General features: G+C 52.4%; 50 protein-coding genes (1 of these 50 only partly in view). 23 read left to right on the top strand and 27 right to left on the bottom strand.

Annotated elements, in window-relative coordinates:
* Positions 1-1,555 carry the 5' portion of a murein transglycosylase gene (sltY, locus tag B4923_RS00505; protein ID WP_109052398.1) on the bottom strand. 374 nt of this gene lie to the left of the window's left edge, so 1,555 of the gene's 1,929 nt are visible here — the first part of the coding sequence; its start codon is at positions 1,553-1,555; the stop codon falls past the left edge of the window.
* 132 nt (positions 1,556-1,687) lie between these two features.
* Complete coding sequence (locus B4923_RS20760; protein ID WP_146187244.1) at positions 1,688-1,945, bottom strand: hypothetical protein; 258 nt, start codon at positions 1,943-1,945, stop codon at positions 1,688-1,690.
* Between the two features lie 61 nt (positions 1,946-2,006).
* Between B4923_RS20760 and ettA the strand changes: the two genes are divergently transcribed.
* Positions 2,007-3,674, top strand: a complete 1,668-nt coding sequence (ettA, locus tag B4923_RS00500) for an energy-dependent translational throttle protein EttA (RefSeq protein ID WP_109052397.1) — start codon at positions 2,007-2,009, stop codon at positions 3,672-3,674.
* A gap of 122 nt (positions 3,675-3,796) precedes the next feature.
* Here the strand turns inward: ettA and serA are convergent, their stop codons facing one another.
* Both serA and rpiA read right to left on the bottom strand, forming a co-directional pair.
* The gene (gene serA / locus B4923_RS00495) at positions 3,797-5,029 is read right to left on the bottom strand and encodes a phosphoglycerate dehydrogenase (RefSeq protein ID WP_109052396.1); all 1,233 of its coding nucleotides are present in this window, start codon (positions 5,027-5,029) and stop codon (positions 3,797-3,799) included.
* Between the two features lie 296 nt (positions 5,030-5,325).
* Positions 5,326-5,985 (bottom strand): ribose-5-phosphate isomerase RpiA, encoded by a 660-nt coding sequence (gene rpiA / locus B4923_RS00485; RefSeq protein WP_109052394.1) that lies wholly within the window; start codon positions 5,983-5,985, stop codon positions 5,326-5,328.
* A 216-nt stretch (positions 5,986-6,201) separates the two neighbouring features.
* On the opposite strand from rpiA, the gene B4923_RS00480 reads away from it, so the two are divergent.
* Complete coding sequence (locus tag B4923_RS00480; RefSeq protein ID WP_109052393.1) at positions 6,202-7,095, top strand: LysR family transcriptional regulator ArgP; 894 nt, start codon at positions 6,202-6,204, stop codon at positions 7,093-7,095.
* 36 nt (positions 7,096-7,131) lie between these two features.
* On the opposite strand, the gene B4923_RS00475 is transcribed toward B4923_RS00480, so the two are convergent.
* The 3 genes from B4923_RS00475 to B4923_RS00465 all read right to left on the bottom strand — a co-directional run bounded on the left by B4923_RS00475 (position 7,132) and on the right by B4923_RS00465 (position 9,577).
* Positions 7,132-7,857, bottom strand: a complete 726-nt coding sequence (locus B4923_RS00475; RefSeq protein ID WP_109052392.1) for an oxidative stress defense protein — start codon at positions 7,855-7,857, stop codon at positions 7,132-7,134.
* 133 nt (positions 7,858-7,990) lie between these two features.
* Positions 7,991-8,602, bottom strand: coding sequence for an arginine exporter ArgO (argO, locus tag B4923_RS00470; RefSeq protein ID WP_109052391.1), 612 nt, complete (start codon positions 8,600-8,602; stop codon positions 7,991-7,993).
* Between the two features lie 156 nt (positions 8,603-8,758).
* Positions 8,759-9,577: an IclR family transcriptional regulator gene (locus B4923_RS00465; RefSeq protein ID WP_109052390.1), complete on the bottom strand. Its 819-nt coding sequence runs from the start codon at positions 9,575-9,577 to the stop codon at positions 8,759-8,761.
* Between the two features lie 432 nt (positions 9,578-10,009).
* Here B4923_RS00465 and B4923_RS00460 point away from each other — a divergent pair, with 432 nt between their 5' ends.
* The 10 genes from B4923_RS00460 (at position 10,010) to araD (ending at position 20,481) form a co-directional block, all read left to right on the top strand.
* Positions 10,010-11,539 (top strand): sugar ABC transporter ATP-binding protein, encoded by a 1,530-nt coding sequence (locus tag B4923_RS00460; protein ID WP_109052389.1) that lies wholly within the window; start codon positions 10,010-10,012, stop codon positions 11,537-11,539.
* A gap of 137 nt (positions 11,540-11,676) precedes the next feature.
* A complete protein-coding gene (locus B4923_RS00455; protein ID WP_109052388.1) occupies positions 11,677-12,774 on the top strand; it encodes an ABC transporter permease in 1,098 nt (365 codons plus the stop codon).
* Positions 12,775-12,790: 16 nt separating this feature from the next.
* Positions 12,791-13,891: an ABC transporter substrate-binding protein gene (locus B4923_RS00450; RefSeq protein ID WP_109052387.1), complete on the top strand. Its 1,101-nt coding sequence runs from the start codon at positions 12,791-12,793 to the stop codon at positions 13,889-13,891.
* 13 nt (positions 13,892-13,904) lie between these two features.
* The gene (locus B4923_RS00445) at positions 13,905-14,747 is read left to right on the top strand and encodes an SMP-30/gluconolactonase/LRE family protein (protein WP_109052386.1); all 843 of its coding nucleotides are present in this window, start codon (positions 13,905-13,907) and stop codon (positions 14,745-14,747) included.
* A 282-nt stretch (positions 14,748-15,029) separates the two neighbouring features.
* Entirely contained in the window at positions 15,030-16,028 is a 999-nt protein-coding gene (gene yiaK / locus B4923_RS00440; protein WP_109052385.1) for a 3-dehydro-L-gulonate 2-dehydrogenase, read from the top strand.
* A gap of 32 nt (positions 16,029-16,060) precedes the next feature.
* A complete protein-coding gene (locus B4923_RS00435) occupies positions 16,061-16,534 on the top strand; it encodes a NanQ anomerase/TabA/YiaL family protein (protein ID WP_109052384.1) in 474 nt (157 codons plus the stop codon).
* Positions 16,535-16,779: 245 nt separating this feature from the next.
* Positions 16,780-18,258 carry an FGGY-family carbohydrate kinase gene (locus tag B4923_RS00430; protein ID WP_109052665.1) on the top strand — a complete coding sequence of 493 codons (1,479 nt, stop codon included), beginning with the start codon at positions 16,780-16,782 and terminating at the stop codon, positions 18,256-18,258.
* A 9-nt stretch (positions 18,259-18,267) separates the two neighbouring features.
* The gene (gene ulaD / locus B4923_RS00425) at positions 18,268-18,924 is read left to right on the top strand and encodes a 3-keto-L-gulonate-6-phosphate decarboxylase UlaD (RefSeq protein ID WP_109052383.1); all 657 of its coding nucleotides are present in this window, start codon (positions 18,268-18,270) and stop codon (positions 18,922-18,924) included.
* Between the two features lies 1 nt (position 18,925).
* Positions 18,926-19,786, top strand: a complete 861-nt coding sequence (locus B4923_RS00420) for an L-ribulose-5-phosphate 3-epimerase (protein ID WP_109052382.1) — start codon at positions 18,926-18,928, stop codon at positions 19,784-19,786.
* Positions 19,780-20,481, top strand: coding sequence for an L-ribulose-5-phosphate 4-epimerase (araD, locus tag B4923_RS00415; RefSeq protein ID WP_109052381.1), 702 nt, complete (start codon positions 19,780-19,782; stop codon positions 20,479-20,481). Before B4923_RS00420 ends, araD begins: the two co-directional genes overlap by 7 nt.
* Positions 20,482-20,526: 45 nt before the next feature.
* Here the strand turns inward: araD and mscS are convergent, their stop codons facing one another.
* The 5 genes from mscS to tkt form a co-directional block, all read right to left on the bottom strand.
* Positions 20,527-21,387 (bottom strand): small-conductance mechanosensitive channel MscS, encoded by an 861-nt coding sequence (mscS, locus tag B4923_RS00410; protein WP_109052380.1) that lies wholly within the window; start codon positions 21,385-21,387, stop codon positions 20,527-20,529.
* A gap of 129 nt (positions 21,388-21,516) precedes the next feature.
* The gene (gene fbaA, locus B4923_RS00405; RefSeq protein ID WP_109052379.1) at positions 21,517-22,593 is read right to left on the bottom strand and encodes a class II fructose-bisphosphate aldolase; all 1,077 of its coding nucleotides are present in this window, start codon (positions 22,591-22,593) and stop codon (positions 21,517-21,519) included.
* 126 nt (positions 22,594-22,719) lie between these two features.
* Positions 22,720-23,883 (bottom strand): phosphoglycerate kinase, encoded by a 1,164-nt coding sequence (pgk, locus tag B4923_RS00400; RefSeq protein WP_109052378.1) that lies wholly within the window; start codon positions 23,881-23,883, stop codon positions 22,720-22,722.
* 72 nt (positions 23,884-23,955) lie between these two features.
* The gene (gene epd, locus B4923_RS00395) at positions 23,956-24,972 is read right to left on the bottom strand and encodes an erythrose-4-phosphate dehydrogenase (RefSeq protein ID WP_109052377.1); all 1,017 of its coding nucleotides are present in this window, start codon (positions 24,970-24,972) and stop codon (positions 23,956-23,958) included.
* 548 nt (positions 24,973-25,520) lie between these two features.
* Complete coding sequence (gene tkt / locus B4923_RS00390; protein WP_109052376.1) at positions 25,521-27,515, bottom strand: transketolase; 1,995 nt, start codon at positions 27,513-27,515, stop codon at positions 25,521-25,523.
* Between the two features lie 373 nt (positions 27,516-27,888).
* On the opposite strand from tkt, the gene loiP reads away from it, so the two are divergent.
* Positions 27,889-28,656, top strand: a complete 768-nt coding sequence (gene loiP, locus B4923_RS00385; protein ID WP_109052375.1) for a metalloprotease LoiP — start codon at positions 27,889-27,891, stop codon at positions 28,654-28,656.
* Positions 28,657-29,497: 841 nt separating this feature from the next.
* Positions 29,498-30,043: a helix-turn-helix transcriptional regulator gene (locus B4923_RS00375; RefSeq protein WP_109052373.1), complete on the top strand. Its 546-nt coding sequence runs from the start codon at positions 29,498-29,500 to the stop codon at positions 30,041-30,043.
* Positions 30,044-30,104: 61 nt separating this feature from the next.
* Here B4923_RS00375 and speA read toward each other — a convergent pair whose 3' ends face one another.
* Complete coding sequence (gene speA / locus B4923_RS00370) at positions 30,105-32,084, bottom strand: biosynthetic arginine decarboxylase (RefSeq protein ID WP_109052372.1); 1,980 nt, start codon at positions 32,082-32,084, stop codon at positions 30,105-30,107.
* Between the two features lie 725 nt (positions 32,085-32,809).
* Here speA and metK point away from each other — a divergent pair.
* From metK to ruvX, 7 genes are all read left to right on the top strand, one after another.
* The gene (gene metK / locus B4923_RS00360; protein WP_109052371.1) at positions 32,810-33,961 is read left to right on the top strand and encodes a methionine adenosyltransferase; all 1,152 of its coding nucleotides are present in this window, start codon (positions 32,810-32,812) and stop codon (positions 33,959-33,961) included.
* A gap of 109 nt (positions 33,962-34,070) precedes the next feature.
* Positions 34,071-34,583, top strand: a complete 513-nt coding sequence (locus B4923_RS00355) for a SprT family zinc-dependent metalloprotease (protein ID WP_109052370.1) — start codon at positions 34,071-34,073, stop codon at positions 34,581-34,583.
* Positions 34,584-34,680: 97 nt separating this feature from the next.
* A complete protein-coding gene (endA, locus tag B4923_RS00350; RefSeq protein ID WP_109052369.1) occupies positions 34,681-35,376 on the top strand; it encodes a deoxyribonuclease I in 696 nt (231 codons plus the stop codon).
* A gap of 125 nt (positions 35,377-35,501) precedes the next feature.
* Positions 35,502-36,236 carry a 16S rRNA (uracil(1498)-N(3))-methyltransferase gene (rsmE, locus tag B4923_RS00345; protein ID WP_109052368.1) on the top strand — a complete coding sequence of 245 codons (735 nt, stop codon included), beginning with the start codon at positions 35,502-35,504 and terminating at the stop codon, positions 36,234-36,236.
* Positions 36,237-36,250: 14 nt separating this feature from the next.
* Complete coding sequence (gshB, locus tag B4923_RS00340) at positions 36,251-37,210, top strand: glutathione synthase (RefSeq protein ID WP_109052367.1); 960 nt, start codon at positions 36,251-36,253, stop codon at positions 37,208-37,210.
* 80 nt (positions 37,211-37,290) lie between these two features.
* A complete protein-coding gene (locus B4923_RS00335) occupies positions 37,291-37,854 on the top strand; it encodes a YqgE/AlgH family protein (protein WP_109052366.1) in 564 nt (187 codons plus the stop codon).
* On the top strand, positions 37,854-38,276 hold the full coding sequence (gene ruvX, locus B4923_RS00330) for a Holliday junction resolvase RuvX (protein WP_109052365.1): 423 nt from the start codon (positions 37,854-37,856) through the stop codon (positions 38,274-38,276). Before B4923_RS00335 ends, ruvX begins: the two co-directional genes overlap by 1 nt.
* A gap of 86 nt (positions 38,277-38,362) precedes the next feature.
* On the opposite strand, the gene fbp is transcribed toward ruvX, so the two are convergent.
* Positions 38,363-39,367, bottom strand: coding sequence for a class 1 fructose-bisphosphatase (fbp, locus tag B4923_RS00325; RefSeq protein ID WP_109052364.1), 1,005 nt, complete (start codon positions 39,365-39,367; stop codon positions 38,363-38,365).
* A 169-nt stretch (positions 39,368-39,536) separates the two neighbouring features.
* Here fbp and mpl point away from each other — a divergent pair, with 169 nt between their 5' ends.
* The gene (mpl, locus tag B4923_RS00320; protein ID WP_109052363.1) at positions 39,537-40,922 is read left to right on the top strand and encodes a UDP-N-acetylmuramate:L-alanyl-gamma-D-glutamyl-meso-diaminopimelate ligase; all 1,386 of its coding nucleotides are present in this window, start codon (positions 39,537-39,539) and stop codon (positions 40,920-40,922) included.
* 115 nt (positions 40,923-41,037) lie between these two features.
* Here the strand turns inward: mpl and B4923_RS00315 are convergent, their stop codons facing one another.
* The 11 genes from B4923_RS00315 to nnr all read right to left on the bottom strand — a co-directional run bounded on the left by B4923_RS00315 (position 41,038) and on the right by nnr (position 53,489).
* Positions 41,038-42,336 carry an adenylosuccinate synthase gene (locus B4923_RS00315; protein ID WP_109052362.1) on the bottom strand — a complete coding sequence of 433 codons (1,299 nt, stop codon included), beginning with the start codon at positions 42,334-42,336 and terminating at the stop codon, positions 41,038-41,040.
* A 99-nt stretch (positions 42,337-42,435) separates the two neighbouring features.
* On the bottom strand, positions 42,436-42,636 hold the full coding sequence (locus tag B4923_RS00310) for a DUF2065 domain-containing protein (protein ID WP_109052663.1): 201 nt from the start codon (positions 42,634-42,636) through the stop codon (positions 42,436-42,438).
* A gap of 96 nt (positions 42,637-42,732) precedes the next feature.
* Positions 42,733-43,722, bottom strand: coding sequence for a protease modulator HflC (gene hflC / locus B4923_RS00305; RefSeq protein ID WP_109052361.1), 990 nt, complete (start codon positions 43,720-43,722; stop codon positions 42,733-42,735).
* 3 nt (positions 43,723-43,725) lie between these two features.
* Entirely contained in the window at positions 43,726-44,979 is a 1,254-nt protein-coding gene (gene hflK, locus B4923_RS00300) for an FtsH protease activity modulator HflK (RefSeq protein WP_109052360.1), read from the bottom strand.
* A 91-nt stretch (positions 44,980-45,070) separates the two neighbouring features.
* The gene (hflX, locus tag B4923_RS00295) at positions 45,071-46,351 is read right to left on the bottom strand and encodes a ribosome rescue GTPase HflX (RefSeq protein WP_109052359.1); all 1,281 of its coding nucleotides are present in this window, start codon (positions 46,349-46,351) and stop codon (positions 45,071-45,073) included.
* A 92-nt stretch (positions 46,352-46,443) separates the two neighbouring features.
* On the bottom strand, positions 46,444-46,740 hold the full coding sequence (gene hfq / locus B4923_RS00290) for an RNA chaperone Hfq (protein WP_109052358.1): 297 nt from the start codon (positions 46,738-46,740) through the stop codon (positions 46,444-46,446).
* 108 nt (positions 46,741-46,848) lie between these two features.
* Positions 46,849-47,790, bottom strand: coding sequence for a tRNA (adenosine(37)-N6)-dimethylallyltransferase MiaA (gene miaA / locus B4923_RS00285; protein WP_109052357.1), 942 nt, complete (start codon positions 47,788-47,790; stop codon positions 46,849-46,851).
* Complete coding sequence (mutL, locus tag B4923_RS00280) at positions 47,783-49,729, bottom strand: DNA mismatch repair endonuclease MutL (protein ID WP_109052356.1); 1,947 nt, start codon at positions 49,727-49,729, stop codon at positions 47,783-47,785. The genes miaA and mutL overlap by 8 nt, the downstream gene beginning before the upstream one ends.
* 66 nt (positions 49,730-49,795) lie before the next feature.
* The gene (gene amiB, locus B4923_RS00275; RefSeq protein WP_109052355.1) at positions 49,796-51,487 is read right to left on the bottom strand and encodes an N-acetylmuramoyl-L-alanine amidase AmiB; all 1,692 of its coding nucleotides are present in this window, start codon (positions 51,485-51,487) and stop codon (positions 49,796-49,798) included.
* A complete protein-coding gene (tsaE, locus tag B4923_RS00270) occupies positions 51,484-51,966 on the bottom strand; it encodes a tRNA (adenosine(37)-N6)-threonylcarbamoyltransferase complex ATPase subunit type 1 TsaE (RefSeq protein ID WP_109052354.1) in 483 nt (160 codons plus the stop codon). Before tsaE ends, amiB begins: the two co-directional genes overlap by 4 nt.
* The gene (gene nnr / locus B4923_RS00265; protein ID WP_109052353.1) at positions 51,963-53,489 is read right to left on the bottom strand and encodes a bifunctional ADP-dependent NAD(P)H-hydrate dehydratase/NAD(P)H-hydrate epimerase; all 1,527 of its coding nucleotides are present in this window, start codon (positions 53,487-53,489) and stop codon (positions 51,963-51,965) included. Before nnr ends, tsaE begins: the two co-directional genes overlap by 4 nt.
* A 146-nt stretch (positions 53,490-53,635) precedes the next feature.
* Between nnr and queG the strand changes: the two genes are divergently transcribed.
* Entirely contained in the window at positions 53,636-54,775 is a 1,140-nt protein-coding gene (gene queG, locus B4923_RS00260; RefSeq protein WP_109052352.1) for a tRNA epoxyqueuosine(34) reductase QueG, read from the top strand.
* A gap of 669 nt (positions 54,776-55,444) precedes the next feature.
* Here the strand turns inward: queG and ahpF are convergent.
* Both ahpF and ahpC read right to left on the bottom strand, forming a co-directional pair.
* Positions 55,445-57,013: an alkyl hydroperoxide reductase subunit F gene (gene ahpF / locus B4923_RS00255; protein ID WP_109052351.1), complete on the bottom strand. Its 1,569-nt coding sequence runs from the start codon at positions 57,011-57,013 to the stop codon at positions 55,445-55,447.
* A 79-nt stretch (positions 57,014-57,092) separates the two neighbouring features.
* Positions 57,093-57,656: an alkyl hydroperoxide reductase subunit C gene (gene ahpC / locus B4923_RS00250; protein WP_109052350.1), complete on the bottom strand. Its 564-nt coding sequence runs from the start codon at positions 57,654-57,656 to the stop codon at positions 57,093-57,095.
* Positions 57,657-57,671 lie beyond the last annotated feature (15 nt).

Below are 57,671 nucleotides of genomic sequence, written 5' to 3'. Positions count from 1 at the left end.
TTAAACCAGACGCGCCGACGGGTGAACGCGCCTTGGGATTCCAGGCGCTTTCCTGTCGGGCGATCGCCATCGCATAGCTCTGGCTGATACCTTTACCCTGCGTGGCGCGTCGGAATTCATCGTTCCAGGCAAGCGGGAAACGCTCCTCCAGATGATCCCACAACTTGCCGACAATCGTGGCCTGCACGCTTAAATCCGGCCAGCGTTGTTCAAACGCGTAGCGGGCCAACGCCTCCTGCTGCGGTTTACTGCTATTGGCGACCAGTCCCACCCACTCACTGCGCGCCAGATTATCCATCTGCCAGAACATCAACTCCCTTACGCGGGCCATTTCAGGCAACTGTGATAATGAACGGTCAGGTTTAACCGCCGTCATGACGGTGACGGGATAGCTCTCATTAAGCTTTTGTGCTGCCGCCATCGGATAAAAGCCGCGTTCCTTCATCAGTTCACGCAGCAGCGCCTCGCCCTCCTGGCGTTTCCCCTGATCCAGCATCACCGACGCTCGCCAATAACGCCATTCGTCTTTCTGCAAAACATCCGCAGGCAAACGCGCCATCCAGTTGATCAATCCCCGGCGATCGCCGGCCCCCAGCGCCATCCGCACGCGACGTTCAATCAAAGTTGTCGACGTACTGCGTTGTACCACGCCGTCCCGCCAAAGCGCCTGCTCGGGCGTGGCGTCATTTCCCATCAATCGCCAGGCAATGATTTCTTCCATTTCCTGACGCTCGGACGAACTCATTTTTTGCAGACGAACAATCACCGGCAACATTGAGCGGGCGTTCTCGACGTCCTGACGCGCCACGCGACTGAATGCCGATAACGTGACTTTGCGGGTGAAATCCGTTGGTCCAATGGCGCGGGCAAAGCTTTCCAGCGTATTCGGTTCATTCTGTAACTTCATCAATGCATCACTGATCGTCTTGTAATCAGCAGGTAATTGTTTAGCCAGATAATTTACCAGCCCGGTGCTGCCTTCAGCCATTGCCAGACGAATGCGCTCCAGCGTCGTCAGCGGAGTTTGTTCCCCCGCCGCTTGCCAGACAGAAAATAGTTTGTCACAGACGGAAGGCAAAGAACGCCCGGTCAGCCAGATATCGCGAGTTGCTTCCCATACGCCCTGACGCTGCCCCGTCGTCCATTGGGCATAATAGAAGTTACAGCGCGCGCTGACCGGCTTGGGCGGCTGCGGGCTGAACGCCAATAATCCCTGCCAATCCTGTCGGCGGGCCAGCTCGTTGACAAAGCTGGTATTCAGATTACGCGCTGGCGGTAAAGTCGGGTGTGTGGCAACGAATTGCCTGACCTGAGCGGCGCTGACCTGGGTCAGGTCTTGTGTTAGTGAACGATATTCAAGATAGGGATATAGTGGGTAGTTGCGTAGCGTCGGCATCAGTTGAGCGACAGTATCCAACTGGTTGCTATCCCATGCCTGTTTAACCTGTTGATAGCGCTGACGTTGTTCATCCAGAGAATCCGCCAGCACATGTCCCGAAACCCCTGCCAGACATACTGCCGCAATAGCGTACCGCCAATAACCCGCTTTAACCATAACCTGCGCTACCCTCATTCGTTATCGATTCTGCTGCCGATACCTTCCACTATACAGGCATCATCAAACCGTGCCGGTCAAAACGCCTGTACTATCATTTTCATCCGGCACGGCCCCATCAAGTGTGGCACATCATGCCATACAACGATACGCCAATCGGGAGAGACAGACTGAACCAACCATGCCTTTTTGCCGCCAGGTCTGTTCACTTCGCATCCTGACAACCGCAAATCGCCGGATAGCTGGGATCAGACACCGAAACCAGCTACACTCCGTTATCAGCATTACCGATCCGCCGAAGATGGTTTTATCGCCATCCGTATGGTCGCTATCTTCGGCAATAAGCCCCAACATGGCCACCACGGCGTGGCACAGAAACAATGATATCAATTACAATTTATCGATAACAATTATCGATAACAACACAGACAGAAAGAGGCGAAGTCGCAACGTGGCTCAATATGTTTATACCATGCATCGCGTCGGTAAAGTCGTTCCGCCGAAGCGTCATATTCTGAAAAACATCTCCCTCAGTTTCTTCCCTGGCGCCAAGATTGGCGTATTGGGCCTGAACGGAGCCGGTAAATCTACGCTGCTGCGCATTATGGCTGGCATTGATAAGGACATTGAAGGCGAAGCACGCCCGCAACCCGGTATTAAAATTGGCTATCTGCCGCAGGAACCGCAGCTGAACCCGGAACACACCGTTCGTGAATCGGTTGAAGAAGCCGTTTCTGAGGTGGTTACCGCGTTGAAACGTCTGGACGAAGTGTACGCGCTGTACGCCGAGCCCGATGCGGATTTCGACAAGCTGGCCGCCGAGCAGGGCAAACTGGAAGAGATCATCCAGGCCCATGACGGCCATAACCTGAACAACCAACTGGAACGGGCGGCAGATGCCCTGCGGCTGCCGGAGTGGGATGCGAAAATCGCCACCCTTTCCGGTGGTGAACGTCGCCGCGTCGCGCTGTGCCGCCTGCTGCTGGAAAAACCGGACATGCTGCTGCTCGATGAACCGACCAACCACCTGGATGCGGAATCCGTGGCCTGGCTGGAACGTTTCCTGCACGACTTCGAAGGTACCGTGGTAGCCATCACCCATGACCGTTACTTCCTTGATAACGTCGCGGGCTGGATTCTGGAGCTGGACCGCGGCGAAGGTATTCCATGGGAAGGCAACTACTCTTCCTGGCTGGAACAGAAAGATCAGCGTCTGGCTCAGGAAGCGTCTCAGGAAGCGGCACGCCGTAAATCTATTGAGAAAGAGCTGGAGTGGGTGCGCCAGGGGGCCAAAGGTCGTCAGTCTAAAGGTAAGGCGCGTCTGGCTCGCTTCGAGGAACTGAATAATACGGAATACCAGAAACGTAACGAAACCAACGAACTGTTTATTCCACCCGGTGCCCGTCTTGGCGACAAGGTGATTGAAGTCACCAACCTGAGTAAATCCTATGGCGAACGTCAGCTGATCGACAGTCTGTCGTTCTCCGTGCCTAAAGGAGCGATTGTCGGGATCATCGGCCCGAACGGCGCGGGTAAATCAACGCTGTTCCGCATGATGTCAGGTCAGGAACAGCCGGATAGTGGCAGCATAGAGCTGGGCGAAACGGTGAAACTGGCGTCAGTGGATCAGTTCCGCGATGCGATGGACAACAGCAAAACCGTGTGGGAAGAAGTTTCCGGCGGGCAGGATATCATGCGTATCGGCAACACCGAAATGCCAAGCCGCGCCTATGTGGGCCGTTTCAACTTCAAAGGCGTTGATCAGGGCAAGCGCGTCGGCGAGCTGTCCGGTGGTGAACGTGGCCGTCTGCATCTGGCGAAACTGTTACAGGTTGGCGGCAACGTCCTGCTGCTTGACGAACCCACCAACGATCTGGATATAGAAACTCTGCGTGCGTTGGAAAACGCCCTGTTGGAGTTCCCAGGCTGCGCCATGGTTATCTCGCACGACCGCTGGTTCCTGGACCGTATCGCGACCCACATTCTGGATTATCAGGATGAAGGAAAGGTGGAATTCTTCGAAGGTAACTTCACCGAATATGAAGAGTACAAGAAACGGACTCTCGGCGCTGACGCACTAGAACCACACCGCATCAAATACAAAAAAATGGCCAAGTAATATCATGCAAAATGGCCCGCACAAGCGGGCCATTTTATGTCTAACGAAATCCCATATCCGATTGGACCACGACGGTTCCCAATAAAACCAGCCCCTTTTCAGGAGCCGGATAATACCGCCAATCAGTACAGCAGACGGGCACGAATAGTACCGGGGATCGCCTTCATCAGTTGCAACGCGGTATGCGCGCCGTCGGTCTCAACGTCAATAACCACATAACCAATTTCGGGCGTCGTTTGCAGATACTGGGCCGCAATGTTGATACCCTGTTCGGCAAAAATCTGGTTAAGCTGCGTCAAAACGCCCGGGCGATTTTCATGGATGTGCAGCAGCCGGCTGGCACGTTCACCATGCACGGGCAGTGAAACTTCAGGGAAGTTGACTGCGGACAGCGTAGAGCCGTTATCCGAGTATTTAGCCAGCTTACCGGCCACTTCACCACCGATGTTTTCCTGCGCTTCCTGCGTTGAACCACCGATATGCGGGGTCAGCAGCACATTATCAAACTCACACAGCGGCGACAGGAACGGATCGCTGTTTGTCGCAGGCTCTTGTGGGAAGACGTCAATCGCCGCCCCGGAAAGATGTTTGCTGCCCAGCGCATCGCACAAGGCTGGAATGTCCACCACCGTACCGCGTGACGCATTAATAAAAATAGCACCCGGCTTCATCAGCGAAAATTCTTCGGCGCTCATCATATTCTGGGTGCTCTCGGTTTCCGGCACATGCAGACTGACGACATCACTCATATTCAGCAGATCGGAAAGGTGGCGAACCTGCTGCGCATTGCCAAGCGGCAATTTACTTTCAATATCATAAAAATAAACGTGCATCCCCAGCCCTTCGGCCAGAATGCCCAATTGGATACCGATATGACCGTAACCAATGATGCCCAGCTTCTTGCCACGCGCTTCGAAGGAGCCAACAGCCAATTTATTCCAGACACCACGGTGTGCTTTCGCATTCGCTGCCGGAATACCGCGCAGCAGCAACAACATTTCACCGAGTACCATTTCCGCAACGGAACGGGTATTGGAAAAAGGTGCGTTGAATACCGGAATGCCGCGTTTCGTCGCAGCCGATAGTTCAACCTGGTTAGTTCCGATACAGAAACAGCCAACCGCAATCAGTTTTTCAGCGGCAGCGAAAATTTCTTCTGTCAGATGGGTACGCGAGCGGATACCAATAAAATGCGCATCGCGAATGGATGCTTTCAGGGATTCCGAATCCAGTGCCCCTTTATGGTATTCAATATTGGTGTAACCAGCTGCACGCAGGTTCTCCAGCGCGCTCTGATGCACACCTTCCACTAACAGAAATTTAATTTTATCTTTTTCCAGTGATACCTTTGCCATTTCCCGACCTTATTTTTCAGACTTCAGATGCGACAGTTTGTTAAACAGCCCCTGTCAACATAACAAAAATTACGCAGTCAGCAATACAAACGATTGCCTTGCTGGTATAGCAAGCGCGAGGCGACGAAAAGATTTCTGGCGAAAAATATTGCCAAAGATGCGCATTGCCATATCGACAATACACAAAATAAGAAAAAGTGATATTAAGTACCAAAAATGAGCCGTTAAATAAATTTTTTTTTATAAAAAAAATTTCAGGCACGAGGAGGGCACCCGCGCCCGAAATCATCAACGACTCATTTCAACACGGTTTTTACGCCGTCGGCGGTGCCAATCAAGGCGACGTCAGCGCCACGATTGGCAAACAGTCCGACGGTCACCACTCCCGCAATGCCATTAATATGATTTTCCACAGCGACGGCATCCATGATGTTCAGATTGTGAACATCCAGAATAATGTTGCCATTATCCGTCACCACACCCTGACGGTATTCCGGCTGTGCGCCCATTTTCGCCAGTTCCCGGGCAACATAAGCTCTGGCCATCGGGATCACTTCAACCGGCAGTGGGAATCTGCCCAACACATCCACCTGTTTTGAAGCATCGACAATACAGACAAACTTACGGGAAATTGCCGCAATGATTTTTTCACGGGTGAGCGCCGCGCCCCCGCCTTTAATCATTTGCATATGCCCGTTAATCTCATCCGCGCCGTCCACATACACATCCAGTGAATCAACATCGTTGCAGTCAAAAACCGGAATACCCAGGCTTTTAAGCTTTGCCGTTGAAGCATCGGAGCTGGATACCGCACCATTAATCTGGTGCTTTATCGAACCCAGCGCATCAATAAAATGGGCTGCGGTAGAGCCAGTCCCCACACCGACAATCGTATCGGGACGAACATAATCCAGTGCCGCCCACCCTACCGCTTTTTTCAGTTCATCTTGTGTCATAGTCTGTCTGCTTTAGGTCCGTAAATACAAAAAACATGTGCGTATTATAGAACATGCCTTTGGCTAAATAGCGCAAATTTGTCTCCTGTTCATTATTTCACGGATAGCCGCCGCATTCATAAACAGAAAACCAGGAAATAAGATTTCTGCATGGTATAGCGGCAAAATGTGGCATAGTGAAAAAAACAGACTTCATTCAGAGGAATGCTTACTTTAATGAAACGCCCGGACTATCGAACGCTTCAGGCTCTGGATGCCGTAATACGTGAGCGGGGTTTTGAACGCGCCGCACAGAAATTATGCATTACTCAATCCGCCGTATCACAGCGTATTAAACAGTTGGAAAACCTGTTCGGTCAGCCACTGCTCGTCAGGACGATTCCGCCACGGCCAACCGAACAGGGCCAGAAGTTACTGGCGTTGTTACATCAGGTTGAACTGTTGGAAGAAGAATGGCTGGGCGATGAAACCAGTAACGACATTCCGTTACTTTTGTCGTTGGCGGTCAATGCCGACAGCCTTGCCACCTGGCTTCTGCCCGCGCTGCAACCCGTTTTGGTTGATTCCCCCATTCGTCTGAATCTGCAAGTGGAGGATGAAACGCGAACGCAGGAAAGGCTGCGCCGTGGTGAAGTGGTCGGCGCCGTGAGTATCCAACCACAGCCGCTGCCAAGTTGTCTGGTAGATAAACTGGGCGCGCTGGATTATCTGTTTGTCGCATCACCTGCGTTTGCAGCCCGCTATTTCCCGAACGGCGTCACGCGTTCGGCGCTGCTGCGCGCACCGGCAGTCGCGTTCGATCACCTTGATGACATGCATCAGGCTTTTCTACAGCAAAATTTTGATCTCTCGCCGGGCAGCGTACCGTGCCACATCGTGAATTCATCCGAAGCGTTTGTACAGCTGGCGCGTCAGGGAACCACCTGCTGTATGATCCCGCATCTACAGATTGAGAAAGAGCTGGCCAGTAACGAACTGATTGACCTGACTCCCGGATTGTTTCAACGCCGCATGCTCTATTGGCACCGTTTCGCCCCGGAAAGCAGGATGATGAGAAAAGTCACTGATGCCCTGCTCGCGCACGGACATCAGGTACTGAGACAGTCTTAAATCTCGTCGATGAGCCTGATCCTATCTCATCAGGCTCTATGGATTACGCTGTAGTTCAAATACCACATCAACCTGATCGTCAAAGTGAATGGTTTGCTGCTCATAGGTTTGAGCGGCTTCGCTTTGCACCGCGGCGTCTGCGGTTTTAAACATTCTGGCCATTGGTACAGGTTGATAGTTGGCGACATGGTAGCGAATGCTGTAGATCGGCCCCAGCTTGGCATTAAACCCTTGCGCCAAAGACTGGGCCTGCGTCGTTGCCTGTTCTATCGCTTTTTTGCGGGCTTCATCACGGTAGTTTTCTGGATTCGCTACGCCCAAATCAACGGTGCGGATTTCATTCAGCCCCGCTTTCAACGCACCATCCAGCAACTCGTTCAGCTTATCCAACTGCCGCAGCGTCACTTCCACCTGACGTACGGCGCGATACCCTTTCAGAACGGAACCACCGGTTTTCAGATAATCATATTCGGGCTGTGTGCGTAAGTTGGCGGCATTGATATCTTTTTTCTCGATGCCATTCTTGCCAAGAAAATCAAAATATTGAGCGACTCGTTCATCAACCTGTTTTTTCGCATCGGCGGCATCTTTTGATGACACGCTCACTTCGATGGCCAGACGGGCCATATCCGGCGTTGCGTCAACGCTGGCGGTTCCCGACGTTACAATATGCGGGCCATCCGGCAATTCCGCAGCCTGAGCCGCCAGCGGTAACGTACCTAGCCCCATTATCGCAGCTAATGCCAATACTTTTAGCTTCACAGTTTCTCCTTTATTTATCTCTTATCGCCAAGGCCGGCTACCATATCGCATTGCCGACACAACAAAATATAGGTGAATTTCTGAAACTGGGGGAAGAAAAATCGGTGGGAAAGGCTCCGGGCAGTTTTATCGATTACCAGCCATGGCGTGCCAACTGTATGGCAATAGCCCACATCACTATCCCCACAAACAGATTGATAATGCGCTGTGAACGAGGCGTATTCAGCCACGGCGCCAGCCAGGCGGCCAGCAACGCCAGCGCAAAAAACCAGATAAACGATGCGGTAATGGTTCCGATGGCGAACCAGCCGCGAGCCCCTTCGCTAAACTGGCTCCCCACGCTGCCGAGCACAACAAACGTATCCAGATACACATGTGGATTGAGCCAGGTCACAGCCAACATCGTGACAATAATGCGCCAGCGGCTCTGCTGCATAATCTCCGCGCCAGCGAGCGTCAGATCCCGGCTGAACGCCGTCTTCAACGCGCCCCAACCATACCACAGCAGAAACGCGACGCCTCCCCACGTCACTGACGTCATCAGTAACGAAGATTGGCTAAGCAACGCACTTCCGCCGAAAATACCGGCGCAGATCAGCACCACATCGCTTAATGCGCACAGCAGTGCAATCATCAAATGATACTGACGACGAATCCCCTGATTCATCACAAAGGCATTCTGTGGCCCCAGAGGCAAAATCATTGCCGCGCCAAGCGCAAAGCCTTGCAGAAAGACAGCGAACATCTCGTTATTGCTCCTCGTATAAAAAACGCCGGAAGCGTTTTTCAACGTCGCTTGCGACGGTCTGACGAACCCATCCGGTCCAGAGCCAGCATCATACGAAGAGAAAATTATTAGGTGAAATGGATATTTCTAATCATCTATTAGAAACATTAATGATCAATCATGGATGACAAAACCCAATTCCTGAGAAATCCGCTGCGCCGTCGCCAGTACCGGTTTGATCAAGGCTTTGACGCCGATCTGTTGCAGCTTGGCGGTCGGCAGCGACACGGAAACCGCATAGGGGACGCGCTGTTGAATGTCAAAAACCGGCGCCGCAATACAGGAAACGCCCAACTCGTTTTCTTCACGATCCATCGCCATGCCGCGCTGACGGATATCTGCCAGTTCTTCATGCATTTTTGGCAACTCGGTGATGGTATTGCGCGTTAAGGTTTGAATTTCATCCTGATGGGTTTTCCAGTAGCGATCCGGATAGTCACTTTTACCATACGCCATGAAAATCTTGCCCATCGCCGAGCAATAAAGCGGCATGTGCTGGCCGATGTAGGCACGCGTGCGCATCATGCCCGTGGTGGGTTCCAGCTTGTAGATCAGAATGACGTGATCGTCTTCGCGGCTGGAAAAGTTGACCGTCTCGCCCACTTCCAGATTTAACTGCACCAGGTGAGGTGACGCGACATGAATGATATTCAGTGAAGAGAGCGCTTTCTGACCGATGGAGATGAACTTGGTCGTCAGGCGATAACTGCCGGGAGAAGGCGCCTGGGTGACATATCCGCTGGTATACAGCCCCTGCAACAGGCGATGTACGGTACTTTTATTCATTCCCGCCAGTTCAGAAAGGTGCGCCAACGGACAACCGTTGGGGAAGTTGCTTAAAATTTCAATAAGCTGCAAACCACGAAACAAACTCTGGCTGCCCAGGGGTTTCTCTTTTTGATTGTTTTTCTCATCAACCGCTTTCAGGCTCATAGCAACATCTCTCCAGTGTCAGGCTGCCAGACAATACATCGTGGTTACCAGCATAGACATAATCGGCATCCCCGTTTTGGGAATGTTACCGCAAGGCCCGCATCAGGTGAAGTGGAACGCTGTTTCATTGTCGACAGGCACATTAAAGCACGCAACATTTTGCTAACTTCAGAAGTGAGCAGTGCGTCACAAATCCATAAAATTATAAATAACATATTGTTTAATATGAATATTTAAAATGCGCTGAGCTTTGCTTTAGCGCAACATTCAGCATATTATTTTTGAAATCAGATTTCGTATATTGAAATTTAAAGTTGATTTAAACGCCGTTCTTCACGATGTCGAATTTCATGACATGGAGTTTCCCTGGCATGACGTTTCTACAATAGGGTATTGCGCCAATCGCGCATGCCGGACATAAGGGCGCATCACATGAATCAGATTAACGATGAGCAACCCATATTAACGCTCAGCCATATTGTTAAGCGCTTCGGTGGCAACGTGGCCGTCAACGACGTCAGCTTGCAGGTGCTGCCGGGAGAAGTGCTGGCCTTGCTGGGAGAAAACGGTGCGGGTAAATCGACCTTGATCAAGGTTCTCGCAGGCGTTTATCCACGCGACGGCGGCGATATCCGGTTTCAGGGAGCCAGCATAGCCTCCGCCGCCGCAATAAAAAGTGACAGCCGCCAGCCTATTGCTTTTATCCATCAGGATCTCGGTCTGATCGAATGGATGACCGTCGCGGAAAACATGGCGCTGGTTATGGGATTTCCACGCCGATTCGGCCTGATCGATTGGCGAGCGATCCGCCGTCGTGCCAGTCAGGCCTTACAGGATGTAGGGATCGATTTGGATCCTGATGCTCGCGTATTCGAACTGTCGCGCACGGAGAAATCACTGCTGGCCATTGCCCGCGCCGTTGCGGTCAACGCCGAACTGCTGGTACTGGATGAACCTACCGCATCATTACCCGCCAACGACGTCCGGCACCTGTTTTCCGTGATCAATCGCCTGCGGGATAAAAAAGTCGGCATGATTTACGTGACCCACCGACTGGACGAAGTGATCGAAATTGCCGACCGGGTTTGTATCATGCGCGATGGGCGCTACGTGGCCGGCGGCAATACCGCCGACTACTCGCTGCGCGATCTGGTGCAGTTGATCGTCGGTGAAGCCATGCCCGGCGATCAGCGTGAACCGTTACCGGCACAACAGCCTCCCGTACTGACCGTCAGCGATGTCACCGTCGGCGATATCGGGCCGGTCAGCTTCACCCTGCAACCGGGGGAAATGCTGGCGCTGGCCGGATTGCGCGGCGCCGGACAGGAGGAAATCGGCCGTTTGCTGTTCGGTCTGCGTAAACGCGATAGCGGAGCGATTCAATTTCGCGATGCGCCCTATCGCGCAGAATCCCCACAGCAAGCGATGGCCCTCGGTGTTTCACTGGTTGCTGGCGACCGTACCAATGAAAGTCTGGTCATGTCGATGAGCGTGCGCGAAAACCTGTTTATCAACCCGTGCGCCAGCGGCCATCGGCTTTTTTCCGCCTATAGCCGCCGTGAGGAAATCGGAGCCAGCTGGTGGAAAGTCCAGTTATTCGATGTCAGACCAAAGGACGTCAACATCGACATCAGCGCCTTATCGGGGGGGAATCAGCAAAAAGTCGTGATGGCCCGCTGGATGCATCTGGGCGCACCGTTACTGATCCTTGAAGATCCCACGGCAGGCGTCGATGTCGGCGCCCGTGCCGAAATCTATCACCTATTAAATAAATCCCTGGCAGAAGGCGTCGCCGTATTGGTTATCTCCAATGATTTTGAAGAGATAGCCCATATCTGCAATCGCGCCTTGGTTTTCAACCGGGGAAAAGTTGTCGGCGAATTAAAAAATCAGCAGGTCTCGTTCGCCAATTTATTGGAACTGGCCTCCGCCAGCACCGGGGAAACGGCTACCACAGCCTAATCAGCAATAGGGAACGGACACAGACAGCCTGGGGGCGTAAACGCGTTACCCCACTCGTATTCACCGTACGTGACGGTTGCCGTTAATACTCGGGCCACAGTGTCAGATAGCGCAGCCTATTGGAAGGAAAGAAAGTTATGTCTAATAAAACGTCAGTAAAATCAACGGCACTGGAGCAAAGAGTCAGCCTGGCGCAAGATGGAACCGGCCCATGGCTGATGCAAATTCTCACCCGCTATGGTCTGTTGTTGCTTTGCATTGCATTAGTCATTCTGTTTTCTCTGACAACACCGTCATTCGCTTCCATGCTGACGTTACAGGCCATCCTGTCCAGTAAGGCGAAGATCGCCCTGCTGGCGTTGGCGGCAACCATTCCGATGATTGTCGGCAAAATCGATCTTAATGTCGGTTTCGGGATTGTGCTCTGGCATATTCTGGCCATCACGCTACAGGTTGAATATGGCTTCTCGTGGCAGATGGCGGTACTCGCCGTACTGGCCATTTCAGCCTTGTATGGCTTGCTTAACGGTATTCTGGTGGCGCTGGCAGATATCGACAGTTTTGTCGCCACGCTGGGCTCCGGCACCGTGCTTTACGCCGTGGCGTTATGGCACTCCGGCGGTCGCCAAATCGTCGGCGACCTGCCTGATGCCTTCATTGCCCTGCATCACACTGAAATCGCAGGTATTCCCATCGTCGCATTTTATATCCTGCTGGTTGCCATTGTGCTATGGCTCATCACCGAACATACCCCGCTCGGCCGCTGTATGTACGCCGTCGGCGGTAACCCCGCCGCCGCGCGTCTGAACGGTATTTCCGTCAATCGTTTCACCATCGGCGCCTTTATCGCTTCCAGCGTTCTGACCGGTTTCAGCGGCGTGCTGATCGCGGCGGAACAGGGCGTCGGGCAGGCAAGCGTAGGTATGGATTACCTGTTGCCTGCGCTGGTCGGCGCTTTCCTTGGCAGTACCACCATTCGTCCGGGCCGGGTCAACGTCTGGGGAACAGTGGTCGGCATCGCGATCCTCGCTATCGGCATTGCCGGTATCCAGCAGTTCGGCGGCGAATTCTGGGTCGAACCGCTGTTTAACGGCGCAACATTACTGCTGTCGATCACGCTGGCCGGCTATGCCCAGCGCCGCAGGTTACTGAATCAAAAAGCGATACAACGCAGTCAGGCTAATAAAGCCGAAAATAACCATCAGGAAAAAAATAACCAGAACGCTATACCCTAATCAGGAGCACAACCCTATGAAACGTTTTTGGATGTTACCGGGACTCACCACGCTGTTACTGGTCAGTACGCCAACGTGGGCGGACGCTTATCTTGAACAGGCGACCGCTGCCGTGGCGAAAGCCACTACCAGCGCCACACAGTGGGATGGCCCGACCGATGGTCCACAACTACAACCGAATAAAAAGATCATTTTCATTGCCTCTGATATGAAAAATGGTGGTGTTCAAGGCGTGCAGCAGGGACTCAGTGAAGCGGCGAAAGCGGCGGGCTGGAAGCTGGACACGCTGGATGGCGGTGGCTCGGTGAAGGATCAGCTGGCGTCGCTCAATCAGGCGATCGCCCAGAAACCGGACGGTATCGTCATCGGTGGCTGGAATCCAAACGTGGCAAAGATCCCGCTGAAGAAAGCCATTCAGCAAGGCATTGTTCTGACCGCCTGGCATGCCGTACCAGAACCGGGGCCGATTCCCAGTTACGACATTTTCTATAATGTCACCTCTGATTCCAATGATGTCGCGCGTATCGCCGCACAGTATGCGGTGGTGAAATCCGGAGGTAAGGCCAACGTACTGATTTTTACCGACTCCCTGTACCAAATTGCCCTGGATAAAGCCAATGTGATGAAAGAGGAAATCGGTAAGTGCAGTGGTTGTAAGGTGCTGGAATTCATTGATACGCCGCTGGCGGATACCGCGAACCGGATGCCGGCCATGACCTTCAGCCTGTTGCAGAAATACGGCGACACGTTCCAATACTCGTTGGCAATCAACGATCTGTATTTTGACTTTATGGCGCCGTCGTTGAAAACCGCAGGTAAAGGCGGCAAAAACGCCCCTTATAACATCTCCGCCGGAGACGGTTCCATTTCGGCTTACCAACGCATCCGTTCCGGTGATAGTCAGTCAGCAACCGTACCGGAACCGTTGAAGCTGCACGGTTGGCAACTGCTTGATGAATTCAATCGCGCCTTTGCCAAACAGCCACCTTCAGGCTATGTCACCCCTGCCCATCTCGTCACCGCCGAGAACATTGGCAGCGACGGCGGGACCAATAACCTGTACGACCCTCAGAATGATTACCAGGATCATTACAAAGCTATCTGGGGCGTGAAGTAAGCGAGGACGTGACATGAGCGCACAGCAACTTGAGCAACTGTGTTCGCCGGCCATCTGGGCCGAAGGTCCGGTATGGCTGCCGCAGCAGGATGCAGTGATATTCAGCGATGTGAAAGGCAATCGTATGTTCCGCTGGTCGCGTAACGGGGAGCTGAGCCTGTGGCGCTCCCCTTCCCACTATGCCAATGGTAATGCGGTTGATGCACAAGGACGCCTGGTGAGCTGCGAACACGGACGGCGCTGTATCAGCCGTAGCGAAAGCAATGGCGACATTACCGTGCTGGTTGACAGAATAGATGGCAAACGTTTCAACTCGCCGAACGACGTGGTGGTTCGATCCGACGGTACTATCTGGTTCACCGATCCTCCTTACGGCATCACGAGTGACGAGGAGGGATATAAATCGGAAAGTCAGGTGATCGGCTGCTATCTCTACTGCTTCGATCCTCAAACGGGTTCGCTGGACATTGCCGCCAGCGACCTGCAAAGGCCAAACGGTCTGGCGTTTTCACCCGATGAAACGCTGATGTATGCCGCCGATATGTCGATTGTCGATTTCCCTACCCTCGGTCGCAGTGAACTTCGGGTTTATCCGGTCGAAGGACATCGGCTGGGGGCGGGTAAACACTTTGCTCCCGTTTATCCCGGTTTTCCAGACGGCTTTTGCGTGGATAAGGCGGGCAACCTGTTTTGCAGTTGCGCGGACGGTGTACTCATCTTTAATCCTCAGGGCGAACGGATCGGCAAAATCAACGTACCGGAGCGGGTTTCCAACTGCACGCTGGGTGGTTCGGCAGGCAATGAACTGTACATCACGGCAACCACGTCGCTATACCGTTTGCGGTTAGACGGATGACGATCTCGCCAGCAAACGTCGCTTTGTGACAGAGCGGATTCGCAGGACGGGCTATGCAATGTAGCCGGTTCTGCTGCGTCCGAAACGCATCCACGCGGCAAAATGCGGCATGGGTCACAAAGTAATGAGATTAATTTAATCATTTGTTTTACAAGAATAATTTTATTTGGTCGTGCTTTGACTTCACTTCTGCTCAGGTATAGGATTTATTTGAAACGCAATTCCGTATATTGAAATTTAAAGAACACAAAGCACACTAACACGCTACAACGGAGACCCGTCATGAGGGTGAGCTACAACGATCTAAAACAGGAATTCAAACGCGTGTTGCTGGCACGAAATGTTGCGGAACACACCGCTGAAGCCTGCGCCGAAATGTTTGCCGAAACCTCTGCAAGCGGCGTCTACTCACATGGCGTCAACCGCTTCCCGCGTTTTATTCAGCAACTGGATGCCGGGGATATCATTCCCGATGCGGAACCAGGCAAATTGCTTTCGCTCGGCGCTATCGAACAGTGGGATGCGCATCAGGGCATCGGTAATCTTACGGCGCGCAAAATGATGGATCGCGCCATGGCGCTGGCTGACGATCATGGCATCGGACTGGTTGCACTGCGTAATGCCAACCACTGGATGCGTGGCGGCGGCTACGGCTGGCAGGCCGCGGAAAAAGGCTATATCGGTATTTGCTGGACCAACTCGATAGCCGTTATGCCGCCGTGGGGATCCAAAGAATGCCGTATCGGCACCAACCCCTTGATCGTCGCCGTTCCGGGCAACCCCATCACCATGGTGGACATGTCGATGTCGATGTTCTCCTATGGCGCGCTGGAAATAAACCGGCTGGCAGGTAAATCGCTGCCGGTAGATGGCGGTTTCGACAACGATGGCAACCTGACGCGCGATCCCGCGATTATCGAAGAGAACCGCCGCATCCTGCCGATGGGCTACTGGAAAGGCTCCGCGCTCTCAATCGTACTGGATATGATCGCCACCCTGCTTTCCGGCGGCGCTTCTGTCGCGGACGTCACCGAAGATAACCGCGATGAATACGGTATTTCACAAGTTTTCATTGCGATTGATATTGAACGGGTGATTGACGGGAAAACCCGTGACGAAAAGCTGCAACGCATTATGGATTACGTCACCAGTGCGGAACGCGCCAACCCGGATGTCGCCATCAGGCTGCCGGGTCACAAATTCCCACGCATCCATGCTGAAAACATGCGCGATGGTATCCCGGTCGATAAGCGGGTATGGGCAAGAATTCAGGCGCTTTAATACATCCAGGGGTCCTGGCTAAGGAGAAGTTGATGATTTTCGGTCATATCGACAATACGTTTTCCGCACAGCATCCCGAACCGATCGCTCGCGCTATCGCGTATCTGCAACGCACCGACTTCACCGCCATGCCGACTGGACGCCGTATCGATGAGGAAACCGGTTATGTCGTACAGGTGCTGGACTTGCACACCCAGCCCAAAAACGACCTGCGCCCTGAAGTACATCGTAAAAACATTGACGTGCAATTTTTGATTAGCGGAACTGAACACATTGGCGTAGCTGCGGATAACGGTAATAACATTATTCAGGAAGACTTGCTTGAACAACGCGACATCCTTTTTTATCAGGATGTTAACGACGAATCCTGGCTGACCATGCGGCCAGGCAATTTCGCCGTGTTTTTTCCTCAGGATGTGCATCGCCCGGCCTGCATCAACCAGCAGCCCTGCGCGATCCGTAAAGTGGTGGTGAAAATACCGATGACACTATTTAACGCCCAATAATCCATTAATCCCGCGGTGTTAACCAACAGCAACACATGTCCCCGGGCATGTGCGGGGACTTCTACGCGCCGCAAAAAGACCGACAGGGAAACCGCGGCCCCGGCAACGTGAAGACGAAGGGCATAGCTTATTGAAAGGTATAGCGATATGAATACAGCCTCTGTTTCTGCCATTGTGGCGCTCGCCGCCGCCATTCTCTCCATGCTGCCAGCGCCGCACAGCAATCAACCCGCGGAGACAGCATGATGGAATATTGGCTGGGACTGGACTGCGGCGGCACCTTCATCAAAGCCGGCCTGTATGACAGCACAGGTGCGGAGTTGGGTATCGCCCGAAAAAACCTGGACATCATCGCGCCGCAGCCGGGATGGGCGGAACGTGATATGCCTGCGCTGTGGCAAACCGCTGCCAGCGTCATCCGCGATCTACTTGGCATCACGGGCATCAGCGCCTCCGCTATCGCCGCCGTGGGCATTTCCGCTCAGGGAAAAGGATTGTTTCTGTTGGATAAACAGGGACTACCGCTGGGCCACGCCATACTGTCTTCCGATCAGCGGGCATTGGCGTTGGTGCAAAGCTGGCAGCAGGCAGGAATGCCGCAGGCGCTCTATCCACAAACCCGTCAAACGCTGTGGACGGGTCATCCGGTATCGCTGCTACGCTGGATAAAGCTGCACCAACCGGAACGCTATCAGCGGGCAGGCAGCGTATTAATGGCCCACGACTACCTACGCTATTGCCTGACCGGAGAACTGGCCTGCGAAGAAACCAATATTTCTGAATCCAACCTGTATCAGATGGCGTCGGGTCGTTATGACCCGGCGCTGGCAGAACAGTTGGAGATTGGTGAAGTATTCGGGGCGTTGCCCTCCCTCGTCGGCTCTGCCGATATCGCCGGAAGGGTAAACGCCACCGCGGCAGACGCCACCGGATTATTACCGGGTACGCCGGTTGTCGGCGGCCTGTTCGACGTGGTGTCCACCGCACTGTGTGCCGGATTACAGGATGAAACCAGGCTGAATGCGGTCATGGGCACCTGGTCGGTGACCAGCGGTATTACCGATACCATTCAGGACGGCTATGCGCACCCGTTTGTCTATGGCCGACATGCCGAGGCCGGTAAATACATCATCCATGAAGCCAGCCCCACTTCTGCGGCCAACCTGGAATGGTTTTGCCGCCAGTGGGGGCTGAATGACTACGCCCAGCTTAATCAGTGGGTTGCAGCGCTGCCCAAGGCCGGCAGCGCCCTGCTGTTTGCTCCTTTCCTCTATGGCTCCAATGCGGGATTGGGTCTTAGCGCCAGTTTCTATGGCATGCAGGCCTTCCACCAGCGCGAGCATCTGGTTCAGGCGATTTATGAAGGGGTGGTGTTCTGCCACATGACCCATCTGCATCGCATGCTGCAACGTTTCCCGCAGGTCAACGCGCTGCGGGTGACAGGCGGCCCGGCCAAATCCGCCCCATGGATGCAGATGTTTGCCGATATCAGCGGCTTGCCCGTCGAGCTGCCGCAAATCGAGGAAACCGGCTGTTTGGGCGCCGCCATGGCAGCGATGGTCGGCAGCGGCGTATTTCATGACTTTACCCACGCCCAGCGCGATCTGGCTCCGCGCATTGAAAGGGTTCTACCCGATGAACAGGCCCGAGCGGCTTATCACACCAAACATCAGCATTATCAGGCACTGGTCTCAGCGCTAAACACGCTGCAAACCAGCCGGTAAGGAGACGTTATGAACATAAAACCGCGCCTGCAACTGGCGCTCGACCATACCCGGCTGGATGCCGCGCTACAGACGGTGGCACTGCTTCACCCACACGTAGATATTATCGAAGCCGGCACCATTCTGTGCATCAGCGCCGGTATTCAGGCGGTACATACGCTGCGAGAACGCTGCCCGGCGCACCTGCTGGTTGCCGACCTGAAAGTGGCCGATGCCGGTGGCACGCTGGCGGAACAAGCGTTTTCTCACGGAGCCGACTGGATGACCGTTATCTGCGCCGCACCCTTGCCAACCATGGCCAGCGCACTGGAGATCGCCGAACGCTATCAGGGAGAAATCCAGATCGAGCTGTTCGGACGCTGGACGCTGGAAGATGCCAGGGCGTGGCGCAATCTGGGGATCAAGCAGGCTATTTATCACCGGGGACGTGATGCGCAGGCCAGTGGACAAACCTGGGGCCAGCAGGATCTCGACACCATGAAAGCGTTGTCCGATCTCGGTATCGAACTCTCCATCACCGGCGGTATTACGCCAGCCGATTTACCGCTGTTCAAAGACATTGCCGTCACTGCTTTTATTGCCGGGCGCGCGCTGGCGGAAGCGCCCGATCCCGTAAGCGCCGCGCGTCAGTTCCACACCGCCATTGCCGCGATCTGGGGAAATTAACATGCGCCAGCACCCATTAGGAATTTATGAAAAAGCCCTGCCCAAAAATCTGACCTGGCCTGAGCGACTGGCGCTGGCAAAGGCATGCGGCTTTGACTTTGTCGAAATGTCGGTGGATGAGAGCGACGAACGTCTCGAACGCCTGCAATGGAGTAAAGCGCAACGACTATCGTTGGTCAGCGCGATGCTGGAAACCGGTATCAGTATTCCGTCCATGTGCCTGTCCGGCCATCGGCGCTTTCCTTTCGGCAGCCACGACGAAACCTTGCGCCAGCGCGCTTTCGACATCATGGAGCAGGCAATTCAACTCGCAAAAGACGTCGGCATCCGCACCATCCAACTTGCAGGTTATGACGTTTATTACGAACCGCAGGATGAGGGAACCCTTGCCCGATTTACCGAAGGGATGCAATGGGCGGTAGAACGCGCCGCGGCCGCACAGGTAATGCTGGCGGTCGAGATCATGGATACCGCATTTATGAATTCCATCAGCAAATGGAAATCCTGGGATGCCTGCCTGGCCTCGCCGTGGTTTACGGTTTACCCGGACGTCGGCAATCTCAGCGCCTGGGGCAATGACGTTCCGCACGAGTTGAATATTGGCATCGACCGCATCGCGGCCATCCATCTGAAAGATACCTTTCCGGTCACGGCATCTTCACCAGGCCAGTTCCGGGATGTTCCGTTCGGCGAAGGCTGCGTGGATTTCGTTTCCGTTTTCCGCACGTTGAAAAACCTAAATTACCGTGGCGCCTTTCTGATTGAGATGTGGACCGAAAAGGCTGATGAGCCGGTTGCCGAAATCGTTCAGGCGCGCCGTTGGATTGAACAGAAAATGCAGCAAGGAGGAATGACATGCTAACGTTACCACAGCTTAAACAACACGTCCTGGAGGCCAACCTCGACCTGCCGCGCCATAAACTGGTGACCTTTACCTGGGGTAATGTCAGCGCCGTGGATCGCGAACGTGGCGTAATGGTAATCAAACCTTCAGGCGTTGAATACGAACATATGCATGCGGACGATATGGTCGTCATGGATTTGGCCTCCGGCCAAACCATCGAGGGCAGCAAGAAACCGTCATCCGATACCGCGACCCATCTGGCGCTGTATCGCGAATTCAGCGATGTCGGCGGCATCGTGCATACGCATTCACGCCATGCGACCATCTGGGCGCAGGCCGGGCTGGATCTTCCCGCCTGGGGAACCACCCATGCGGATTATTTCTACGGCACGATCCCCTGTACCCGGCTCATGACGCCAGAAGAAATCGAGCATGACTATGAACTTGAAACCGGTCATGTGATTATAGAAACTTTTCGGCAGCGCAACATCAGCCCGAAAGATATTCCCGCGGTGCTGGTCAATGCACATGGGCCGTTCGCCTGGGGTAAAGACGCACACAACGCGGTTCACAATGCCGTGGTGCTGGAAGAGATCGCTTATATGGGAATTTTTTCGCGCCAGCTTACTCCGAACCTTAACCATATGCAGCAGGAATTGCTGGATAAGCACTACCTTCGCAAACACGGCAAGAATGCCTACTACGGGCAATGATGAGATGATAATGAAAGGGGCCGCATCGGCCCCTTCTATCCTATTCTATTCCGGCTGTTTTTCCGCCTGCTGCACATTGTGCAGGTGTACGTCCATCTGCGGATAAGGGATCCCGATTCGGTGCTCATCCAGTACCCGCTTAAAGCTTTCCAGCAGATCCCAGTACACCGCCTGCGCATTGCCATTGGTCGTCCACACCCACACCACAAAATTCAGGGAGGATGCCGCCATTTCATTCAGACGAATGGTTACGCCCTTATCGTGCTGAATACGGGTATCTGCGGCGATGATATCGCCCAGCAGCGTTTTCACCACATCAATATCCGCATCATAAGCCACACCGACGATAATCTCAGTACGACGATCCGGCTCACGTGAGCTATTGATGATATTTCCGGCAATGATTTTGCCATTCGGTACGACGATGATTTTACCGTCAGCCGTACGCAGCGTGGTGGAGAAGATCTGAACCTGCGTCACCGATCCGGCCACACCGCCCAGATCCACCCACTCGCCGGTGCGGAAAGGACGGAAGATCACCAGCAACACACCGGCGGCAAAGTTGGCCAAAGAGCCTTGCAACGCCAGACCAACCGCTAAACCCGCCGCACCCAGGACGGCAATCACCGATGCCGTCTGCACGCCTACCCGGCTCAACACGGCAATTAGCGTAAAAGCGATAATGCCATAACGCACCAGCGCGCAGAGGAAATCCGCTACCGTTGAGTCAATGGAACGGCTCACCATCACTTTATTCAGCGTTCCCGACACCACGCGGGCGACAATCATACCGACCACCAGGATCACTAATGCGGCAACGAGATTAACGGTATACTGCAACAAGATATCCTGATGGTTAACCAGCCAGCCTGTCGCCTGCTCTACACCAACATTCAACTCTTCCATTCAACTACTCCTATTTTTTGCTCTCAGATAGAGCATAACTTTCACACCAAAAACCGCAATCTACGGCGAAATCTATATAAAATTAAGGCTCCCGTGGGAGCCTTAGCGATAATCCTTTAAGAATCTTAGTTAAAGAACGTCAACCGCGTTCAGTTCTTTAAAGGCTTTTTCTAAACGAACCACCATAGTGGCTTGCGCCGCACGTAACCAGGCGCGCGGATCGTAGTATTTTTTGTTCGGCTTGTCTGCGCCTTCCGGGTTACCCAGTTGGGCTTGCAGATAGCCTTCGTTTTTCTGGTAGTAGTGCAGAATACCTTCCCAGGTCGCCCATTGGGTATCGGTATCGATGTTCATTTTAACAACACCGTAGCCAACGGCTTCTGCAATTTCTTCAGCAGAAGAACCGGAACCGCCGTGGAATACGAAATCCAGGCTGTTGTGCGGCAGGTTGTATTTCTCTGACACATAGTCCTGAGAGTTGCGCAGGATTTTCGGCGTCAGCTGCACATTGCCCGGCTTGTAAACGCCGTGAACATTACCGAAGGAAGCGGCGATAGTGATGCGCGGGCTGATAGCACTCAATTTTTCATAAGCGTAAGCCACGTCTTCCGGCTGAGTGTACAGCGCGGAGTTGTCCAGATGGCTGTTGTCTACGCCATCTTCTTCACCACCGGTACAGCCCAGTTCGATTTCCAGCGTCATGTCCAACTTCGCCATGCGAGCCAGATACTTGCTGCAAATTTCGATATTTTCTTCCAGTGACTCTTCAGACAGATCGATCATGTGGGAAGAGAACAGCGGCTTGCCCGTTGCAGCGAAATGTTTTTCACCGGCATCCAACAGACCGTCCAGCCATGGCAGCAGTTTTTTAGCGCAGTGGTCAGTATGCAGAATAACCGGTACGCCGTAGTGTTCTGCCATTTGATGAACGTGATGAGCACCAGAAATCGCGCCTAAAATCGCCGCCTGCTGGCCTTCAGCTTTCAGACCTTTACCGGCGATAAATGCCGCACCGCCGTTGGAGAACTGAACGATAACCGGCGCACGCACTTTGGCGGCGGCTTCCAGAACAGCGTTGATTGAGTCAGTACCGACGCAGTTTACTGCTGGCAGGGCGAATTTGTTTTCTTTTGCTACTGCGAAAACTTTCTGAACGTCATCACCAGTGATGACACCAGGTTTTACGAAATCAAAAATTTTAGACATGTTACGTGTCCTGTTTCGTTGGCCGTGGAGGGTTAAAGAAATCGATATTTAAATCGACAGGCTACTCCGGCGTGTTATGCCGGAGAGCAGAAGCGGAGTAATAGCCATTACGCTCCGCTTAAAACATTACTGCTTGGCACGTTCTTCCAGCATAACCACCGCAGGCAGTTTTTTCCCTTCAACGAACTCCAGGAAAGCACCGCCACCGGTAGAAATATAGGAGATTTGGTCAGCAATGCCGAACAGATCGATCGCCGCCAGTGTGTCACCACCGCCAGCAATAGAGAAGGCGTCGCTTTCCGCAATGGCTCTGGCAACAATCTCAGTACCTTTGCGGAAGTTCGGGAATTCGAATACGCCGACCGGACCATTCCACAGAATGGTTTTTGCATTTTTCAGAATTTCAGCCAAACGTTCTGCGGAAACATCGCCCAGATCCAGAATCTGCTCTTCATCTTTGATTGCCGTGACAGACTTCAGCGTCGCAGGAGCGGTTTCAGAGAATTCAGACGCAACGCGAACATCGCTCGGAACCGGAATATCACAGGTTTCCAGCAATTTCTTCGCTTCAGGGATCAGATCTGCTTCATACAGCGATTTACCCACGTTGTGGCCTTGAGCAGCAACGAAGGTATTGGCAATACCGCCGCCGACAATCAGCTGGTCGGCGATTTTAGACAGGGAATCCAATACGGTCAGTTTGGTTGAAACTTTGGACCCACCGACGATGGCAACCATCGGACGAGCAGGGTTGCCCAGTGCTTTGCCCAATGCTTCCAGCTCATCAGACAACAGCGGGCCCGCACAAGCGATAGGAGCAAACTTACCTACGCCGTGGGTAGACGCCTGAGCGCGGTGAGCCGTACCAAATGCATCCATGACATACACATCACACAGCGCGGCATATTTTTTGGATAGCGCTTCGTCGTCTTTCTTCTCGCCTTTGTTAAAGCGAACGTTTTCCAGGACGACAAGTTCACCTTCTGCGACATCGACGCCGTCCAGGTAATCCTTGGCCAGACGTACCGGAGAAGAGAGTTTTTCTTTCAGATAGTTAACTACTGGCAGCAGAGAAAATTCTTCGTTGTATTCTCCTTCGGTCGGACGTCCCAGGTGGGAGGTCACCATCACACGCGCCCCTTGTTTGAGGGCCAGTTCGATGGTCGGCAGAGAAGCGCGGATACGCGCATCAGACGTCACTTTACCTTCTTTTACCGGCACGTTCAGATCCGAACGGATCAGTACACGCTTGCCGGCCAGATCCAGATCGGTCATCTTAATTACAGACATGGTGAATCCTCTTGTTGATTCTCTTTTAAAGTTGCTTGAGCGAGGCATTGATCCCTGACCAATACCGTCGTACTAGAAACCGCAGGCCGCCATTGCCCGTGTTGTATCCAACATCCGGTTGGCAAAGCCCCATTCGTTATCGCACCAAACCAGTGTTTTAATCAGATGCTGACCACTGACCCGAGTCTGCGTGCCATCAACAATAGCACTGTGTGGATCATGGTTAAAATCCGCCGAAACTAACGGCAATTCGGTATAGTCAACTATACCACGAAATGCCTCATGCGCTGATTTTTGCAATAGTGCGTTAATTTCATTCACATTTACTGCTTTTTTCACGCTGACGCTTAAATCGATCGCCGTTACGTTAATCGTGGGAACTCGCACCGATATCGCTTCGAAACGATCGAGAAATTGCGGAAAAATTCGGGTTATCCCTGCCGACAGTTTAGTATCCACCGGAATGATGGACTGGCTGGCCGCACGGGTACGCCGCAGATCGTGATGGTACGCATCGATCACCGGCTGATCGTTCATTGATGAATGGATCGTCGTTACCGTTCCATTTTCAATGCCGAATGCATCATCCAGCAGCTTAATTATAGGAATAATGCAATTCGTTGTGCAGGAAGCATTGGAAACAATGCGATGTTCGGCTTTTAATTGTTGATGATTGACGCCAAACACAATCGTCGCATCCAACTCCGCGGTTCCCGGATGCGAAAACAATACTTTCTTCGCCCCCGCCGCCAAATGTGCTTCACCGTCGGCACGACTGCCGTATACGCCGCTGCAATCCAGTACGATATCGACACCAAGCTCACGCCAGGGTAACTGTTCGATCCCGGCCTGATGCAACAGACGGATGCAATCATCGCCGACATATAGCTGATCGCACTCCTGACGAATATCCCAGGGGAAACGGCCATGGCTTGAATCGTATTTGAGCAGGTGGGCAATCCCCTCCGCACTCGCCAGTTCATTAATGGCTACCACACTGATTTCCGCCCGGCGGCCCGATTCATACAGCGCACGTAAAACACTGCGACCAATACGGCCAAAGCCGTTTATCGCAATACGGATTGTCATGGAGTTCCCTGTGTCGTGGTGATCATGTCATCCTCATAGAATATACCCTTCTTACATGAAGTTGCAGCGTTGTTGCCAGCAGCTCCCATTCCCCAGGTATAGTCAGCGCGTTGCAAGGAGCAAACCATTTCTCAAATGCCCGCGCCCAAAAACGCAATATCAGCGTGAACCAAACACATTTCCTTTAAAATCAAAGCGAAATCGAGTCACGACTGAGCTTGCCAGCTCAGCTTTTCCACCGTTCTTTCCGATGAAAATAATGTCAGAAATCCTGGATAAAAATGTAATCGGCATCACAACTGAAACGCTTCAGCTAGCATAAACGAATTAAGGTATAAAAGAAATATTCTCGCCCGGCACGCATCAGAAGAGTGACCTGCGTCATAAAAAAATGCCGGGTGCATTTTTTAACGTTGTATAACAACGGCCCAAAGGGTGAGCCCCAGGGATGGGGCGAATCATAAAATGCCGGGAACGCGAAAGAACGTACCAATAAAAAAACCGCCAGGGATGCTGGCGGTTTCAAGACTTCATGCTGTAAAACAGCGTTACTTCAGTAACGCCTGCGCTTTCGCAACCACGTTATCCACGGTGAAGCCGAACTCCTCAAACAGCAGCTCCGCCGGCGCCGACTCGCCGAAGCTCGTCATCCCGACAATCGCGCCGTTCAGGCCCACGTACTTGTACCAGTAATCCGCGATACCCGCCTCAATCGCCACGCGGGCGCTCACGGCTTTCGGCAGCACTGCTTCACGATAGGCCGCATCCTGTTTGTCGAACGCATCGGTGGACGGCATCGAAACGACGCGAACCTGATGCCCTTCCGCCGTCAGTTTGTCATACGCCCCGATCGCCAGGTCAACTTCCGAACCGGTCGCAATCAGGATGACATCCGGCTGGCCGCCGCTGTCTTTCAGCACATACGCGCCTTTCGCCACGTCCGCCAACTGCTGAGCCGTGCGCGCCTGCTGCGCCAGATTCTGACGGGACAGGATTAGCGCCGTCGGGCCGTCCTGACGTTCAATGGCATATTTCCACGCCACCGCCGTCTCGACCTGGTCCGCCGGACGCCAGGTGCTCATGTTCGGCGTCACCCGCAGGCTGGCCAACTGCTCGACCGGCTGGTGCGTCGGGCCGTCTTCGCCCAGACCGATGGAGTCATGGGTATAGACGTAAATGCTGCGGATTTTCATCAGCGCCGCCATGCGCACAGCGTTACGGGCGTATTCCACAAACATCAGGAAGGTCGCGGTGTATGGCAGGAAACCGCCGTGCAGGGCAATCCCGTTGGCGATGGCGGTCATGCCGAATTCGCGTACGCCGTAGTGGATGTAATTCCCCCCCGCATCCTTATCCAGCGACGTTGAGCCGGACCAGATGGTCAGGTTGCTGGGGGCCAGGTCGGCTGAGCCGCCCAGGAATTCCGGCAGCAGTTTGCCATAGGCTTCCAGCGCATTCTGCGAGGCTTTGCGGCTGGCAATTTTCGCCGGATTGGCCTGCAACTGTTCAATAAATTTCTGTGCCTCCGCCTGCCAGTTGGCCGGCAGGTCGCCCGCGGTACGGCGTTTGAACTCGGCAGCCAGTTCCGGATAGGCGCCGGCGTAGGCGGCAAACGCCTCATCCCAGGCAGATTCTTTACGCTGACCCGCCGCTTTGGCATCCCAGGCGGCATAAATTTCGGCCGGGATTTCAAACGCCGGATAGGTCCAGCCCAACTGCTCGCGGGACGCGGCCACTTCGGCGTCTCCCAGCGGCGCACCGTGAGCGTCGTGCGTGCCCGCCTTGTTCGGCGAACCAAAACCAATCACGGTTTTGCACATCAGCAGCGACGGTTTGTCCGTCACCTGCTGCGCTTCGGCGATGGCGCGACTGATAGCGTCCGCATCGTGACCGTCCACGCCGCGCACCACGTGCCAGCCGTAGGCTTCAAAACGCGCCGCGGTGTCATCGGTAAACCAGCCTTCCACATGACCGTCAATGGAAATGCCGTTGTCATCATAAAACGCGGTCAGTTTGCCGAGTTTCATGGTGCCGGCCAGCGAGCAGACTTCGTGGGAAATCCCTTCCATCATGCAACCGTCACCCAGAAACGCGTAGGTGCGGTGGTTGACAACCTCGTGGCCCGGACGGTTGAACTGCGCCGCCAGCGTGCGCTCGGCAATCGCCATCCCGACCGCGTTGGCAATCCCCTGCCCCAGCGGCCCGGTGGTGGTTTCGACGCCGGCGGTATAGCCGTACTCCGGATGCCCCGGGGTTTTGGAATGCAGTTGGCGGAAGTTTTTCAGTTCTTCAATCGGCAGGTCGTAACCCGTCAGGTGCAGCAGGCTGTAAATCAGCATGGAGGCGTGACCGTTGGACAGGACGAAACGGTCGCGGTTGGCCCAGCTCGGGTTGGTCGGATTATGGTTGAGGTAATCGCGCCACAGCACTTCAGCGATATCCGCCATACCCATCGGTGCGCCCGGATGACCGGATTTGGCTTTTTGCACGCCATCCATGCTCAGCGCACGGATAGCATTCGCAAGTTCTTTACGAGAGGACATGCTTTACTCCAGATCGGATTGAACAGATGTCTTGCCAGACATTATGGTATATAAATCAAAAGATTAATAAAAAAACTTAACAATGAGATGAGTACAAATGTACATTAAAATCAGGGTGAATGCACATGGAACAGTGAGCAAAAAAGAGGATTTAATGATTCGCCGATTCACCACGCTTTTTTAGCGCATGCCATAAGGAATCAACGCCTCGCGGACGATGCTTAACCGCAGGCATGCAAAGGGATACAAATCAGAATTTTTATCTATTTATCTTCACGATTTTCAGCTACGTTTACGCTGATTTTTTAAACGGCATATATTCCACTAATGATTAATGTTGACGTATCACCAATCATCGTAGGGAGATGATGTTATGACAATTCGCACTTCGATTATTCGTACTTCTGCACTCGCAATATGTATCACGACCTTACTGAGCGGTTGTGAAAATCTAAATACCAGCACATTGATGCAATCCGGCGCTCAGGCATTCCAGGCTGCCACGCTGAATGATGAACAGGTAAAAACGCTCAGCAATCAATCCTGTGAGCAGATGGATAAAGAAGCACAAATTGCTCCCGACAGCAGTCCCTATACCCAGCGATTGAATAAAATTGCCGATGCATTGGGTCACGATATTAACGGCACACCGGCCAACTATAAGGTGTATCTGACAAAAGAAGTGAACGCATGGGCGATGGCGAACGGCTGTATCCGTGTCTACAGCGGCCTGATGGATATGATGACGGATAATGAAGTCGAGGGTGTGCTGGGCCATGAAATGGGCCACGTTGCTCTGGGCCATACCCGTAAAGCCATGCAGGTGGCCTATGCCGCCACCGCGGCACGCACGGCGATCTCTTCCGCCGGGGGCGTCGCGGCTTCTTTATCGCAGTCACAGCTTGCCGATCTGGGGGAAAAGCTGGTTAACGCGCAATTCTCACAGACACAGGAACGCGAAGCCGATGATTATTCATTCGATCTGTTGAAGAAACGCGGCGTCGAACCTGAAGGGCTGGCAACCAGCTTCGAGAAATTGGCCAAACTGGATGAAGGGCGTCAAAGCAGCATGTTTGATTCGCATCCTTCATCCGTAGAACGGGCAAATCACATCCGTGAACGAATCGCAGCGGAAAAGTAATACCGTTCGGTTTAATCAGAATTAAATCCTTAAGACTTATTACGTCATTACACCGGCGCATTGGCATTCAAATACATTCGGATGCCAATGTGCTTCTTATCTCATCGGGCCATTTTTTCCAGAAAAGCGATACGACAGCCGAGAACGTCGTTATTCAGGGAAGTATTTCATTTTACCGAAATTCTTTAATGATGCTTACCAATCCACGGTAAACGCTTTTTCTTTTCCGAAAAGCATCAGGCGTTTTTCGGCAGTAAGTCTTATAAAATATAACGTTATAAAATACCGGGAAAGAATAATGTACATGCCAAACGTTAACCGCCCGGCGGTACTTATTCGTTTCGTCAGGTACACAATTTTATAACTAAATATCCCCTCGCGTTCTAATGCAGAGATAATAAAACGGGCTTATTGATAGCTTTAATAAATCAATCTATTGATTTCAATAGCTTCAATTGATTAAAATTCAATTTTTCAACTCGCTATTTTCAAAGACCGAACCTATTGTATTTTAAAGATAGAAATGGTTCTACAAATCAAGCATACTATACTTAATTCAGTGGGAATTATTTTTTCAATATGATCATATGGATATAAATCAAGCATATTGTCGTTACCTGTTATCATCTCCAGATATCTATCTTATAAAAACTTACACGCTCAAGTACCAAGTAACTCATTTTTAATGACTGGGTAACATTGAGCAACATTGACAACCATTAACGGTTTATGTTCTTTCTTAAAAATAAACTCATATGTGTTAAAAATCATGGATGTAAGAATTTTCAGTAAATGCAACTTTACGACTGTAGGCTTACGCGAAGTGCTATCCAGCACGCCCATGCTATCCGTAAAGCCGGTTAATAGGTTTACGCTACAGCAAGGAAAGAAAAAGTGCATTTTCATCATAGACGGCAGCAGTGAAGGGTTCGAGGAATACTATGAGTCAATAAGAACGCATTTTTATAATATGGCTGCTTCATTCCTCATCATCAATAATTCCCCCTACCATCTTCCGGTATGTATTGATGAAAAAACTATTCTTATTTCTAAGTCAACATCGATAGATTACTTTTATACCTTTCTGGATGCCGTACTCCAGCATGACAAACAACTATTCAGTCCTGTCAGGCTCTCTAAATCCGAGTACGCTGTTTTTCAGTACTGGTGTGCAGGTTACACCGCAGAGTCGATCGCAGAATTGATTGGATTGAATAAAAAATCAGTATTGAATAGCAAATCAAGATTACTGAATAAATATGGCGTTCAGGATAAAAATTCTTTGCTGCTTATTGCAAAGATTCTCTTCAGAAATCACATTATTGAAGAACCAGCGCATTTCCCTGACTCAGCAAAAAATATCAATACTCAGAGCTCTTTCATCTGATATCAACGCGTTAAAAAAGGGGATATGTCGCCATATCCCCCTTTTCACCAACCGTAACGAATTATTCGTCTTCCAGGTAAGTATAACCGTAAAGACCGGTTTCAAACTCTTGCAGGAACTGTGCCTGCAATTCCACGTCCAAATCGGTTTCTTTAACCTGATCGCGGAAACGAGCCATCAGCACTTCAGGATCGAGCTGAACATATTCCAACATGTCGGCAACCGTATTCCCTTCGTCAGACTCTTCAATCTCGACAGATCCATCCTGGAACACAAAAACGTCGACAGTAGACGTGTCGCCAAACAGGTTATGCATATTCCCCAAAATTTCCTGATAGGCCCCGACCATGAAAAATCCCAACAACGGCGGATTCTCCGGATCGTATGGCGGCATCGGCATGGTGGTCGCAATACCATCACCATCAATGTAGTGATCGATGGAACCATCGGAATCACAGGTAATATCCAGCAAAACCGCGCGGCGTTCCGGCAGTTTGTCCAACCCTTCCAATGGCATGACCGGGAACAACTGGTCGATCCCCCACGCATCCGGCATAGACTGAAACAATGAGAAGTTTACATACAGCTTATCCGCCATGCGCTCCTGCAATTCATCAATCACCGGACGGTGGGCACGGTTGCTGGGATCCAACTGCTGCTGAATTTTCTGGCAGATGCTCAGATATAGCTGCTCCGCTTTCGCTCGCTGGGTTAAATCCAGCATGCCGTGCGTATACTGGGTATGCACATCGTGCAAATCCATCTGGCTGTCATGCAACCACTCTCGCAGCGAACGCCGTTTCCCCGGCTGTTTAATTTCCTGCCAGGTTGACCACAGGCTTTCCAATGCACGCGGAGCATCTTCGTCAGGCTCCGTCGGATCGCTGAATTCGTTGCGTTCAACGCCGATAATGTTGGACACCAACACGGTATGGTGAGCGGTTACCGCACGCCCCGACTCCGTAATCACGGTCGGATGGGGTAATCCGTGTTCATTACACGCATCGCCGATACCCCAAATCACATTGTTGGCATATTCGTTCAGACCGTAATTCACGGAGCAATCCGACTGGGAACGGGTTCCTTCGTAGTCCACGCCCAAACCGCCGCCCACATCGAAACACTGAATATTGACGCCCAGCTTATGTAGCTCAACATAGAAACGGGCGGATTCACGCACTCCCGTCGCAATATCACGGATATTCGCCAGTTGAGATCCCAGATGGAAATGCAAAAGCTGCAGGCTTTCCAGCCGTCCTGCGGCACGCAGCATTTCAACCAGTTGCAGAACCTGGACCGCCGCCAGACCAAACTTGGATTTCTCACCGCCGCTGGACTGCCATTTTCCTGAGCCTTGCGAAGCCAGACGCGCACGCACGCCAAGACGCGGGATCACATTCAGACGTTCAGCTTCTTCCAGAACGATCGCTATCTCGGACATTTTTTCAATGACCAGATACACCTTATGCCCGAGTTTTTCGCCAATCAGCGCCAGACGAATATATTCACGATCTTTATAACCGTTACAGACAATGACCGTGCGCGTCATACCGGCGTGACCCAATACGGCCATCAGTTCAGCCTTGGACCCTGCTTCCAGTCCCAGCGGCTCTCCCGAACTGACCAGAGATTCAATGACGCGGCGGTGCTGGTTCACCTTGATGGGGTAAACCAGAAAGTAACCCCCTTCATACCCAAACGACTCACGCGCCCGTTTAAATGCGGCATTAATGGAGCGCAGACGATGCTGAAGGATTTGCGGGAAGCAAAATAGCGCAGGAAGACGTTGATGATTCTCCTCCTGTAGTTCTTTGACCAATTTGGCCAGATCGACACGGGCATCCGGAACATCCGGATCGGGACAAACGCTGATATGTCCTAACTCGTTGACATCGTAGTAATTATTACCCCACCAGGCAATATTGTAGGTACGAAGCATTTCGCTGGCATTACGGTCATTCATGGCAACCTCCTGCATGGAGCGCAAATTTTCATGTTTACCCGTCGCTGACGAGCCTTGTTGGATCATGTCGTCAGACATAACGAACCTCTTCTTTTTTTATACCGCTAATCACATCAGTACCTGCATAAGTAGCCCGCATAAGCATGCCTGCGACAGGCAGCATCGGCAGTGAGAACCTGGTCAGTAAAAAACCAGCCTGAAAACAGTATGCCGCCGTTTTATTACTCTTATTAGTGTAAAACACGTTGTCAGACTCCGTGGGACGGGTCAAAGAAAACTCGTGGCGAAAACCACAGGAAAACGCTTACCAGCATCGCGCCATGCGCATCTGGTCCAGCAAAGGATCGCGGATTAACCGGCCCTGGAATCCTGCGTCGAATTTAAAAACAGGCAACTTCGGGCAAATGAAAAGAAGGGGCGAGCCATTGACGCTATAACGTCAAAAGAAAAGCGTTGCGGGCGCAACACACTCAGTAAACAACGGATCATTAATCCTATCACCTCCACATGCGCCGCAAGGTATGCGGTCAGCTATCAATGAAACAGTCACTATTACATAACGGGTAACAAACTGCTCGCCGTTTATACAGATATGACACCGGAAAAGCAAAATGAAAATGACCTCAGGGGCCTATTACAAAAGAAAAAATTGCCGATGGCTAAAAACGATGGCGCACTAATCGTGAAAAACTGCTGGCACTTGGGCCAAAATGTGACCTAGAATAGCCATCCAGATGTTAATCCATCTATACCGATTAACAGATATACTGCTTAACGGCTTTGATTTGAAGGTAAAGAAACTCATGGCTAAACATCTTTTTACGTCTGAGTCCGTCTCTGAAGGACATCCTGACAAAATTGCTGACCAGATTTCTGATGCAGTCCTTGACGCCATTCTGGAGCAAGATCCCAAAGCTCGTGTCGCTTGCGAGACCTACGTAAAGACCGGAATGGTGTTAGTTGGTGGTGAAATTACCACCAGCGCCTGGGTCGACATTGAAGAGATCACACGTCGTACCGTGCGTGATATCGGCTATGTGAATTCCGAGATGGGCTTTGATGCCAACTCTTGCGCGGTACTGAGCGCCATCGGCAAACAGTCTCCTGATATCAATCAAGGCGTTGACCGCAGCGATCCGCTGGAACAGGGAGCGGGCGATCAGGGGCTGATGTTTGGCTATGCAACCAACGAAACCGACGTGCTGATGCCAGCGCCAATCACCTATGCGCATCGTCTGGTTCAACGCCAGTCCGAAGTGCGTAAAAACGGCACGCTGCCGTGGCTGCGCCCGGATGCGAAAAGTCAGGTCACCTTCCTGTATGATGATGGCAAAATTGTTGGCATCGATGCGGTTGTGCTCTCTACTCAGCATTCTGAAGATATCGCTCAGAAAGACCTGCACGAAGCGGTCATGGAAGAAATCATCAAGCCGGTGCTGCCTGCTGAATGGTTGTCCGCCAGCACGAAATTCTTCATCAACCCAACCGGACGCTTTGTTATCGGCGGACCAATGGGTGACTGCGGCCTGACCGGGCGTAAAATCATCGTGGATACTTACGGCGGCGCGGCACGGCACGGTGGCGGCGCGTTCTCCGGTAAAGATCCGTCGAAAGTTGACCGTTCAGCCGCTTACGCTGCGCGTTATGTCGCCAAAAACATCGTTGCTGCCGGTCTGGCAGATCGTTGCGAGATCCAGGTTTCCTATGCAATCGGCGTGGCAGAGCCAACCTCGATCATGATCGAAACTTTTGGCACAGAGAAAATCGCCGCCGATCGCCTCACTCTGCTGGTGCGTGAATTTTTCGACCTGCGCCCTTACGGATTAATCCAGATGCTGGATCTGCTGCACCCGATCTATCAGGAAACGGCAGCTTACGGACACTTTGGCCGCGAACATTTCCCATGGGAAAAAACCGACAAGGTTGCGCAGTTACGCGAAGCCGCTGGTTTGTAATTCCCCGGCCCAAACCGTTAATACAAAACGGCGAATGATAATTCGCCGTTTTCACTCCCTTTCCCTTGTCTATTGCATCCCCTTGTCACTCGATTTATTCTCCTTATCAATGAACACATCACGAATTCCCATCGCTCATCATCAGGCGGTCATGCGTTGCCTGCGCAATAAACTACAGCAGGCCAATCTCGCCCTGAACACCCATTACCCGGAACCCGCGATCAGCTATCAGCAGCGCGGCACGACGGCGGGCAGCGCCTGGCTACAGCACTGGGAAATTCGTCTGAATCCCTTGCTGTTGCAAGAAAACCAGCAGGCCTTCATTGATGAGGTGGTGCCCCATGAACTCGCGCATCTGCTGGTCTTTGCCCGTTTCGGCAAGGTCCCGCCGCATGGTAAAGAGTGGCGCTGGATGATGGAGGATGTGTTACAGGTTCCGGCAAAGCGCACGCATCGCTTTGCGGTGAAATCCGTACAGGGTCAAACCTTCGCTTATCAATGTGACTGTCGACAACATGAATTAACCGTGCGGCGCCATAACCGGGTACAGCGTGGCGAAACAGAATATCGCTGTCGATATTGCGGAAAAGCATTACGATTCAACGTAATAAATTCTATTTAAAAGAAAAATTTTAGTTTTAAAAACCATTTTTTGCATTTGCCTGCCGCAGTGACATCCGGTAGTCTGCCAGCTTTGTTGTCTGTGGATTATTTGGAATATGCTACGCAAAATTCTCGCTACCGCATCAATTGGGATCGGTCTCTTTTCCGCTGCGGCCTTTGGTCAGAATATTAATAACTTCACGCAGGCGAAAGCGGCTGCGACCGAGATCAATCGGGATGCGCCAGGAACATTTTACTGTGGCTGCGCCATTACATGGCAAGGTAAGAAAGGAACGCCCGATCTCAAATCCTGCGGCTATCAGGTCAGAAAAAGCGAGCTGCGAGCTAATCGTATTGAGTGGGAACATGTCGTTCCGGCCTGGCAGTTCGGGCATCAACGCCAGTGCTGGCAGGATGGCGGCAGAAAAAATTGCAGCAAGGACCCGGTGTACCGTGAAATGGAAACCGACCTGCATAACCTGCAACCCGCTATTGGTGAAGTCAACGGCGATCGCGGTAATGCCATGTACGGACAGTGGAACGGGGGCGGCGGCCAATACGGTCAATGCGAAATGAAGGTCGATTTCAAAAATAATCTGGCAGAACCGCCAGCCCGTGCCCGTGGCGCCATTGCCCGAACCTACTTCTATATGCGCGACCGCTACCAATTACGTTTATCCAGCCAGCAAACCCGGTTGTTTGAGGTCTGGAATAAACAATTCCCGGTGACGCAGTGGGAATGCACGCGCGACCAGCGTATTGCGGCGAAACAAGGGAATCACAACCCTTACGTTCAACAGGCTTGCCAGTAACGGCTCACCTACCTACTATAACGGTTTGTCAGTCAAAACCACCGTCGAGATGACGGTGGTTTGCTTATCACGGGCAATACCTTGTCCAACTCGAATTAATCATTCATTAAGGTCTGAACATCAGCATGCGAATACCGCGCATTTTTCATCCGGAAACACTCCCCATCGAAGGGGGTGAAATCGAACTGAGCGAAGATGCCGCCAACCACGTGGGCCGCGTGCTGCGAATGAGCGCCGGCCAGTCACTGCTGCTGTTCGATGGCAGTAATCATATTTTTGACGCAGAAATCGTGCTGGCGGGAAAAAAAAGTGTGCGGGTTCGCTTCACTGCGGGTAAGTTGGAAGACAAAGAATCACCGTTGCACCTGCATCTTGGGCAAGTCATGTCGCGCGGCGAAAAAATGGAGTTCACCATTCAGAAATCCATTGAGCTTGGCGTGAATATCATTACCCCGCTGTTCTCCGAACGGTGTGGCGTAAAACTTGATACCGAGCGTCTCGAGAAGAAAGTCGGACAGTGGCAAAAAATCGCGATTGCCGCCTGTGAACAGTGTGGCCGTAACCGTTTGCCCATCATTCGTCCGGCCATAACGCTGGAAGCCTGGTGTTCGGAACAGGATGCCGCGTTAAAACTCAACCTTCACCCACGAGCGACACAGAGTATCAATACATTGCCGTTGCCGGTCAGTCAGGTTCGACTGCTGATTGGCCCCGAAGGAGGACTATCCTCCAGTGAAATTTCGATGACCTCAGAATATGGATTTACCGACATCCTTCTGGGGCCACGCATCTTGCGTACAGAAACTACCGCACTCACCGCAATTACCGCTTTACAGGTACGTTTCGGCGATCTGGGGTAAAGGAGAAAATAATAATGATCAAACTCGGTATTGTGATGGACCCTATCGACACCATCAATATCAAGAAAGACACCAGCTTTGCCATGTTGCTGGAAGCTCAGCGTCGGGGCTGGGAACTGCATTATATGGAGATGAACGATCTCTATCTGCATGCGGGGGTTGCACGAGCGACGACCCGTCGTCTGAACGTCCAGTATGATTACGATGGCTGGTATGATTTCTCTGGCGAGCAGGATATTGCGCTGGAAGAGCTGGACGTCGTGCTGATGCGTAAAGATCCGCCTTTCGATACGGAATTCATTTACGCGACCTACATTCTGGAGCGTGCAGAAGAGAAAGGTACGCTGATCGTCAATAAGCCTCAAAGCCTGCGCGACTGTAATGAAAAGCTGTTCACGGCCTGGTTCCCGCATCTGACGCCAGATACGCTGGTTACCCGCAGCGCGGACAAGCTGCGTCAATTCCACCAGAAACACGGCGACGTTATCCTGAAACCGTTGGATGGCATGGGCGGCGCCTCTATTTTCCGGTTGAAACAGGATGACGCCAACGTTTCGGTTATCATTGAAACGCTGACCGAACACGCCAGCCGCTACTGCATGGCGCAAAATTACCTCCCCGCGATTAAAGACGGTGATAAACGCGTTCTGGTGATCGATGGCGAACCGGTCCCTTATTGCCTGGCGCGAATTCCCAAAAGCGGCGAAACACGCGGCAATCTGGCAGCCGGTGGACGTGGCGAGGCTCGCCCGCTCAGCGAAAGCGACTGGAAAATTGCATACGACGTGGCACCAATACTGAAGCAAAAGGGGCTGATTTTTGTTGGTCTGGATATCATTGGCGATCGACTGACAGAAATTAACGTCACCAGTCCCACCTGCGTGCGCGAAATTGAAGCCGCCTATCCGGATGTCTCCATCACGGGCATGCTGATGGACGCCATTAAAAAACGTCTGGCTGCGCGCAACCGTTAATCTATTTTCCCAAACCGGAAACCGGCTCGTGTTTTTAGCGAGCCGATCCCAATGCCGACAGAGATCGATAAAACCATACAATGAATTTACAGCATCACTTTCTCATAGCTATGCCAGCACTACAGGACTCGGTATTTAAACGTTCGGTGGTCTATATCTGCGAACATAATGAAGACGGCGCCATGGGATTAATCATCAATAAACCTATGGAACAGTTTACTGTGGAAAATGTGCTGAAAAAGCTGAAAATAAACCCTACACCACGCGATCCCGCCATTCGCTTGGATAAGCCGGTTTTCGCTGGCGGGCCACTGGCGGACGATCGCGGATTTATCCTGCACACCCCGCATTCTGGCTTTGCGTCCAGCATCAGTATCTCTGAAGACACCATGATCACGACCTCAAAAGACGTGCTGGAAACGCTGGGAACCGCAAAACAGCCGAAAAATACGCTGGTCGCACTGGGGTATTCTGCCTGGGATAGCGGCCAGCTCGAAAATGAACTGCTGGAAAATGCCTGGCTGACGACCCCTGCGGATAAAGATATTCTGTTCCGCACCCCGATTGCCGAACGCTGGCGCTTAGCCGCGAAAAAGCTGGGGATAGATATTCATAACATCTCAACTGAAGCAGGACATGCCTGATGGCAAGCCGAACAATTCTTGCCTTTGATTTCGGAACCAAAAGCATTGGCGTGGCGATAGGTCAGGACATTACGCGAACCGCTCGTCCCCTCACCTCATTTAAAGCCCAGGATGGCACGCCAGACTGGCAAAAGGTGGAGAAATTGTTGGCAGAGTGGCAACCCGCCCTCGTTGTTGTCGGTCTACCGCTCAATATGGATGGAACGGAACAGCCGTTGACAGCACGGGCAAGAAAATTCGCCAATCGTCTGCATGGCCGTTTTGGCGTCCAGATAGCACTGCACGATGAACGCCTGAGTACGGTGGAAGCACGGGCCGGCCTGTTTGAACGCGGCGGCTTTCGAGCGCTGGATAAAGGCAGCGTCGATGCCGAATCGGCGGTCATTATTCTGGAAAGCTGGTTTGAAGCGCAAACGTCGTAGATATGAAAAAAAACCAACAGGAAGTCCGTATGCAGTGTGCCTAACGGGACAGGCACACTGAAAGAAAAATCGGTATTACTCAGGGCTTACGCGTCCGGGAACTCACGGATAAAGCGTTCCACATCATTCACCATGGATTCCGTACCAACAAAGAAAGGTGAACGCTGGTGCAATTTCTCCGGCGTGATGTCCAGAATACGATTCTTGCCATCGCTGGCCTTGCCGCCGGCCTGCTCCGCTAAAAACGCCATCGGATTACATTCGTACAGCAAACGCAGTTTGCCTTTCGGGTAGCTTGCCGTACTGGGGTAGAGATAAATACCGCCTTTCAGCAGGTTACGATGGAAATCCGCCACCAGTGAGCCGATATAGCGCGACGTGTAGGGACGTTGCGTTGCTTCGTCCTGCTCCTGACAGTATTTAATGTATTTCTTCACGCCGGCAGGAAACTTGATGTAGTTCCCTTCGTTAATGGAGTACATAATCCCTTTTTCCGGGAAGCAAACTTTTTCATGCGACAGACAGAACACACCGAGAGACGGATCGTAAGTAAAGGCGTGGACACCGTGGCCGGTCGTGTAGACCAGCATGGTGGATGAGCCATAAACAATGTAGCCCGCAGCGACCTGTCTGTTACCAGGTTGCAGGAAATCCGCTTCCGTTACCGGCTGACCTAATGGGGTAATACGACGATAAATAGAGAAGATGGTGCCAACGGAGACATTAACATCAATGTTAGAGGAACCGTCCAGCGGATCCATCAAGACCACATACTTAGCGTTTTCAGCCTTATCACCTTCAAAGATAACAATGTCGTCTTCTTCTTCAGAAGCAATACCGGCCACTTCACCACGCGCTTTTAAAGCTGCTTTCAATTTTTCATTGGCATACAGATCGAGTTTCATCTGTACTTCGCCCTGAATATTGGAAATACCGCTGGTACCTAAAATATCAACCAACCCCGCTTTATTAATATCGCGGTGGATAATCTTGGCGCCCAGTTTAATAGCGGACAGCAGCGCGGTAAGCTCACCGGTGGCGTGAGAGAAATCGTGCTGTTTTTCGACGATAAATTCGCCTAACGTTTTCATAACACTATCCCAAATCTACGAATGAAAAGCGGTTTCATTTATATACCGCCAACGTTTGCGCATGCAGTGTAGCCCAAAGAGAAAGCGAGTACCTAGTCAAATCCATTTCTTATGGTAGATTCATAGCGTTAGAATGTGAGGTAGATTCACTATCATAGATGGAAAATGTATGCGTATTCATATTTTAGGTATCTGTGGCACCTTTATGGGTGGCCTGGCGCTGCTGGCCCGTTCATTAGGGCATCAGGTGACAGGTTCAGATGCGAATGTTTATCCCCCCATGAGTACCTTACTGGAAGAACAGGGAATTACGCTAATTCAGGGATACGATCCTGCACAGCTCGATCCTGCTCCAGACCTGGTGATTGTGGGCAACGTAATGTCACGCGGAAATCCCTGCGTTGAGGCCGTTCTGGAACAGGGGCTACCCTATGTGTCTGGTCCACAGTGGCTGCATGATTATGTTTTACGCGATCGTTGGGTGATCGCGGTTGCGGGTACTCACGGAAAAACGACCACTGCCGGCATGGTGACCTGGATTCTGGAAGACTGCGGCTATAAACCCGGTTTTGTCATTGGCGGCGTACCCGGGAATTTTACCGTTTCTGCGCGCCTGGGCGACAGCCCGTTTTTGGTTATCGAAGCGGATGAGTATGACTGTGCGTTCTTCGATAAACGTTCCAAATTCGTCCACTACAGCCCGCGAACACTGATTCTCAATAATCTCGAATTCGATCACGCCGATATCTTCGACGATCTGAAAGCCATTCAAAAACAGTTTCATCATCTGGTACGTCTGGTGCCCGGTAGCGGCAAAATTATCCTGCCAACCAATGATGTCCATCTCAAGCAAGTTATGGGTATGGGTTGCTGGAGTGAGCAGGAACTGGTTGGTGAAGAAGGCGTGTGGAATGCGAAGAAAGTGGCGACCGATGCCAGCCAGTATCAGGTTTATCTGAATGGAGATCTGGTTGGTGAAGTCCATTGGGGACTGGTCGGTGAACACAATATGCATAACGGACTGATGGCTATCGCCGCAGCCCATCATGTCGGTGTACTGCCTGCTGACGCCTGTCTCGCTCTGGGTGGTTTTATCAATGCGCGCCGCCGCCTTGAATTACGGGGCACGGCCCACGGCGTTACCGTCTACGATGATTTCGCTCACCACCCTACGGCAATTCTCGCGACGCTCGCCGCATTACGTGGCAAGGTCGGCGGTACAGCCCGCATTCTGGCCGTGCTCGAACCCCGCTCGAATACCATGAAGATGGGCATGTGCAAAAATGAGCTGGCGCCATCGCTGGGCCGTGCTGATGAAGTCTTTTTATTCCAGCCAGCGCACATTCCCTGGCAGGTTGCCGAAGTCGCCGATGCCTGCGTACAGCCGGCACACTGGAGTGCAGACGTCGATACGCTGGTTGATATGATTGTAAAAACCGCTCAGCCGGGCGATCACATTCTGGTGATGAGTAACGGCGGCTTCAATGACATTCACAATAAGCTGCTGGATGCATTGCAGAAAAAAGCGTTGGTCACCATCGAGGACGATGAATAACCACGACGGATAACGCCATTTGGACAGCAAAAAGGACGGAAATTCCGTCCTTTTTCATTACTCTATTTTCATTACCTACGGCAGGTGATTTCAAAATCGCCTGTTACCCGGCAAATCAGGCGTCAAACGGATCGCGCAGGATCATCGTTTCGCTACGCTCCGGGCCGGTAGAAATAATATCAACCGGAACCCCCGTCACTTCTTCTACACGTTTAATGTAGTTCAGTGCAGCCTGCGGCAATTTGCTGTGATCTTGAACGCCAAAGGTACTTTCAGACCAGCCTGGCAACGTTTCATAGATTGGCTCAATACCTTCCCAACCTTCGGCAGCCAGCGGTGTGGTATCTACTTCGCTGCCATCAGGCATACGATATCCCACACAGATTTTGACTTCTTTCAGGCCATCCAGCACGTCCAGTTTGGTCATGCAGAACCCCGACAGAGAGTTAATCTGTACCGCACGGCGAACCGCAACGGCGTCCAGCCAGCCAGTCCGGCGGCGGCGACCGGTGGTGGCGCCAAATTCGTTACCCTTCAAAGAAAGATGTTCGCCAACATCATCAAACAGCTCGGTAGGGAATGGACCGGCGCCTACGCGAGTAGAATAGGCCTTCACAATGCCCAGGACATAATCAACGTAACGTGGGCCCAGACCGGAACCGGTCGCCACGCCACCTGCCGTGGTATTGGAGGACGTCACGTATGGGTAAGTACCGTGATCGATATCCAACAGCGTACCCTGCGCACCTTCAAACATGACGAAATCGCCACGCAGATGCGCTTTGTACAACAGATCGGAAACATCAACCACCATGGCCGTCAGGGTATCAGCAATCGCCAGAACCTCATCCAGCACTTTCTGATAGTCAACTGCTTCAACTTTATAGTAGTTAACCAATTGGAAGTTATGATACTCAACGATCTCTTTCAACTTGACAGCAAACGTTTCCTTGTTGAAAAGATCGCCCACACGCAGGCCACGACGCGCGACTTTATCTTCATACGCCGGGCCGATACCACGCCCCGTCGTACCGATAGCTTTGGCACCACGCGCTTTCTCACGCGCATTATCCAACGCAACGTGATAAGGGAGAATTAACGGACAGGCTTCAGAAAGCAGTAAACGTTCGCGTACCGGGACGCCACGCGCTTCAAGTTCCGTCATTTCTTTCATCAGCGCGTCAGGCGCCAGCACAACGCCGTTAGCGATGATGCTGACAACATTTTCACGCAGAATGCCAGAGGGAATTAAATGAAGAACGGTTTTTTCACCGTTGATAACCAGAGTGTGGCCAGCATTGTGACCACCTTGGTAGCGCACAACATATTTAGCCCGTTCAGTCAGCAGGTCAACGACCTTGCCTTTACCTTCGTCACCCCATTGGGTGCCCAGTACGACGACGTTCTTACCCATCTCAAAAATCACCAGGTTGCTTAAAAAAAGATTCTAACATCTCATTTGCTCGCTTTCAGTACTTTTAGCACACGTTTGCGCACATTTTTCAGATGAATTTTAACTGCCCATGCGGCTACGCAACATGTAGTAGATCACACAACCGGCAACCACTATTCCACCGCCGAAACGTCGCAATGTGTTGTCAGGCAACTGCGCCATTGCCAGAATCATACGCCGCCAGATGCGGGGAAACAGTAAAGGACCCAGTCCTTCGATAATCAGTACCAGTCCCAGAGCCATCCAAACGGTTGCATTCATAAAAAACTCCGACCAGAGTTGATGGGCAGGATCGCCCGTCATAAAAAAGCCCGTACGTAAATACGGGCTTTAACGCTATTGAATTCAGGGTAATGCTTAACGACGGAGCGTCGAATCCGGTGATTTCATATAACGGAAGAAGTCACTGTCCGGGCTCAGCACCATGACGTCCTGATTAGAACTGAAACTACTTTCATACGCACGCAGACTACGAATGAAAGAGTAGAAGTCAGGATCTTCGCTGAATGCGTTGGCAAACAGTTTCGCCGATTCCGCATCGCCTTCACCACGCGTAATACGTCCCTGACGTTCAGCTTCAGCCAGCGTACGGGTTACTTCATAGTCAGCCGTTGCTTTTAACTTCTCAGCTTCTTCCTGACCTTGTGAACGGTGACGGCGCGCTACCGCTTCACGCTCTGCGCGCATACGTTGGTAGATGGCATCAGACACTTCGGTCGGCAGGTTAATCTGCTTAATCCGCACATCAATCACTTCAATACCCAGCGCAGCCATGCTGTTCGGGTTAACATGCGGCTGGATGCCGGTCGTTTCCTGTTCAACACGGGCCGCCGCCGAAGCTATCGCGTTATCGGCTTCGGTCGTTTCCCCGGTCCCGGTGTTCAATGCATCGCGCACATCGGTCATCAACTGACCACGGGAATCGGTAACGATGCCTTTCAAATCCAGGCGACCAATTTCTGAACGCAGACGGTCGCTGAATTTACGTTTGAGCAGCACCTCGGCCTGAGAGACATCCCCTCCGCCCGTAGCGAGATAGTAACGACTGAAATCGCTGATTCGCCATTTGATATAGGAATCAATGATCAGATCTTTCTGCTCTTTAGTGATAAAGCGATCGGCCTGATTCTCCATGGTCTGGATACGGGCATCCAGCATTTTCACGGAATCAATGAACGGCACTTTAAACTGTAGTCCCGGCGCATAAATCAGAGGCTTGTTTTCATCATCGCGCAACACTTTGCCAAAACGCATCACGATGCCACGCTGGCCTTCCTGCACCACAAACAGTGACGCGTAGACCACCATCAGTACCAGGATCAGGATAAATAGTAAGGGCTTACGCATTGATTATTCTCTCCCTACTCGAGTGATGTCATCACGCTGCGCATTCGCTCTGCGTTGATCCATGATATTTCCATTGTTGCTGCTTCGCGTCTGGCTGGTACTCGCCCCGCTGCTGCCCGATGTTGCAGGCAAACGTAACGGATTAGCGCTGTTGCTTTGCGTATTATCGTCGCTGCTTGATCCGCGCAGCATCTGATCCAGCGGCAATACCATCAGGTTGCCGCCTTTGTCATTGACCAGAACCTTACGGGTATGGCTCAAGACACGCTCCATGGTTTCGATATACAGACGCTCGCGAGTAATTTCCGGTGCCGCTTTATATTCTGGTAATACTCTGGCGAAACGGGCAACCTCACCCTGCGCTTCCAGAACGGTACGCGTTTTATAAGCTCGGGCCTCTTCCAGAATACGTTGCGCCTGACCGTTGGCACGCGGCTGAACCTCATTCGCATACGCTTCGGCTTCACGAATGTATTGCTGTTCGTTTTCACGTGCGGCAATCGCATCGTCAAACGCCGCTTTCACTTCTTCTGGCGGACGTGCCGCCTGGAAGTTGACGTCCAGCAGGGTTATCCCCATGTTGTACGGACGCACGGTTTCTTCGAGTACGCGCTGGGTATCGGTACGGACAATGGTACGACCTTCAGTCAGGATCTTGTCCATCGTGTATTTACCGATAACGCCACGCAGTGCGCTGTCGGTTGCCTGACGCAGGCTGTCATCCGCATTCGTCACGCTGAACAGATAACGTTCCGGTTCCATCACACGATACTGAACGTTCATTTCCACGCGAACGACGTTTTCGTCCGACGTCAGCATCACGCCTGCCGTAGCCAATTCACGTACCGATTCGACGTTCACCGCTCTGACCGAATCAATGAACGTGGGTTTCCAGTTCAGACCAGGCTCAACCTGATGGCTGAATTTACCAAAACGCATCACAACACCGCGTTCGGCTTCTTTAATGGTATAGAAGCCACTGGCCGCCCAGATGACAACGGCAGCAACGGCCACAATACCGACAACCCGGCCACCAAGGCCGGAACCACCGGACGTACCGCCGTTAGACCCCGAACTTCTTCCGCCTCCCAGCTCGCTGAGTTTTTTACTCAGTTTGCGGAAGATATCGTCCAGATCCGGTGGCCCTTGATCCCGGCCACCTTTATTGTTATTACCGCCAGAGTTGCCGCTATTATTATTGCTGCTCCCCCACGGGTCGCGGTCCTGTCCGTTATTACCGGGCTGATTCCACGCCATGTTTTAGCTCCATTCTTTATGATAGATGTTCTTCAGGTTCAATATCCCAGAGTCCGTCAGACTATTTCGCCATTCAGACAGTTTCTGCCAGTCAGACAATATAATCCGTCATTTCCTGCTCTTGTTTACAGAGGCGACGCCAGTCGGCAATCGGCATACGAATCGCCAGACCGATTTGCCCATCCTCTTCGATCCACTCTTCCTCTATTGCCTGAAGCTGGTAAAAACGACTGCGCAAGCGTCCTGCCTGCGGGGGAAGACGCAGCGTATATTGCGCGATTTCCCCGGATAGCCGCTCAGTCAACGCTTGAAATAGCAACGGAATACCTTCACCGGTCTGCGCGGAAAGCCAGACTCTGATCGGTAAATTTTCTTCGTTGCGATCGATACGCGGTGCGAAACCTTCCAGCATATCAATCTTGTTCATTACCAACAGTGCAGGTATTTCATCCGCTTCAATCTCTGCCAACACGGTATCCACAGCATCAATATTCTCGTCAAGACGAGGATCGGCGGCATCGACAACATGCAGTAACAGAGAAGCCTGACGCGTTTCCTGTAATGTGGCTTTAAACGCAGCCACCAAATCATGTGGCAGCTGACGGATAAAACCTACGGTATCCGCCAGCACCGTATCCCCAACATCATCGACTTCAATACGGCGTAATGTCGGGTCCAGCGTGGCAAATAACTGATCGGCGGCATACACGTCCGCCGATGTAATGCTGTTAAACAACGTCGATTTACCGGCGTTGGTATATCCCACCAGCGAAACTGTCGGCACGTCCGCACGCACGCGTGCCCGGCGTCCCTGTTCACGTTGTTTTTCCACCCGCTCAAGGCGGGATAAAATCTGGCTGATGCGATTACGCAGCAACCGACGGTCCGTTTCGAGCTGAGTTTCCCCCGGGCCACGTAACCCGATACCGCCTTTTTGTCGCTCAAGGTGCGTCCAGCCACGAACCAGACGGGTCGCAAGGTGACGCAATTGCGCCAGTTCTACCTGTAATTTGCCTTCGTGGGTACGTGCGCGCTGGGCAAAAATATCCAGAATCAATCCGGTACGGTCAATGACCCGACACTCACACACCCGTTCAAGATTACGTTCCTGAGCTGGCGTCAGCGCATGATCAAACAGTACCACAAAAGCATCTGTCTCTTTTACTGCCTGCGCAATTTCTTCGGCCTTGCCTTCGCCAACAAAATACTTGGGGTGAGGTGCTTTACGACTGCCGGTAATAACCTGCAACGACTCAATGCCAGCAGAAGACACCAGAGACTCGAACTCCAGCAGATCTTCCGTATCTTTGTCTTGCGAGAAGTAAATATGAACTAGTATGGCCCGTTCACCGGCTTCATAACGGTCAAACAAGCGAGTAACCTCTCAAACGAACAAAAAACACCAAAGCGAGGGAAACTGGCGATGCATTCAGCGCCCCCGCCATGGTGAATTGATAGCACGCTTTATTCAGCGTCATCACTTTCCTGTGGCTGCTGCTGACCAGCCGGGCTGTTACCATGATAGTTGCTGGTGCCTGGGTTATTGCTATGGTGAGACACCGGACGGGATGGAACAACAGTCGAAATGGCGTGCTTATACACCATCTGACTCACCGTATTCTTTAACAAAATGACAAACTGATCGAAAGACTCAATCTGACCTTGCAACTTGATACCATTCACCAAATAAATCGAAACCGGAACACGTTCGCGACGCAATGCGTTCAGGAACGGATCTTGCAAAGATTGCCCCTTAGCCATTCTATATTTTCCTTATTTGTTGTTTGTAACAAAGAACCCTATGGCTCTAAAATAACGATGTCAAAAATTTGTGCGCTGAGACTCGCCAATTGTACACAATCACTCAACCTATGCACTAACAACCTGTATTACCTTGTCCAGTGCTTCTTTTGGCTTTTCACTGTCTAACCAGCAGACATCATCCCAACCACGCAACCAAGTCATTTGTCTTTTGGCAAGCTGCCTTGTCGCACAAACTCCCCGGTAAACCATTTCATCGTAATCAATTTCACCGGATAAATATGACCACATCTGGCGATAACCAACACAACGAATGGAAGGCAACTCCGTATGCAAATCGTTTCGGGCGAAAAGCGCCCGGGCCTCCGCCTCAAAACCCGCCGCCAACATCTGGTGAAAACGCAGTTCAATACGCTGATGCAACAACTCGCGTGTCGCCGGGGCGATAGCAAACTGATGAACCTTATACGGCAACGCTTCACCAGACATTTTTGTCAGTTCAGTTAAAGTGTTACCTGAAACGAAAAAAACTTCCAGTGCCCGCGAGAGTCTCTGTGGATCATTTGGATGAATCCGAGTCGCGGCAACCGGATCTATCTCACATAACTGTCGATGCATGGCTTCCCAGCCTATTTCTTTCGCCTGCGCCTCAATACGTTGCCGCACAGCCGCGTCGGCAGAAGGCAAGGGAGAAAGTCCTTCAAGCAAGGCTTTAAAGTAAAGCATCGTGCCCCCGACTAACAGGGGAATACGCCCGGACGCGCTGATTTGCGCCATTTCCCGCAGCGCATCACGCCGAAAATCCGCCGCCGAATACGATTCCGCCGGATCGAGAATATCGATCAGGCGGTGCGGAGCCTGAGCCAGTTCCGCCGCACTCGGTTTCGCCGTTCCGATATCCATCCCTTGGTAGATGAGGGCTGAATCAACACTAATCAACTCTACGGGTAAATATTGACGCAATGCCATCGCCAGCGCTGTTTTGCCGGATGCCGTCGGCCCCATGATAAAAATGGCAGGGGGAAGCGACGCCTGTTCAAAATCACTCATGCTTCAACGCCTTGATGGCGGTCTGGATATCCATCATCTGTAAAAGTTCGGGCGGCGGCGCCTTTACCAACTGAGGACAAAGTCGCTCGACATCCGTCAAGAGTTGTATCGCCTGAGAATGTCCCCAGACGTCCTGTTCGCTCTTCAACCGGGACGCCAGCCAGCCGGCCAGAACTTCCGGCGCTACCGTTTGATAATCGGCCAGATAGCCTAACAGTTCAGAGATCAAGTTTTGTAAATTTTGTTGGCGTAATGGTAAAGGTACCGCTCTTAGCGTGGCGCGCTGCGCTTCAACCAGAACATCAATGCCAAAGGTTTTCAGCAACGGCTGATGCGTTGCCAGCACGGCAAGTTCGGATTTGCCCAGCGTCAGACGTTGCGGAATTAAAAGCGGCTGCGGCCGCAACCCTTCTCCGGTCGGCGTTAGCTGCACGATTTTCAGATAACGCTCTGCGGTCGGTAAAGAAAGTAAGGCTAATCCTTTGCGGTATTCCAACAAGGCATAACAAGGCGGGTAAACCGTTAGCACGCGTCCAAACCCAGCAGCGTTGCTTTCGAGCGGCGGCTCAATAGACGAACGCGTTTTTTCGGCTTGCGCAGAAGTCGTATCCGTTATCGGCGCCGTTTCGTGGACTCGCGCTTCAGCACCGTCCCCGGAGCGGGATTGTCCCGTGGACGGTGCTGACGAAACCTGTCGGGATGAACGCTCACCGCCATCTTCGGCTTGCAGCAGCTTCCTGTAAAGATCGCCTTGTTTCTTCTGGTACGAAGAACCCGCGGGATAATGGGGTTCACCGGCCTTACCCGCCCGACCGCCGGATTTTTCAGCCGGCGTGGACGTCGGCTGGGCAAAATGGTTTTCGCCGGCGGCCGTGCGATTTTCCTGCCGCCATGATATCGGCTGCTCCGTTCCCGGCTCGGAGATGGCAAGCGTCGGTGCGGATGCCTGCTGTAATACCGTCATCACCGCCTGATAAATAAAATCATGCACCAACCGGGCCTGATGGAACCGGACTTCATGCTTGGCCGGATGCACATTGACATCCACCTGATGGGGGTCAATCTCCAGATACAGAACGTAAGCGGGTTGCTGATCGTCGTTAAGTCGATCCTGATAAGCCTGTCGAATCGCATGGTTGATTAACCGATCGCGCATCATGCGTCGGTTGACATAGCAATATTGCATTTCAGGTAACTGTTTGGCGCCAGCGGGGTCGGCCACCCAGCCATGGATGGTTAAATCGTCATGCTGCCATGACACGGCTAACGCATGCTGCAAAAACGCGCTGCCGCAGATACTACCCAGCCGGCGCTCATGCTGTGAGGGATCGGTCACAGATCGATATTGCCGGATAAGTTTACCGTTATGATGTAGCGTGATGGCGACATCGAAATGAGCCAGCGCGATCCGACGAACAACCTCATCAATATGGGTGAATTCGGTTTTCTCCGTACGCATGAATTTGCGACGGGCAGGCGTGTTGTAAAACAGATCCAGCACTTCCAGCGTCGTGCCAACCGGATGCGCCGCAGGTTTGACGGTAACCTCCATGTCCCGGCCTTCGGCATAAGCCTGCCACGCTTCAGACTGCTCTGCGGTACGCGACGTCAGCGTTAAACGAGAAACCGAACTGATACTGGCCAGCGCTTCGCCGCGAAATCCCATACTGACGATGGCTTCCAAATCGTCGAGCGTGGCAATCTTGCTGGTCGCATGACGGGCCAGCGCCAGCGTCAGTTCATCCTTTCCGATACCGGCGCCGTTGTCACGGATGCGTATCAACTTGGCGCCGCCGCGTTCTATATCAATGTCAATACGGGTCGCGCCGGCATCCAGACTGTTTTCCACCAGTTCCTTAACCACAGAAGCAGGACGCTCCACCACCTCCCCGGCAGCAATCTGATTAGCCAATTGCGGTGGCAAAACCTGAATCGGCATGGCGTTTCCCTCTTACCTATCTGAATGAAAAATCTGCGTAAAATATGGGCTTAATAAAACATCGGTTTATGCTGACGGAATAATCAACGTCTGCCCCAGTTGTACGGTGCCTGAGGTCATCGCATTTGCCTGCTGAATCTCTTTCATGCTGACGCCATAGCGGGCGGCAATCGCACTCAGGCTATCACCACGCACCACTTTATGCTTCACGGGCGCTGCTTTTTTCGTATTTGCCGTCGAAGTCGCCGTTTTGGATCCTGAAGCCGGGATCGCTAAACGTTGACCAATCCAAACGATGTCTTTATTCAGCTTATTCAACTCGCGGATCGATGCCATACTCACGCCATAGCGAGTTGCAATGGCAGACAGCGTCTCGCCACGAACCACGGTGTGACGGATGGTGCCGCTACTCGTATTGCCGCTGCTTTTTTCCACCGGCGTCGTGACAGCGCCAGAGGTTTTATTTGCCGCCGACTGAACCGGACGGCCTTCCTGCTTTGGGGCAGATTGCAACGGATGCGTCTGGAAATAGCCTCTTAGTCCCTGATAAATCGCATTGGCGATTTTCTCCTGATACGCACTGCTACCCAATAGACGTTCTTCTTCTACATTGCTGATAAACCCGGTTTCAACCAATAACGACGGGATATCCGGGGAACGCAACACGCCCAGACTGGCGTGTTCAGGTCGGCGCTTATGCAATCCGCCAACGCGTTGCAACTCAGTCAGAACCTTGGTTGCGACGTCATAACCGACACGCTGCGAATGCCCGAACTGCAAATCCAATACGGCCTGACTTAAATAAGGATCGGCGCTGTTGTTGGCGAGCAAATCGCCTGCCCCGCCCAGCAATTCAGACTGTTTCTCATGCTGTTCCAGCCAGTTCGCCATTTCACTGTTCGCCCGGCGATTCGACAGAACCCATACCGACGCTCCGCTCGCGCTACGATTCGGCGCCGCATCTGCATGAATAGAAACCAGGATATTGGCCCCTTGCTTACGCGCGACGTCTGAACGTCCCATCACCGAAACAAAATAGTCGCCATCTCGGGTGAGTACAGGCCTGAAGGCGGGATCGTTGTTCAGAAGCGCGTGCAACTTACGGGCTATCGCAATGGTGACATTCTTTTCCCGCAATCCGTTCAAACCTATCGCACCAGGGTCCTGTCCACCGTGACCGGCATCGATGGCCACCACGACGCGTTCGAGGCTCCCCGTCGCGGTCGCGCGCGCAGGCGTTCGGGCGGAAGCGTTGCTGTTCACCACCACGGTTGGCTTATTAGTAAACGGATTTTTAACCGGTTCAGACGTTACCGGGCGTTGCTGACCAGACGACACCGCCGGGGCGGTTCTCGCTACCGTTTTAGGTTTATCCCCCGTCACGGTGAAGACCACGGTATAACCTGAGCCCGTTTTCTGCGTCACGGCGCGGGTTTTGGCCGCCTGCGTCAAATCCAGCACCAGCCGCAGACTCTGCGCATCCTGCGCATTGCTGGTTCGAATACGTTTAATCAGGTTTTGTCCGCTGAACTCCAGGGGGAGTCCCTGAATCAATCCGGTCTGGCGAATATCAATCACCACTCGTGCAGGGTTACTGAGCGGAAAGAACGCATAGACAGGCTGACCGCTAAAACTCAGGCTGACCGTTGCCTGACCAGAAGCGTTATCGACCTTAAGATCGGACAGGTTAGCCGCCCAGGCCGATCCGGCAAGCGACAGCCATATACATAGCAATAGCTTAATCATACGACTCATCATGACACGTTTATCCTTGTCTGCTCGGCCAGCCGTTGCAGGATAGCCGCCCCCAGCGCCGATACGGCGGAGACGTCGGCCTGTCGACCTTGTTCCTGGTAATGCAGATGCAGCTCAATATCAGCGTCGGGTAATACCCCCGCGCCTTGCTGAGGCCACTCAATCAGACAAATAGCGTCCTGTTCCAGATAATCGCGAATCCCCATAAACTCAAGCTCTTCCGGGTCGGCAAGACGATAGAGATCAAAATGATAGACCGCCAGCGGTGTAAGATCGTAAGGTTCGACAAGCGTATAGGTCGGGCTTTTTACGTTCGCCTGGTGGCCAAGGGCCTGCAAAAAACCGCGGCTGAACGTGGTTTTCCCCGCGCCAAGATCGCCATACAGATGGATAACGCAGGCCCCCTCGCAGGCTTTAGCCAGCACTGCGCCTAACGCGATGGTTGCTGCCTCATCCGGCAGAGATAATACGATTTTTTTCATTCTGTCTTTTCTAAGGGCATCCGCTCAGGATTTACATATTGGGACAACACCGGCATCAGGTCGGTTGCCAACATACCGCGGGTTCCGCGTTGCGCCGCCAGCCAGTCGGCAGCCGCGCCATGCACGACGCAGCCTGCACAGGCGGCATCATACAGCGATAACTTTTGCGCCAGCAAACCACCGATGATACCAGACAGCACATCACCCATACCGCCAGTCGCCATACCCGGATTACCCACATCAGCAATGGCAAGCTGCCCTTGCTCACCGGCAATCACCGTTCCCGCACCTTTTAATACCACGATACCACCATAGCGTTTTACCAGTTTTTGAACTGCAAGTAAGCGATTACTTTCAATATCAGACACACGGCAATTCAATAAACGGGCCGCTTCTCCGGGGTGCGGTGTCAGCACGCGATTCTGCCGTTTATGCGGATTGATTGCCAGCAGGTTAAGCGCATCAGCATCCCATAACATGGGTTTGTTACAATTTTCCGCCAAACGCAGCGCATTTTTCCCCCATTCGTCCTGTCCCAGACCAGGGCCAATCACCACGACATCCGCCCACTCCAGCCCTTGCCGCAGCGTATCCGACGTCAGTTCCTGCACCATAAGTTCAGGACAAGCCGTTAACAATGCCGACAGGTATTGTTTGTGAGTGAGTACTCGCACTAACCCCGCGCCGGTTCGCAGTGATGCTTCTCCCGCCATCAACACCGCTCCCCCCGTGCCGTCGTTGCCTCCGACTATCAATAGCCGGCCATTGTCGCCTTTATGTGATGTGGGACGCCGTGGCGTTAACCATTCCACCAGTGATGATGCAACAAGCCGCCGGATAGGCGCGTGTTGTTCAGCCAGCCAGGCCGATAATCCCAATGCACTATAGTGTAGTTTCCCGACACGATCGCGGGCATTTCCCGTCAGTAAGCCGGGTTTTAGCGCAATAAACGTAACCGTATGCGCCGCGCGAATGGCTTCGCCCGCACACGCGCCTGTTTCAGCATTTAATCCAGAAGGAATATCAAGAGAAATAATCGGTGCGGAATGGGCGTTCGCCTGAACGATTAGCGTGTCATAGGGTGAGCGCGGCGCAGCAGCAAGGCCCGTTCCCAGCAGTCCATCAATGATCAGATCGACGGCTTCAGGCCATGACTCGTCAGCTTCATGAATTTCTCCCCCCAGATCCAACCACGCCTGACGCGCAGCCCGCGCTTCCTCAGGTAGTGGACGTTGCCCGGAACAGGCAATCACATGCGGCGTTATCCCGGCGGCAAGCGCCAGCGTAGCGACGACGTAACCATCGCCGCCGTTGTTGCCGTGTCCGACGAGGATCAGCCAGTGCTTGGCTGAGGGATAATATCGGCAAGCAACCTGAAATGCCTTTTCACCCGCACGCTGCATCAGCGTACTTAACGAGACGCCCGACTCGTTAGCCGCCCTCGCCTCTTCATTACGTAGCCACTCCGCGCCAAATACCACGCACGGCAAAACGTCTGCGCCCCGCTGTTGCTGGTCAGCCATCGCTCCCCCTGAAGCTTCTATCGAATGACTTCAACTTAGCAAGCAACTGACGTAATCGCCAGACTTACACTACGCGTCAACAAAGTCGGCCAGTAAAAGGTAATGTGGTAAAATAGACCGGTGTTTCTTCTTCTTACCGGTTGGCCATGTCATACCCCTACGATCTCAGTGAATTAGCACAACTTATCAAGCAATGGGGTCAGGAGCTGGGATTCCAGCAGATTGGTATTTGTGACACGGATTTATCTCATGAAGAGCCTAAATTACAGGCCTGGCTGGATAAGCAATACCACGGTGAGATGGAATGGATGGCTCGTCACGGTATGCTGCGCGCCCGCCCGCATGAGCTGCTGCCGGGAACGCTGCGGGTCATCAGCGTTCGCATGAACTATCTCCCTGCCAAAGCGGCATTTGCCAGTACGTTGAACAATCCCCTGTCGGGCTACGTCAGTCGCTATGCCCTTGGCCGTGATTATCACAAGCTGCTGCGCCAGCGCCTGAAGAAGCTCGGCGATCGGATTCAGCATTATTGCGGAGAGCTGAATTTTCGTCCGTTCGTCGATTCCGCGCCGATCATGGAACGTCCGCTGGCGGCCAAAGCCGGCATTGGCTGGGTTGGTAAACACTCACTTATATTAAACAGAGAATCGGGTTCCTGGTTCTTTCTCGGCGAATTGCTGATCGACTTACCTCTGCCAGTGGATCAACCACAGGATGAACAATGCGGACGTTGCGTCGCCTGCATGACGACCTGCCCTACCGGAGCGATTGTCGCGCCTTATACCGTGGATGCCCGGCGTTGTATTTCTTATCTGACAATCGAACTCGAAGGCCCGATCCCTGAGGAATTTCGCCCACTGATGGGTAATCGTATCTATGGATGTGATGACTGCCAGCTGATTTGCCCCTGGAACCGTTTTTCACAATTAACCGATGAAGCAGATTTCAGCCCGCGCGCGGCGTTGCATGCACCGGAACTCGTAACGCTGTTTGCGTGGAACGAAGAGAAATTTTTACGCATAACGGAAGGATCGGCAATTCGCCGCATTGGTCATGTTCGTTGGCTACGTAACATTGCCGTCGCACTCGGCAATGCGCCCTATCAGGACTATATCGTGCTGGCATTGCAGAATCGCCTGGGTGAACACGATCTATTGGATGAACATATCCACTGGGCCATTGAACAGCAATTGGCTCGCCGCGCCGAACAACAAATTGACGTTCAATCCTCACAGAAAAAAAGGCTGATTCGGGCAGTAGAAAAAGGCTTACCCCGTGACGCGTGAGTCGTACACGCTAATGTCATCAATTTTTATCCCAGCCTGTGCATAAATATAAAAAGCCTTTGACAATCAACTGTCACAAAAAGTACAAGTGATCGCCACAACGTTTTATAAGTAAATTTTATCTATAAATATCAATAAAATAAAAAATGCACTTTTGTCAGTAGGATAGGGGGGCGGATAAAACATTCACAGGCAACCTGTGGATAAGTCTGTTCAAAAAATTATGATTTTTTATATGGATTAATAAAAAGAGAGTAATAACAAGATGAAAAGATAACCACGAAAACAATACAGCGAAGATCCGATAAACATGACATGTGAATACTTTGACTACGATTATTTTCCCCGCATCCTGCGAAGAGTGGGCGGTATTATGAAGTTGTTATTGTCCCTTGGCAAGCCCCATCCCCCATTTTGCCAATGAAAAAAACGTCAGAAACGTTTTTTAAACCTCGCTCGCGACAACCTGAAAGGCGGCGAACAGAGATAGCCCGCCATAAAACCAAAAAAGCCCATTGAACAATGCTCAATGGGCGGACACAGAAAGACAAAAATCCCTTACAGGAAAAACAGGGCAACGCCTGACGCTGCGATTGCCTGTATATCTAAATATAACAATGATGGGAGGTTACCCGCCCCAGCGGCGATTTAACGCCGCCGGGATTAATATCACACGGCGGATTGAGTCCTGATCAGATAGTCAAACGCGCTCAGCGAGGCTTTTGCCCCTTCGCCGGTGGCAATGATGATCTGCTTGTACGGCACCGTGGTGCAGTCGCCGGCGGCAAATACGCCTTTGACGCTGGTTTCGCACTTGGCATCAATTTCAATTTCGCCAATCCGGTTTCTGGCAACCGTGCCTTCCAGCCAGTTGGTGTTAGGCAGCAAACCGATCTGGACGAAGATCCCTTCCAGCGGCAGCTCGTGTTGCACATCGTTAACGCGATCTTTATAGGCCAGGCCGGTTACTTTCTGGCCGTCGCCCTTCACTTCCGTGGTCTGCGCGTTGAGGATGATATCGACATTCGGCAGGCTACGCAGTTTGTCCTGCAATACGGAGTCCGCTTTCAGCTCCGGCGCGAATTCCAGCAGCGTCACGTGCTTCACTACACCCGCCAGATCGATGGCCGCTTCCACGCCGGAGTTACCGCCGCCAATCACCGCCACATGCTTGCCTTTGAACAGCGGGCCGTCACAGTGCGGGCAGTAGGTCACGCCGCGGGTACGGTACTGATCTTCACCCGGTACATTCATGTTTCTCCAGCGAGCGCCGGTCGCAATGATCACACTGCGGGATTTCAACACCGCACCGGAAACGGTCACCACCTGATGCGGCGCACCTGGCTCACTGCCGGGGATCAACGCTTCAACGCTCTGCGCGTCAATCACATCGACATCATAGTCATCAACGTGGCTCTTCAGCGCGGTTGCCAGTTTCGCCCCTTCCGTTTTCGGCACGGAAATGTAGTTTTCGATATCCACGGTATCCAATATCTGACCGCCGAAACGCTCACCGATCAGACCGGTACGAATGCCTTTACGGGCGGAATAGACCGCCGCCGCCGCGCCTGCCGGGCCGCTACCGACGATCAGTACATCGTACATCGGACGCTGATTCAGTTTCTCAACCTGTTTGGCACCCGCGCCGGTATCAATTTTGGTGACGATTTCGACAAGGCTCATGCGCCCCTGACTGAAGTGCTCGCCGTTCAGGAATACGGTCGGCACGCCCATGACATTACGACTCTGGATCTCATCCTGGAACACGCCGCCGTCAATCGCGGTATGGGTAATATTCGGATTCAGGACGGCCATTAAATTCAGCGCCTGCACTACGTCCGGGCAGTTGTGGCAGGACAGCGAATAATAGGTTTCAAAATGGAATTTACCGTCAAGATTGCGGATTTGATCGAGTAATTCTTTCGCTTCTTTTGACGGATGTCCCCCCACCTGTAACAGCGCGAGAACCAGCGAGGTAAACTCGTGACCCATTGGCGCGCCGGCAAAACGCGGGCCGCTCTCAGAACCTGGGTTGGTGATCAGAAAAGAAGGTTTACGCACTGCCAGGCTGTTGTTTTCAATGAAATTCACCTGTTCGGATAACCCAGCGATCTCGGTCAGGAGCTCTCTTACTTCAGACGATTTAGCTGATTCATCCAGAGTCGCAATCAACTCAACAGGCTTGGTTAACTTTTCCAGATAGGCTTTCAACTGGACTTTCATGGTATTGTCGAGCATGGGGTTATCCTCAGTGCAAAAAATCGGGTGCCAGGCACCCGATCAAAACATCAATATCTCTGCGGGGGTCAGGTCAGGCTTAGATTTTACCAACCAGATCCAGAGACGGAGCCAGCGTTGCTTCACCTTCTTTCCATTTGGCTGGGCAAACTTCACCCGGGTGAGCAGCGACATACTGAGCCGCTTTCACTTTGCGCAGCAGGTCTGACGCATCGCGGCCGATGCCTTCAGCAGTGATTTCCACCGCCTGGATGATGCCCTGAGGGTCAACGATAAAAGTACCACGGTCGGCCAGACCTTCAGCTTCACGCAGGTTTTCAAAGTTGCGGGTCAGCTGTCCGGTCGGATCGCCGATCATGGTGTATTTGATTTTAGCGATAGTTTCAGAGCTGCTGTGCCATGCTTTGTGCGTGAAATGAGTGTCGGTGGAAACAGAGTAGATTTCCACGCCGCGCTGTTGGAATTCGTCATAATAATCAGCAACGTCACCCAGTTCGGTCGGGCAAACGAAAGTAAAGTCGGCAGGATAGAAGAAGAACACGCTCCACTTACCTTCGATATCGTTCTCAGTTACTTCAATGAACTTACCGTCTTTGAACGCCATGTTTTTGAACGGTTTAACTTTGGTGTTAATTACTGACATCACTGTATCCTCATG

It is taken from the genome of Brenneria roseae subsp. americana (assembly GCF_003115815.1).
In the GTDB taxonomy this organism is placed as follows: Bacteria; Pseudomonadota; Gammaproteobacteria; order Enterobacterales; family Enterobacteriaceae; genus Brenneria; species Brenneria roseae.
The sequence above is the reverse complement of the archived record's forward strand: the minus strand, read 5'-3'. Positions and strand labels throughout refer to the sequence as shown.

What these genes read in the sequence shown, in the direction of transcription:
- serA (WP_109052396.1), bottom strand. Translation starts at nt 5,029, where the DNA reads ATGGCAAAGGTATCACTGGAAAAAGATAAAATTAAATTTCTGTTAGTG.
- rpiA (WP_109052394.1), bottom strand. Translation starts at nt 5,985, where the DNA reads ATGACACAAGATGAACTGAAAAAAGCGGTAGGGTGGGCGGCACTGGAT.
- B4923_RS00480 (WP_109052393.1), top strand. Translation starts at nt 6,202, where the DNA reads ATGAAACGCCCGGACTATCGAACGCTTCAGGCTCTGGATGCCGTAATA.
- argO (WP_109052391.1), bottom strand. Translation starts at nt 8,602, where the DNA reads ATGTTCGCTGTCTTTCTGCAAGGCTTTGCGCTTGGCGCGGCAATGATT.
- B4923_RS00465 (WP_109052390.1), bottom strand. Translation starts at nt 9,577, where the DNA reads ATGAGCCTGAAAGCGGTTGATGAGAAAAACAATCAAAAAGAGAAACCC.
- B4923_RS00460 (WP_109052389.1), top strand. Translation starts at nt 10,010, where the DNA reads ATGAATCAGATTAACGATGAGCAACCCATATTAACGCTCAGCCATATT.
- B4923_RS00455 (WP_109052388.1), top strand. Translation starts at nt 11,677, where the DNA reads ATGTCTAATAAAACGTCAGTAAAATCAACGGCACTGGAGCAAAGAGTC.
- B4923_RS00450 (WP_109052387.1), top strand. Translation starts at nt 12,791, where the DNA reads ATGAAACGTTTTTGGATGTTACCGGGACTCACCACGCTGTTACTGGTC.
- B4923_RS00445 (WP_109052386.1), top strand. Translation starts at nt 13,905, where the DNA reads ATGAGCGCACAGCAACTTGAGCAACTGTGTTCGCCGGCCATCTGGGCC.
- yiaK (WP_109052385.1), top strand. Translation starts at nt 15,030, where the DNA reads ATGAGGGTGAGCTACAACGATCTAAAACAGGAATTCAAACGCGTGTTG.
- B4923_RS00435 (WP_109052384.1), top strand. Translation starts at nt 16,061, where the DNA reads ATGATTTTCGGTCATATCGACAATACGTTTTCCGCACAGCATCCCGAA.
- B4923_RS00430 (WP_109052665.1), top strand. Translation starts at nt 16,780, where the DNA reads ATGGAATATTGGCTGGGACTGGACTGCGGCGGCACCTTCATCAAAGCC.
- ulaD (WP_109052383.1), top strand. Translation starts at nt 18,268, where the DNA reads ATGAACATAAAACCGCGCCTGCAACTGGCGCTCGACCATACCCGGCTG.
- B4923_RS00420 (WP_109052382.1), top strand. Translation starts at nt 18,926, where the DNA reads ATGCGCCAGCACCCATTAGGAATTTATGAAAAAGCCCTGCCCAAAAAT.
- araD (WP_109052381.1), top strand. Translation starts at nt 19,780, where the DNA reads ATGCTAACGTTACCACAGCTTAAACAACACGTCCTGGAGGCCAACCTC.
- mscS (WP_109052380.1), bottom strand. Translation starts at nt 21,387, where the DNA reads ATGGAAGAGTTGAATGTTGGTGTAGAGCAGGCGACAGGCTGGCTGGTT.
- fbaA (WP_109052379.1), bottom strand. Translation starts at nt 22,593, where the DNA reads ATGTCTAAAATTTTTGATTTCGTAAAACCTGGTGTCATCACTGGTGAT.
- pgk (WP_109052378.1), bottom strand. Translation starts at nt 23,883, where the DNA reads ATGTCTGTAATTAAGATGACCGATCTGGATCTGGCCGGCAAGCGTGTA.
- epd (WP_109052377.1), bottom strand. Translation starts at nt 24,972, where the DNA reads ATGACAATCCGTATTGCGATAAACGGCTTTGGCCGTATTGGTCGCAGT.
- tkt (WP_109052376.1), bottom strand. Translation starts at nt 27,515, where the DNA reads ATGTCCTCTCGTAAAGAACTTGCGAATGCTATCCGTGCGCTGAGCATG.
- loiP (WP_109052375.1), top strand. Translation starts at nt 27,889, where the DNA reads ATGACAATTCGCACTTCGATTATTCGTACTTCTGCACTCGCAATATGT.
- B4923_RS00375 (WP_109052373.1), top strand. Translation starts at nt 29,498, where the DNA reads ATGCTATCCGTAAAGCCGGTTAATAGGTTTACGCTACAGCAAGGAAAG.
- speA (WP_109052372.1), bottom strand. Translation starts at nt 32,084, where the DNA reads ATGTCTGACGACATGATCCAACAAGGCTCGTCAGCGACGGGTAAACAT.
- metK (WP_109052371.1), top strand. Translation starts at nt 32,810, where the DNA reads ATGGCTAAACATCTTTTTACGTCTGAGTCCGTCTCTGAAGGACATCCT.
- B4923_RS00355 (WP_109052370.1), top strand. Translation starts at nt 34,071, where the DNA reads ATGAACACATCACGAATTCCCATCGCTCATCATCAGGCGGTCATGCGT.
- endA (WP_109052369.1), top strand. Translation starts at nt 34,681, where the DNA reads ATGCTACGCAAAATTCTCGCTACCGCATCAATTGGGATCGGTCTCTTT.
- rsmE (WP_109052368.1), top strand. Translation starts at nt 35,502, where the DNA reads ATGCGAATACCGCGCATTTTTCATCCGGAAACACTCCCCATCGAAGGG.
- gshB (WP_109052367.1), top strand. Translation starts at nt 36,251, where the DNA reads ATGATCAAACTCGGTATTGTGATGGACCCTATCGACACCATCAATATC.
- B4923_RS00335 (WP_109052366.1), top strand. Translation starts at nt 37,291, where the DNA reads ATGAATTTACAGCATCACTTTCTCATAGCTATGCCAGCACTACAGGAC.
- ruvX (WP_109052365.1), top strand. Translation starts at nt 37,854, where the DNA reads ATGGCAAGCCGAACAATTCTTGCCTTTGATTTCGGAACCAAAAGCATT.
- fbp (WP_109052364.1), bottom strand. Translation starts at nt 39,367, where the DNA reads ATGAAAACGTTAGGCGAATTTATCGTCGAAAAACAGCACGATTTCTCT.
- mpl (WP_109052363.1), top strand. Translation starts at nt 39,537, where the DNA reads ATGCGTATTCATATTTTAGGTATCTGTGGCACCTTTATGGGTGGCCTG.
- B4923_RS00315 (WP_109052362.1), bottom strand. Translation starts at nt 42,336, where the DNA reads ATGGGTAAGAACGTCGTCGTACTGGGCACCCAATGGGGTGACGAAGGT.
- B4923_RS00310 (WP_109052663.1), bottom strand. Translation starts at nt 42,636, where the DNA reads ATGAATGCAACCGTTTGGATGGCTCTGGGACTGGTACTGATTATCGAA.
- hflC (WP_109052361.1), bottom strand. Translation starts at nt 43,722, where the DNA reads ATGCGTAAGCCCTTACTATTTATCCTGATCCTGGTACTGATGGTGGTC.
- hflK (WP_109052360.1), bottom strand. Translation starts at nt 44,979, where the DNA reads ATGGCGTGGAATCAGCCCGGTAATAACGGACAGGACCGCGACCCGTGG.
- hfq (WP_109052358.1), bottom strand. Translation starts at nt 46,740, where the DNA reads ATGGCTAAGGGGCAATCTTTGCAAGATCCGTTCCTGAACGCATTGCGT.
- miaA (WP_109052357.1), bottom strand. Translation starts at nt 47,790, where the DNA reads ATGAGTGATTTTGAACAGGCGTCGCTTCCCCCTGCCATTTTTATCATG.
- mutL (WP_109052356.1), bottom strand. Translation starts at nt 49,729, where the DNA reads ATGCCGATTCAGGTTTTGCCACCGCAATTGGCTAATCAGATTGCTGCC.
- amiB (WP_109052355.1), bottom strand. Translation starts at nt 51,487, where the DNA reads ATGATGAGTCGTATGATTAAGCTATTGCTATGTATATGGCTGTCGCTT.
- tsaE (WP_109052354.1), bottom strand. Translation starts at nt 51,966, where the DNA reads ATGAAAAAAATCGTATTATCTCTGCCGGATGAGGCAGCAACCATCGCG.
- nnr (WP_109052353.1), bottom strand. Translation starts at nt 53,489, where the DNA reads ATGGCTGACCAGCAACAGCGGGGCGCAGACGTTTTGCCGTGCGTGGTA.
- queG (WP_109052352.1), top strand. Translation starts at nt 53,636, where the DNA reads ATGTCATACCCCTACGATCTCAGTGAATTAGCACAACTTATCAAGCAA.
- ahpF (WP_109052351.1), bottom strand. Translation starts at nt 57,013, where the DNA reads ATGCTCGACAATACCATGAAAGTCCAGTTGAAAGCCTATCTGGAAAAG.
- ahpC (WP_109052350.1), bottom strand. Translation starts at nt 57,656, where the DNA reads ATGTCAGTAATTAACACCAAAGTTAAACCGTTCAAAAACATGGCGTTC.